Consider the following 56177-nt stretch of genomic DNA (forward strand, 5'->3'; position numbering starts at 1 on the left):
GAGGGACGCTGACGGCGATGTCGATGTCGCGGCCGAGGGCGAACCAGGTCGAGGACGTGGTGCCGTTGGCCAGGGTGGTGTCCTCGAACCAGACGATGTCGTTGACCTGGTTGAGCTGCAGACCCGGACGGTAGTTCTCCGGCGGGGCGACACCGCAGCGCAGGACGACGGGCTCGAGACCCGGGGCGGTCCACGCGGCGGTGCGGGGCTCGGCGACGTCGATACGCCCGTAGTCCTCCGCGATGGTCTCCGGCAGAGCGGCCATGAGAGCCACGCAGCGGTCACCGGTGTTCTCCGCAGCAGCCAGCTGGGAGAGCGGGGCGGGGTAGGGCTCGTGTTCGGCGGCCGGCAGGGCGGAGACGTTCTCGGCGAGGTCGGCGACCGGGTTGCCGGCACGCCCCAGGGACTCCTCGTCAGCGGTGACCGCCACGACCTGCTCCCGGTCGACGGTGTACCAGGAGGACAGGGTGGAACCCGGGGTGGCGTCGGTGATCCGCAGCCACTCGACCCCCTCGATGGTCTCGGTGGGGGCGTAGTCGGTGTACTGGAAGGGCAGGTCGACGCCGCAGCGCAGGGTCACCCGCTCCACGGAGCTGGAGGTCCAGGCCGCGGCGCCGGCGGGCACGGGTTCGACGATCTCGGCCCGGTCATGCCCGACCAGTTCCTCCGGTAGACCGGCGATGAAGTCGGCGCACTCCCGGGAATCCGCCAGCGGGGCGGGCAGTTCACTCATGACCACGGGCTGCTTGGCTGCCCGGTCGAAAACGACTTTGGCCCCGAGGACAACACCGATGACCAGGGCCACCGCCAGAACCAGGGACAGGTAGACGGCGGTCTTGCCGGAACGACTAGGTTGGGAGGAAGCAGCGGAGCTCATAGGCTGCGAGTCTATCGAAAGGGTTGGCGTGACCATCTTCCCCGCCCACTATTCCGGCCCGACGCTCGGGGAGGTCGGTGAACACGGCACGATCAAGGCGATCATTGAGGCGGCGCCATCCTCACGCAACGGCGACGACGCCGCGGTGCTCAGCCACGCCTCCCCGAACTCCCGGGCAGTGGCCACCACGGACATGCTGGTGGAGGGCCGTCACTTCAAGGTCGGCTGGTCCACGCCGGAGGAGATCGGCCAGAAGTCGATCGTGCAGAATTTCGCGGATATCGAGGCGATGGGCGCACGCCCCATCGCCGCGCTCCTGGCGGTCTCCGCCCCCCGCCACACCCCGGTGGACTGGGTACGCGGGGTGGCCACCGGCATCCACCAGCGGGTGGGGGAGTACTCCGCGGAACTCGTCGGCGGGGACCTCACCGAGGGCGACCACCTGGTGCTCTCCGTCACCGCCATCGGCTCCCTGGGTGGTTCCCGCCCGGAACTGACCCTCGACCGCGCACGCCCCGGCCAGCGGGTCGTCGCACACGGCCGCATCGGCTGGTCCGCGGCCGGCCTGGCCCTGCTCGAGCGCTACGGGCGGGAACATGTGCCGGAGAAATTCACCCCGCTCATCGACGCCCACTGCGCCCCCCGCCTCGACCCGGGCCGCGGCGTCATCGCCCGTGCCACCGGGGCGACCGCCATGACCGACAACTCGGACGGACTGATCGTGGACCTGAACACCATCGCCTCCCGCTCGGGGGTGGGCATCGACCTGCACTCCGCGGACATCTGCCCCGCACCCCTGATCATGGAGGCCGCCGACCTGCTGGAGGCCGACCCCTGGAAATGGGTGCTCTCCGGCGGGGAGGACCACACCCTGCTGGCCACCACCGCGGGCGACCCGCCCTCCGGTTTCCGCGCCATCGGCCGGGTGGTGCGCGGCGAACGCGTCACCATCGACGGTGAGGAACCCCGCTACGGCCAGGGCTGGGTGAGCTTCTGATGCTGCCCGTCCACAAGTCCTGGCTGCCCGCACTGGAACCGGTCGAGGAGCGCATCCACGCCCTGGGTGACTTCCTGCGCAGCGAACCCGCCTACCTGCCACCCGGCGACGACATCCTCCGCGCCTTCCAGGACCCCTTCGACCAGGTCAAGGTGCTCATCGTCGGCCAGGACCCCTACCCCACGCCGGGGCATGCCATGGGGCTGAGCTTCTCCACCCGCCCCGGGGTACGCCCCCTGCCACGCAGCCTGGCCAACATCTTCCGCGAACTCTCCGGCGACCTCGGTGTACCCGCACCCACTGACGGCGACCTGAGCCCCTGGTCACGGCAGGGGGTGCTGCTGCTCAACCGGGTGCTCACCGTACGCCCCGGCCAGGCCGGTTCCCACCGGGGCCGGGGCTGGGAAGAGGTCACCGAGGCCGCCATCCGTGCCCTGGCACAACGGGAGCAACCACTGGTGGCCATCCTCTGGGGCCGCGACGCCCAGACCACCGGCCGTTTCCTCGGCGACACCCCGCGCATCGAATCCCCGCACCCCTCCCCGCTGTCCGCCTCCCGTGGTTTCTTCGGCTCCCGCCCCTTTTCGCGGGCGAATGAGCTCCTGGAGTCTGTCGGAGCCGAACCCGTGGACTGGCAGCTGTAAACTACGGCGTTATGTCCTATCCGCGAGAGCTAGACGGCAGCCGACTCCACGACTGGGCGGCCCGGGCCGTCGCAGAGCTGTCCGCCCGCCGCGCGGAGATCAACGCCCTCAACGTCTTTCCCGTCCCGGACGCGGACACCGGCTCCAACATGGCCCACACCATGGAGGCGGCCCTGGCCGAGGCGGAACGGCTGGCCGGGGAACCGGGCGTGGGGGAGGTCGCCCGCGCCCTGGCCATCGGCAGCGTGCGGGGTGCGCGCGGCAACTCCGGCCTCGTGCTCAGCCAGGTGCTGCGCGCCATCGCCGATTCCGCCGACCACGGACGTGTCGACGGTGCCTGCATCGCCCGCGCCCTCACACTCGCGGTGCAGCTGGTCGACCGCGCCATCGCCGAACCGGTCGAGGGCACCGTCATCACCGTGCTGCGTGCAGCGGCCGTCGCCGCGGAGGCCGCCGGTGAGCAGCTGCAGGAGGTCGTCCCCGCGGCCGTCGACGCTGCCCGCACCGCCTTGGCCAACACCCCCTCCCAACTCGACGTGCTCCGCGAGGCCGGGGTCGTCGACGCCGGGGGAGCGGGCTTCCTCGTGCTGTTGGAGGCACTCCTCGCCGAGATCCGCGGCACCGCCGCCAGCACCGCCATCCCCACCGGCACCACCACCGGCCCCACCGCCGAACTCGAGGTCATGTTCTTCTTCCTCGGCGACCTCGACACCCTCGAGGACTCCCTGGCCGGCCTGGGCAACAGCCTGGTGCTCGCCCGTATCGACGAAACCAGCGCCCGCGTCCACATCCACTCCCGCGAACCCGGCCGCGTCATCGAGACGGCCTACGCCACCGGGGAAGTCTCCGACCTGCGGATCGAGGTGCTTCCCGACGCCCCGCAGGTGGCCACCCCGCGCCGGGTCATCGTCGCGGTCACCCCGCCGGGCTCCGTCGCAGACCTCTACCGGCAGGCCGGGGCGGTGGTGGTGGCACCGGGGGAGGACGTCGTCTCCGGGATCCTCTCCGAGGTGCGCAACTCCAGCGCGGAGGAGCTGATCCTCCTGCCCAACGGGCTGCTGGACCGCCGCCAGCTGGTCTCCGTGGAACGGGCCACCCACGCCCTTGACCAGTCCTTCACCATCGTGCCCACCGGAAGGCTGGTCTCCGGTATCGCGGCATTGAGCGTGCATGACCCGCAGGCACCGGCCGGGGTTGCGGCCTACACCATGTCCGAGGCCGCAGCCTCGATGCGCACCGCGATCCTCACGCCGGCGGACGTCCGCACCACCGTGGAGGCAGCCGCAGAGGCCGCCTGCCGGGAGCTGCTGGCCGAGGGCGGCGAGCACGTGATCCTGCTGACGGGGACGGAGGTGGACGTCGATAAGATCGATGCCGCCCTGCACGTCGACGTCATGGCCTACCCCGCCGACGGGCTGGGGCACCTGCTGGAGATCGGGGTCGAGTAGCCGTGCTGGGCTGGACCGATGACCGGCTGCTGGCCGATGTCCTCCCGAAGAAGGAGGCCACGGCCCTGACCAAGGCCTTCGGCTACGTCACGTGCCAGGACCTGCTCGAACACACTCCGCGCGCCTGGTCCCGCCACGGTTCCGGCGTGCTCGCGGAGGACGCCCAGGAGGGCGACATGATCACCTGCGTCGGTGAGGTCATGGGCGTGCGGCACTTCAACACCCGCGACGGCAAGGGTGTGATCCGCGTGGCCATCACCGACGGCCGCACCGTATTCACCGCCTCCTTCTTCAACTCCCACTACGTGGCCCGGGTCCTGCGCGAGGGATCGAAGGCGATGTTCGCCGGAAAACTCAAGTTCTACCGGGGTGAGCCGCAACTGCAGCACCCTGATTTCCTCATCCTGCCGCGGCCGGGGGAGAAGGCCGCCGGCAGCGCTTCCCTGAAGACGCTCTCCCTGTACGGCGATCCCGATGAGCTGCTGCGCGATCTCGACCACGTGCCCATCTACCCGGCGACCGGCCGGGTGGCCTCCTGGCGGATCATGGCCGCCATCCGCCACATCCTGACCACCCTGCCCCCGGTACCGGAACCGCTCGGGGAGGTGCCCGCCGGTCTGGTCAGCTTCGACGAGGCTGTCCGCGGCATCCACTTCCCCGGCCCCGAGGGCCCGGAACCGCACCTGGAGCGGCTGAAATACAACGAGGCGCTCACCCTCGGTCTGGTCATGGCGCTGCGCCGGCTGGAGACGCTGCGTCGCCATGCACCCGTACTCACCCCGGTGGAGGAGGGTCACCGTGCCCGCCTGCTCGGGGACCTGCCCTATGAACTGACCGCGGGGCAGCGCACCGTCATCGGCGAGATCGCCGGGGACCTCAGCCAGGGTGAGCCGATGAGCCGGCTGCTGCAGGGCGAGGTCGGCTCCGGAAAGACGGTCGTCTCCCTGGTGGCGATGCTCCAGGCCGTTGACGCGGGCCGCCAGTGCGCCATGCTCGCCCCCACCGAAGTGCTCGCCGTCCAGCATGCCCGCACGCTCACGGCCCTGCTCGCCGACGCCGGGGTGCCGGTCTCGGTGGTGCCGCTGACCGGTTCCATGCCGGTCGCCGTCAAACGCCAGGCACTGCTCGACATCGTCTCCGGGCAGGCGGACATCGTGGTGGGCACCCACGCGATCATCGAGGACACCGTCGAGTTCTTCGACCTCGGCCTCGTCGTCGTCGATGAGCAGCACCGCTTCGGTGTGGAGCAGCGCGCCCGCCTGCGCGCGAAGGGGAGGGAGGGGCAGACCCCGCACCTGCTGGTGATGACGGCCACCCCCATCCCACGCACTATCGCCATGACCGTTTTCGGCGACCTGGAGGTCTCCACCCTGCGGGAGCTGCCCGGGGGCCGCAAACCCATCACCTCTTATGTCATCCCCGAGTCGAAGCCGGACGGCGTGCGGTGGGCCATCAACCGCATCGGCCGGGAGGTGGAGGCCGGCCGGCAGGCCTACGTAGTGTGCCCGCGTATCGACGGCGAGGGCGGGGTCCACGAGGTCTATGAGCTCCTCGGCCACGGCCCCTTCCGCCACTTCACCGTCGGTTACCTCCACGGCCGGATGAGCAGCGAGGACAAGGACCACATCATGGGTCGCTTCGCCGCCGGGGAGATCCAGATCCTCGTGGCCACCACCGTCATCGAGGTCGGCGTCGACGTACCCAACGCCACCGTCATGCTCATCCGCGAGGCCGAGAACTTCGGTGTCTCCCAGCTGCACCAGCTCCGCGGCCGGGTGGGCCGTGGCGGGCACGCCTCGACGTGCATCTTCCACACCCGCCACGACAACGACGGCCGGATTGCCGGCGTGGCCGCCACCACCGACGGCTTCCAGCTGGCCGAACTCGACCTCATCCACCGCCAGGAGGGTGATGTGCTGGGCACCAGCCAGTCGGGTACAGCGCGCACCGTCAAGCTGCTCAACCTCATCGAGGACTACGCCCTCATCGAACGCGCCACCCACGACGCCACGGAGCTGGTGGCCCGGCATCCGCTGCTCGCCCAGCGCGTCGTCCTGGAGATCGACCGCACTGACCGGGAGTTCCTGGAGAAAAGCTAGGGTATAGGGCATGGATATCTGTGCCCCTTTCGCCGGCATCGTGCGCTACCACGTCGCAGCCGGTGACACCGTCGCCACCGGTGACGCCCTGGCCACCGTCGAGGCCGTCAAGCTCGAGGCCCCGGTGCTCGCCCCCGGCCCCGGCACCGTCGGCAGGCTGGCCCGGGAGGACTTCTCCGATGTTCTCGGCGGCCAGCTGCTGCTGGAGGTCAACCAATGACCCGCATCATCTCCGGGGAGGCCCGCGGGCGGAGGATCAAGGTCCCGCCCGCCGGCACCCGCCCCACCTCCGACCGGGCCCGGGAGGGCCTGTTCTCCTCCCTGCAGGTGCGTTTCGGCTTCACCGACGCACGCGTCCTCGACCTTTTCGCCGGCTCCGGGGCCCTCGGCCTCGAGGCTGCCTCGCGGGGTGCGGCGGAAGTCGTGCTCGTGGAGAACAACCGCGCGGCGGTGGAGATCATCCGGCACAACGCGGGTGTGGTCAAGCACCCGGCCGTGCGGATCGAGGAGATGAAGGCGTCGACCTACCTGGCGAACGCTCCGCGCGACTACTTCGACATGGTGCTCGCCGATCCGCCCTATGAACTCGCCGACGAATCCGTCCGCGAGATGCTCGAGGCCCTCGCCCCCGCGCTTGTCGACGGCGCCGCCGTCGTCGTCGAGCGCCACAGCTCCTCGCCCGAGACCGACTGGCCGGAGGGTTATGCGCCCACCACCCAGAAGCTGAAGAAACGCACCTACGGCATGGCACGCATGGACATGGCCGTCTACCACCGAGAGGACCCCCAGTGAGAGCAGTCTGCCCCGGTTCATTCGATCCGGTGACCATGGGTCACCTGGACATCTTCCGTCGGGCTGCCGCCCACTTCGAGGAAGTCACCGTCCTGGTCACCGGCAACCCGAACAAGCGGACAGGCCTGTTCACCATCGATGAACGCATGGAGCTGATCCGCGAGGTGACCCGCGACGTCCCCAACATCCGCGTCGACTGGTGGGGTGGCCTGCTTGTGGAATACACCACCAAGCACGGGATCTCCGCCCTGGTCAAGGGCCTGCGCACCGCACTGGACTACGAGTATGAACTGCCCATGGCGCAGATGAACCGCCGGTTGACCGGCGTGGACACCTTTTTCCTGCTCACCGACGAGAAATACGGCTACATCTCCTCCTCGCTGCTCAAGGAGGTGGCCAAGTACGGCGGCGACGTGAGCGGCCTGCTTCCCGACGCCGTCGTCGAGGCGGTCGAGGCGAAGTACCGCGACGCCCGCGGGTAGTCTGTTCGGGTGATTCCCGAACTTCTCCTCATTTTCCTCATTGTCGCGGTGGGCTCCGCCATGCAGCGCATCTCCGGCATGGGGCTCGGTCTCATCGCCGGCCCCGTGCTCGCCGTGATCATGGGGCCTGTCGAGGGCATCCTCGTGGTCAACGTGCTGGCCTTCTTCAATGCGGCTGCCACGACGGTCACCGTCCGCGAATACGTCGACTGGCGCAAATTCGCCATCATCGGCTCGGTGCTCATCGTCGGCTCCGTCCCCGCGGCCCTGCTGGTGCGCGAGGTCTCCGGCTCCCTCCTCCAGGCGCTTGTCGGCGCGCTGCTGCTCATCGCCCTTGCGGTGACCACCTTCGGAAAGAGTTTCATCCCGCGTGCCGAGGGCACCGCCCCAGCTGTCGTGGCCGGCATCGCGGGTGGTTTCATGAACACCCTCGCCGGCATCGCCGGGCCGGCGATCACCGTCTACGCGCAGGCCTCCCGCTGGCCACAGCAGTCCTTCGCCGCCACCCTGCAGCCGATCTTCATGGTGGCCGGCGCGCTGTCGTTCATCACCAAGATCCTCTCCGGCGCGGGCTCACTGACCGACACCAACTGGCTGATCTGGCCGGTCGGCCTCCTCGGCATGGCCCTCGGCCTGTGGATCGGAGTCCGGCTCAGCGAGAAGGTCAGCAGACCACGGGCACGCAACATCGCCCTCGTCCTGGCCACCGCCGGTGGCGTCACCGCCCTGGTCCGGGGTGTCTCGGGTCTGATCTGACAGCTCATCCCGGGCCCGTTCGTTGCGGGCGTTGCGGCGCTGCACGAAGGTCTGCACCCAGCGGAGGGACCCGCTGGTCTTGGGGTTGTGGTGGCGGCACAGCTTGAGCAGGTTGTCCGCCGTTCTCGGGATGAATGCCTGAGTTGAAGAGGGGAGCGACACGCTTTCAGGGAGAGGTGGTGGAAGGAGCGATCCTGGCGGCGATGCGCCAGGATGCGAGAGCGGGAAACTGCTTCAGTATCTGATCGACACCCGGCCTTCGACCCGGCCCCGGCGCAGGTCCTCAAAGACCTCGTTGACATCTTCCAGGGCGCACTCCCGGACCGTTGGACGGATGTTGCCCCTGGCATAGAAGTCGAGCGCCTCGATCATGTCCTGGCGGGTGCCCACCAGCGAACCACGGATGGTCAGGCCCTTGAACACGATGTCGAAGATCGGAGCCGGGAAATCCCCCGGCGGTAGACCGATGAAGACAATTGTGCCGCCCTTGCGCGTCATACCGATCGCCTGACCGAAGGCGTCCGGGTGCACCGCGGTGACCTCCACCCCGTGGGCTCCGCCATTGGTGTACTCGTTTACCGCGGCCACCGGATCAGTCTCGGTCGCGTTGACGGTGAACTCGGCCCCGTTCTTGCGGGCCAGTTCCAGCTTATCCTCGGCGATATCGACGGCGATCACGCGCATACCCATGGCCACGGCATACTGCACGGCAATGTGCCCGAGGCCACCGACACCGGAGATGACCATGAACTGCCCTGGCTTGGTGTCGGACATCTTCAGACCCTTGTAGACGGTCAAACCAGCGCAGAGGATGGGCGCGACCTCGACCGGGTCAACACCCTCCGGGATGAGCGCACAGTAGCGGGTGTCCACGAGCATGTATTCACCGAAAGAACCGTTGACCGTGTACCCGCCATACTCGGCTTCGTTGCACAGGGTCTCCCGGCCGGTGCGACAGTACTCGCATTTCCCGCAGGCCGACCACAGCCAGGCGTTGCCCACAATATCGCCAACTGCAACGGAGTGCTCGCCCGGTCCGAGCTTGACAACCTCGCCCACACCCTCGTGGCCGGGTACGAAGGGCGGCGACGGCTTGACCGGCCAGTCTCCCTCGGCTGCATGGAGGTCGGTATGGCAGATTCCGCTGGCGTGTAGTTTTACCAGGGCCTGGTTCCTGCCGGGTTCGGGCAGATCAATTTGTCTGATGGCCAGTTCGGGGCCGAACTTCTCGACGACGGCGGCGGTGTACTGGTCGGTGGCAGCGGTCATGACGGTTCTCTCCTGGGGATCGTGATGTGCCTGACATCCAAGAGGCTACCCAGTAATGTGTCCCGGGTCACGAAATTGGCGAAAGTTACGTGAATCGGTGCTGCTGCAAAGTTGAGCCAGGGTCGAAGAGTTCAATCTCGGGGCATCAGTTGTCTGTGCTCGGGGATGCTTAAGCTGCCTTGAATATCCGGTTGAAGATCCCAGCGTCTGGGGCCGGGTGGCCGTTGGTGAACATGGTGCCCTGGCCTGTCCGTAATGAATGCATCGCTTCCATTCCTGTCAACGTCCGGTAGGCGGAAATCCGGTTTTTGATCGCTTCCTTCGGCCCCGGGATCCGTTTCCGCCGTCCGTGATCGCCTTCGGGCACGTTGCCCGGCCCAAGGTATTTCACCTGCCGGTGTTCCACTGTCGGCGGGCAGATTCCCTCCGCCTCCCACTCGGCAATTGCCTTGGCCAGGACTGGTGTCTTGTCGGTGTTGTGCACCCAGTATGCGAAGAGGGGCTGGCATCAGAGGCTCGGGTCCGGGGTGCATGCCGATGCGAGCATGGACCGGATCGCGCACAACACCATCTGGGTCGACACCGGCACCCGCAACATGCGGGAGCACGTCACGATGAGCCAGTAGGAAACACCCACCGCCGGCCGGCGGCCCCCATCCCCATTATGGGGACACCATCAAAGTAACGGGGAGGGCTTTAGCGGACCTCGAAAAGCACGTCGTCTCCGGCCAGCACGCCCATCGCACTACGCGGGCGAAGACGGACGTTGCCCTGTGTCACGCTGTCCCGTGAGAGTGACACCTCGCCGAACTCACCAACCCGCAGGGTAGGGGCAAAGTAATGGATCGGAACATCCTCGAAGCTCGCTTCCCAGGAGCACATCACCGTGACCTCACCCGGCCCCGGGGGGTTGTTCGACACGTGCTCGTCGGCTCTCAGTTGCGATACCCCCAGTGTCTTCCCGTTGGAATCGCGAAGGGCAACCTCGTCACCAGTGCTGAGCCAGCCGTCGAAATACGAGCAGCTTTCCTGCCCTGCCCCCTGCCTGTCGACCTGGTCTGAGTATCCGCTCACTGTCACCTGCAGAGCGGTGGTCTGGTCCATCGCTGCGCACCCCGCCAGGGTGGCAACAGCACCTACGGCGGTGAACACCTGGATCTTCTTCGGCAGGCCAAGACTTATCCCATTGCCGCCAGGTCCCCCGGCAGGTCGCATGACAACCACGTCAGACCCCCCTCCACTATGTGGGCGGGCCACTCGGAGGTCTCACGTAACTGGAAGCCCTCGGGAAGGTCCTTGACCCCACCCGCAGCCACTGCAAGATAAGGAAGGGCCTCGGCTGCAGCCCAGACATGCACCTCCGGGAGACCGATGAGATCAGCCACGGTGAGCACCCGGTCGAGTAACTGACGGGCCGTGGCCCTGTCTGTCACCTCATCCACATACACGGCCCGGTCTGAACCTTCTGCGAGCGCAACAAGGGGAACGTTTCCCCCACTGGTAAACATAAAAAAATGCTAACGCATTCCGCGTCAGGTAATTGTTTATATTCACTAATTGTTATGAAAACGTCGCCCCCGAGGGGTTCGGAGGGTGTCTGGTCAGCGCGAGGTGCAGCTCCGGGCGATGGCTTCTCCATCCCGCAGGGTTGCCAACCCGGAAGGGCTCTCCTGCTTGCCTATTGGCCGTGCGGGCCTGCTGACACTGTCCTGCCCGGCGTCGAGAACTGGATGGATCGTAACCGGATCGGATGGGGTCAGGGGGTGGGGGCATCGTTTCCCCGCGGCCCTGACGGCTTGCCCGTGGCGACAGGGCTGCCGCACCTCAGGGGGTGATTGCTTGAAGATGGCAGGGTAATCATTCTCCGCCAACTGCCCCGTCAGCTGAACTTTGCGTTGCCGCCGCCCTTTCTTCAGCGTCGAAAATTAGTGGGACACCTTGGGTGTGATCCTCCCCGGCTGCTTGATGTGGCAAGCGGCGGGGGCGTCGCGCGGGGGGAGGGACCCTCGACACATTCACAGTTGTTTACTAATTTTATGGCAGGCAATCAGCAGAATTGAGCAAGCAGTCCCGGGTTCAATCCCGTAGAGGAGAGTCAGATGACCACGTCCCTTCACCGCACACGTAGGCCCAGTTCCCCCGTATGGGATGCTCCCGCGCGTCCGGAAAACAAGGGATCTCTTGATGAAAGGGAGGACTGGATCCTCAACGCCCGGTGCCGCCAGGAGGATCCCGAGGCGCTTTTCGTGCGCGGTGCACAACAGCGAAAAGCGGTGGCGATCTGCCGACCCTGCCCGGTCCTGGAGCAGTGCCGGGCCGAAGCGTTGGATAGGCGGGAGGAGTTCGGTGTGTGGGGTGGTCTGACGGAGCGTCAACGCCGTGCCCTGTTGCGGCAGAATCCTCATGTGGAGAACTGGGGGCAACATCTCGCCACTGGTGGTGAGCCGCTCGGTATCTAAGTCCCTGCTGCGGGAGCCCCCGGGGTACCGGTCATCCGGTGGCTGGCGGACGGGGTGGGAAGTGGACGCGGTCGTCGTACGTTGGCTGCGGGCGGGGGTTCGGGGGTTCGGACCTGCTGCCCTGCAGCTATCCCCGGCCCAGGTAGGGCATGCCCGCAGCCGTCACGGTCACCTGGTCCACGCTCACATCTGCCGGCATCGCGGCCACCGCGACGAGCAGACGGGCAGCCTCGGCGGCGTCGAACATCGGCTCGGCACCGGTGAAGGAACCCAGCAGCGCGGTGCGCACGTTCCCGATGTCCAGCTCGGTCGCCGTGATGCCGTAGGGGCGACCGTCCAGGGATGTCGAGACCGTCAGGCTGGCCACCGCCGCCTTCGAGGCAGCGTAGGCACCCACCCCGGCGCGCGGGGAGTGGGCGGCGATGGAACCGTTGTTGATGATGCGTCCGCCCCCGTTGGCGGCCATCCACGCGAAGGCCTGCCGGGTGCACAGGAAGGTACCGGTGATGTTGGTGTCGAGGGTGGCGCGCCACTCGGCAGGGGAGATGGTGTGGATCTCGCCGGTGGGGCCGGGTATTCCGGCGTTGTTGACCAGCAGGTCGAGGCGCCCGTAGTGGCCGGTGATCTCCTGGAAGGCGGCTGCCACGCTGGCTTCGTCGGAGATGTCGCAGGGGACGACCAGCGCGTCGGCAAGCCCCGCGGCGGTCTCCTCGAGGGTGCGGTGGGTGCGCCCCAGCAGCGCGACGGCCCAGCCCTCGGCGGCGAGTGCGGTGGCGAAGGTCCGGCCGAGGCCGCCGCCCGCGCCGGTGACCACGGCAACTTTCCTGTCCATCTTGTCCATGGCTTCATCGTAGAGTGGGGCCATGATCACCGCGATGAACTGCTCCATCGGCCGTGCCAGCCTCACCGAGGGGTTGGAGGCCGCCACGACCACCGACGTGGAACTGTGGTGGCCTTTCCCCGTCCCGGATCCCACGGACGCGGAGATCGACGCCGTGGTGGGGGAGCTGCGCAGCCGCGGGTTGAACCTGGTGGCGCTGAACATGTTCGGCGGTGATTTGGCCGCCGGGGACCGCGGTATCCTGCATGAGCGCGACATGCCGGCCGCGCACCTCGATGCGGTCGAGCGCTTCCACCAGCTGACCGGGGTGCCACGGTTCAACCTGCTCGTCGGCCGCGGCGGGGCGCAGCTGACGGCGCGGCAGGTGGAGCGCTTCGCGGCGGTGGCGGGGGACGTCGATAAGCGCTTCGGGGGAGTGGCCATGATCGAGCCCATCTCCGGTGCGCCGGATTATCCTGTCAAGACGCTTATCGACGCCGCCCCGCTCCTCAACCACGGTGGCCTCCTGCTCGACCTCTACCACCTCGCCGTCAACGACGCCGTGGAGCTCGAGGGGGTGGTGCCCGAGCATGTGCAGGTCGCCGATCTCCCGGGGCGGGGGGCGCCGGGGACCGGGGAGCTGCCGCTGGAGCAGTGGGTGGCGCAGCTGCGCGCCAACGGCTACCGCGGGCACATCGCCGGGGAGTGGCTGCCGTGATCGAACTGTGGGACCTCTTCGACGCCGACCGCCTGCCCACGGGACGTACCGGGGTGCGTCAGGACGGCCTGGTGGACGGGCAGCTGCACGTGGTGGTGCACGTGTGCCTGTTCAACGGGGCGGGGCAGATGCTCATCCAGAAGCGGACGCTGAACAAGAAGGACTGGCCCGGGCTGTGGGACTTCACTGTCGGCGGCAGCGTGCACGCCGGGGAGAACAGCCGGCAGGGCGCGATGCGGGAGGTGCGCGAGGAACTGGGCCTGGACATTGACCTGGCGGGTGCCCGCCCGAGCTTCACCTTCAACTTCGAGTACGGCTTCGACGATTTCTACCTGCTGCACCGGGACGTGGATCTGGCACAGCTGGCCGTGCCGAACGAGGAGGTCGAGCAGGTGCGGTGGGCGGACCTCGATGAGGTGCTCCACCTGGTGCGCACGGGCCGGTTCCTCAACTACCGGGAATCGGCCGTGCGCTTCATCTTCGATTTCGTGGGCCACCGCAACATCTTCGACCCGCGGGGATTCTGAATCAGAACAGCGAGGACAGGAAGGCGCGGGTGCGGCCCTCCTGCGGGTTGTCCAGGACCTGCTCCGGGGAGCCGGCCTCGATGACCTTGCCGCCGTCCATGAACACGACGGTGTCGGCGACCTCGCGGGCGAAGCCCATCTCGTGGGTGACCACCATCATGGTCATGCCGTCCTCGGCGAGCTGGCGCATGACACGCAGCACCTCGCCGACCAGTTCCGGGTCGAGCGCGGAGGTGGGTTCGTCGAAGAGCATGAGCTTGGGTTCCATGGCCACGGCGCGGGCGATGGCCACGCGCTGCTGCTGGCCGCCGGAGAGCTGTACGGGGTAGGCGCCGGCCTTGTGAGCCAGGCCGACCTGCTCGAGCAGCTCCAGGGCACGCTTCTTCGCTGCAGCCGCGGAGTGGCCCTTGACGTGGATCGGTGCCTCGATGATGTTCTCCAGGACCGTGCGGTGGGGGAAGAGGTTGAACTGCTGGAAGACCATGCCGATGTCAGCGCGCTGGCGGGCGGCCTCCTTCTCGGAGATCTCGTGGAGCACGCCGTTGCGCTCCCGGTAGCCGATGAGCTCGCCGTCGACGTAGAGGCGGCCGGCGGTGACCTTCTCCAGGTGGTTGACACACCGCAGGAAGGTGGACTTTCCGGAACCGGAGGGGCCGATGAGGCAGGTCACCGTGCCCGTGGGCACCTGCAGGTCGATGCCTTTGAGCACCTCCAGCTGGCCGAAGGACTTGCACACCTGCTGGGCGTCGATCATCAGGTCGGTCACGGGGTCTCCTTCACGGTGACGTTGCCGGGGATGGTGCCCTCGGCGTCGGCGAGGGCGGCGAGCTGGCGGGCGGTCAGTTCCCGGCGCGCGCCCTTCTCGAAGTGCTTCTCCAGGTAGTACTGGCCGACCATGAGCAGTGAGGTCACGGCCAGGTACCAGGTGGCGGCGACCAGCAGCATGGGCACCGGGTCGAACAGTGCGGCGGCGATGTCCATGGACCGGCCGTAGAGTTCGAGGGTGTAGGGGATGGCCACCACCAGGGAGGTGGTCTTGAGCATGGAGATCAGTTCGTTGCCGGTCGGCGGGATGATGATGCGCATCGCCTGCGGCAGGACGGTACGCCGCATGGTCAGCGACCAGCTCATGCCCAGTGCCTTGGAGGCCTCCATCTGGCCCTCGGGCACAGAGGAGATGCCGGAGCGGACGATCTCGGCCATGTAGGCGGCCTCGTTGAGCCCCAGGCCCAGCACTGCCAGGAGGAAGGCGTTGCGCAGCAGCGGTTCGAGTTCGATCTCGGTGAAGCCGACGTTGATGGACTGGTAGAGGGAGCCGAGCAGGCCCCAGAAGACCAGCTGCACGTAGACGGGGGTACCGCGGAAGACCCACAGGTAGGCCCAGGCCACGCCGCGCAGCACCGGGTTGGGGGACATCCGCATGACAGCGAGGGTGGCGCCGAGCACCACGCCGAGGATCATGGCCAGGACGGTCAGCGCCAGGGTGTGCAGCGCGGCGGTGGCGATGCGGGTGTCGAAGAGATAGGCCCGGTAGATCTCCCAGCCGTAGGCCTCGTTGTTCAGGGCGCCGATGACGAACCAGGCGGTCAGGCCCAGGACGATGGCGGCCAGGATCCAGCGGCCGGGATGGCGCAGGGGTTTCGCCTGGATGGGGGCGGGGGTGCTCACGCGTCAATCTCCTTCTCGTTGATCATGGCCTGCTCCACCAGGCCGGTCTCCACGCCCCACTGGGCGAGGATGCGCTGGTAGTCGCCGGTGTCGATCAGGTGCTGCAGGGCGGTGGCCATCGCCGGGCCCAGTTCGGAATCCTTGGGTACGGCCCAGCCGTAGGGGGCGGCGGCGAACATGTCGCCGGTCAGCTCAAGCCCCTCGTCGGAGCGGGCGACCGCCCAGGCGGTGACAGGGGAGTCGGCGGACAGGGCGTCGGCACGCCCGAGCAGCGCGGAGAGCGCGGCGTTGTCGGAGGTATCGTAGGACAGGATGGTGATGGGCTCCTTGCCCGCCTCCTCGCAGGCCTGCGCCTTCGGCCGGACGTCGTCGGTCTCGGAGACGGTGGTGCGCTGCACCGCGACGGTTAAACCGCAGGCGTTCTCCGGGTCGACGTCGGTGCCGGTGGGCTGGGCCCACTGGATGCCGGCGTAGAGGAAGTTGATGAAGTCAACCGAACGGCGGCGTTCCTCGTTGTCGGTGAATCCGGAGGTGCCCACGTCGAGGGTGCCGGCCTGCACGGCGGGGATGATCAGGGCGAAGTCCTGCTCGACGGGGCGGAACTCCAGGCCCATCACCGCGGCGGTGGCACGCACCAGGTCCATCTCCATGCCGACGATCGCGCCGTCGGAGTCCTTGAGTTCAAAGGGTGCGAAGGGCGGGTTGGTGCCACCGCTGAGCACGCCGTCGGCGGCCACGGATTCGGGCACCATCGCGGCGATCTCGGGCACGGCTTCCGGGATGATGGGGGTCCAGCCCTCGGGGTGGACCTCCTCGACGTTGGTCACGCACGCGCTCAGGCTCATCGACGCCGCCGCGATCACCGCGAGAGCACTCCACCGGCGTCTGCTCATGCCGGCACGGACTCCTCGACGACCGTGGACTCGCGGGCCCGGGAGGTGGTGGCGATGCGGTCGGCGATGATGAAGGCGGCGACGATGACCGCCCCGATGACGGTCACGCCGACGACCGTCCACACGTTCTCACCCGGTGCCAGCAGCTCCGCGTCCTCGGACTGCCAGGGCCACAGGGCGCGCAGGGAACCGAGCATGAGGCCGGACATCAATGCCAGGGTCAGGGTGCGGTGGTGCTCCAGCACCCAGGTCAGGCCGCGGATGAACAGGGCGATACCGACGAGGGCGCCGGCCATGAACGTGAGGATGACAGCCCAGTCCCGGTCGGACAGGGAGGCCATGATCGGGTTGTACAGGCCGAAGGCCAGCAGCAGGAAGGAACCCGACAGGCCCGGCATGGCCAGGGCACATACGGCGACGGCCGCGGCCAGGAAGACGATCACCAGGGAGGGGTCCTCCTGCGGGGCAGAGGTGAAGCTGGTGCCCAGGAAGGCCAGCACCGCGCCCACGATGAACAACGGGACGGCCACCGGCAGGCGGCGGCGCAGATCCTGCGGGTCCATCATGCCCACCGGCACGAGGATGGACACGGCGACCATTCCGAGGAACAGGCCGCGGGCCACCTCGGGGTAGCCCTCGACGAAGGTGACCAGCACCGTCGACATGGAGAACACGGCCGTGACCATGCCCACGCCCACGGCGATGAGGAACCACCAGTCCACCTGGGAGAACTGGCGGCGCAGGAGCTGATTGCCGGTGTTGAGCGCACGCTCGTAGACACCGATGATCAGCGCGACGGTGCCGCCGGAGATACCCGGCACGAGCTCGGCCATGCCGATGAGGGCGCCGCGGATGAGGTTGGCCACGACGTGCAGCGGGGTGCGCGGAGTCTTGGCTGGATAATGATGGGGGGTGGTCATGGCTTCTCGGCGCACGCCTTCCATGGTCAGAGGGCTCGAAATTTCAGCCCTTCAGTGTACGGGACTAGCGCACATGCGCTGAGACAGCCTGGACGATACCGCCGATCACCACGACGCCCACGATGCCGATGAGCCAGTCCCGGCCCAGCAGGATGGCGGCCTCGCGCTGCTGTTCCGGGGACGGGTTCGAGGAGAGCATCTCCGCGCCGGTGGACCCCAGACGCAGCTCAGCCGGAACCTCCTGCACCTTCGAGTTCACCTCGGGAGGGAGCAGGGAGGACGGGCCGGCCTGCGCAGCGGGTGTGAAACCCAGGGCGAGGGCGGCTGCGGTGGTCAGGGAAATCAGTGTGCGGCGCATACGGCTGAATCCTACCGGGAGGGGGAAGTCTGAGGTGCGCGCCGATACGCTGGGTCCATGACTGCCACCATGCCCATTCAGCCGACCCTGGGCAGCCGGACCGGCCGCCTGATCACCCGGGACGACCTTGAGTTCCGTGACCTCAACGGCGACGGGGAACTCAACCCCTACGAGGACTGGCGGCTCAGGCCCGGGGAACGCGCCGCCGACCTCGTCCAGCGCATGACCCCGGCGGAGAAGGCGGGCCTGATGATCATCGGCTCCCACCACCCCGGCTACTCTCCGTTCCTGCCCCATGCCGAGGAGGGGCGTGTCCTCAACCACAAGGATGTCTGGCGCGACGCCAACCCCATCACCTCCCAGCCCTACCCGGAACCGGTGCTGGTGACCTCCGCCACGGACAACGCCATCAACCTCCGCCACCAGCGCTTCCTCATCTGCCGCGACAACCTCGAACCCGCGGACCTGGCCACCTGGACCAACACCGTCCAGGAGGTCGCGGAGAACTCCCGCCTGGGCATCCCGGTGGTCTTCGCCTCCAACCCGCGCAACCACGTCGCCCTGGTCGCCCTGGTCGGCGTCAACGAATCCGCCGGTGTGTTCTCCGAGTGGCCCCACGAACTCGGCCTCGCCGCCCTCGGCGATGCGGACCTCATGGAGACTTTCGGAGCGGAGATCGCCAGGGAGTGGCGTGCCGGGGGACTGCACAAGCTCTACGGTTATATGGCTGACGTCGCCTCCGAGCCGCGCTGGTCGCGTTTCAACGGCACTTTCGGTGAGGATGTCGAGCTGGTCACGGCCTACATCGGCAACATCGTGCGCGGCATGCAGGGCCGGGAACTGTCCGCGACGTCGGTGGCCACCACCATCAAGCACTTCCCGGGTGGTGGCGTGCGTCTCGACGGCCACGACCCCCATTTCGAGTGGGGCCAGACCAATGAGTACCCCACCGAGGATGCCCTGGAGAAATACCACCTGCCGCCCTTCCAGGCGGCGTGCGTGACTGGTGCCAGCTCGATCATGCCGTACTACGCCAAGCCGGTGAACACCTCCGCCATCCAGCTTGACGAACAGTTCTGGGCCGGGCCCACCACTCAGTTCGCGGAGGTCGCCTTCGCCTACAACGCGGTCTTCCTGGAGCAGCTGCTGCGCCGCCGCATGGGCCACCGCGGTTACGTCAACTCCGATTCCGGCGTCATCGACGCCATGGTCTGGGGCGTCGAGGACCTGACCAAGCCCGAGCGCTTCGCCGCGGCCGTCAAGGCCGGCACGGACGTCTTCTCCGACATGTCCGACCCCTCTGAGCTGATCAGGGCCATCGAGCAGGGGTTGCTCAGCGACGCCGACCTCAACCAGGCCTGTACCCGGCTGCTCACCGAGATCTTCGCGCTGGGGCTTTTCGAGAACCCCTACGTCGATGTTGAGGGCGCCGCCGCGATCATCGGCGGCGCGGAGGTCGCCGCGCTGGGGGAGAAGGCCCAGCGCCAGTCCGTCACCCTCCTACGTTCCGACGGGCTGCTGCCCCTCGACCTGGCCCGGGCCGTCAAGGTGTACCCGTTTGTCACCGGCCGCACCCTCACCGACGACGTGCAGATCAAGCTCGTCGACTCCATCGGGCGCGTGTGGGCGGGTGCCGAGATTGTCGACGACCCTGCCGAGGCCGACATCGCCCTGGTCTGGGCCCGCCCCGAGATCGCGCTTTTCGAGGACGACCGCGCAGGCGTCGCCCTGTCCGTCGACCCGCGCGCCAACGGCGTCGACGTGGACCGCGTCCGGGAGATCGAGCAGACCGCGCCCACCCTCCTGGTGGTCAACTTCACCAATCCCTGGCTACTTGGTGAGATCGAGCCTGATGCGGCCGCCGTCATCGGCACCTTCGAGATCCACCCCGACCACCTGCTGCGCTCCCTGTCCGGGGAGGACGGCGGCCCGGCCGGCCGCCTGCCGATGAGCCTGCCCGCTGACGTGACGGCCATCGAGAACTCACCCCGTGACGTCCCCGGCAAATACTGTGGCGAGGACTACCCCTACCGCGACCGGGACGGCAACACTTATGCACAAGGTTACGGCCTGAGCTTCTGAGCCCGGACGGGGTGGAACCCCCACCGGATGGTGGGGGTTATGGGGTGGGTGGGGGTCAGTGGAAGAAAGCGATGTTGACGTAGTAGTAAGTGGCATCGCTGTGGACGTGGACTCCGTATTCCTTGTCGTGGTTCCATCGGGAATTATTGTTGAGCCAGGCGATGAGGGGGCCGTGGTTATTCCGGTTCACCCGGAAGAACACGTGTTCGTCCCAGTGGGGGTGTCCGGTAGTTCTGATGATTCGCTCAACACCGCTGGCCACATCCGACCAAGTGCCGGTGATGTTGGTAGTGCGCGCCTCTGTGTTGCGAAGGGCGACATTCTTGCCAGTGCTTCTTTGGGCATAGCCTTCAGCTGCCCTGTGGAGTTCCTGTTCTGCGTTGACAGGGGCGCCGGGGATGCCACCTGGGAAGAGGTGGGACGAGATGTCTCCGATGCCGCCTGGGGCGGGGTATGAGGTTGCGGACGCGACTCCGGTGCCGGCAAGAGTTAGTGCGACGGCGGAGCCGATGACTGTGAGGGTACGTGTGATCTTGTGCATGATTTGACCTTAACCCAGAAATTAAGTGCCACAGATCACATTGCTGGATCGTTATACGTTGCATTTGCTGAGGTCAGCGGTAGTTTTTCCGACTTTCACATAGATGGATGCTGAGCCTGGTCGGGAGTGGGGGTTCGCAAGTTTTGCCCAGGGCCTGGCGTGGCGACCATTCTTTATTGGGTGGGGCAATCATTTGCACTGTCTGGGCCTATATGTCTGTAGTTTCGGCCATGTCGCTCATGGTTGATTGCTGCTGCCGCTCTAACTTTGCCGGTGTTGCAATCTTCTCAGGGGGCTGCGGTCGCCGGGAGGCTGAGAAAAGGGGAAGCCCCTCAGGGGAGGGGCTGGCTGGAAGTTGGGGACGCCGTTGCGGAAGTCGTTGACCATGTTCCGGTACTTCTTCACCTCTACCTGATAAAGGCGGTGGTGGGTGCCATCGACGGGGAGGTTCGGCCCCCTGACCGCGTTCCGCGCGCTGGTGCTCGGGCTAGCCGGTCCAGGGGGTCGGGACCGTCGACGCTGGATGACTGCATCGGCTCGTTGTCTGGGCCTTTTCGGCAAAGGTGAAACCCCCACCGGGGTGGCGGGGGCTGGGGTGGATGGGGTCAGCGCTGGAAGGCGACGGTCACGTAGACGTGGTCGCCGTGGGTCCGGGCATGGACACCGTACTTACCGTTCCGGAATTCGTCCAGGCGACCGGAGTTGTTGAAGTCCCGGACCATGTTGCGGTACTTGTTCCGTTCCACCTTGTAGAAGCGGTAGTGGACATGGTTCCAGTTGGAGGTGTGGATCTGGGTGCCGTCAACGCTTGACCAGCGCCATTCGTTATCTCTGGGCAGGTGAGCGTCCCGGGCGTGGTTGTTGAGGCTGTCACGGTGGTTGCCGGTGGTGCGCCGTGCCCAGTCGGCGGCGGCGTCGCGAAGCTCGCGCTCCGCGTGGGCATTGTGGTCAGGACGGTCGGGTTCACCGATCCAGGAGGAGAGCCTCTCCAGATCGCTGACGCTGGACTGTGCGGAGGCAACGCCCATTCCGGAGAAGGTCAGGGCGGCGCTGGAGGCGAGGACTGTGAGGGTGCGCGTGAACTTCTTCATAGCATTCATATTAACGCTTCGGCATGTGTCAGAGGTCACGAAAAAGAGTCTTGTCGGAATCGATTTCCTCCAAGACCCCGGGATGTGGCGTGGGATAGGTCCCGACCAAGCCGGAGACGCGAAAATCCCGCGCCACCACATGAGTGGTGGCGCGGGATCTCGCACAGAGTGCCCCCGGTGGGACTCGAACCCACACTGCACGGGTTTTGAATCCGTTGCCTCTGCCAATTGGGCTACGGGGGCAACAAGGGAAGAGCTTAGTGCACGGGCCTGCCGGTGGTGCAATGGGCCTGGCTACACTTGGACAGCGTGACTGAGACGACCGAGAACAACCGCCTTCTGCTCATTGACGGGCACTCAATGGCCTTCCGTGCCTTCTATGCCCTGCCTGCCGAGAACTTCTCCACCACGGGTGGTCAGCACACCAATGCGGTGTACGGATTCCTGTCGATGCTGGCGAACATCCTCGCCGAGGAGAAGCCGGGGCATGTGGCCGTCGCCTTCGATGTGGGGCGCAAGACCTTCCGCACGGAGATGTTCCCCGAGTACAAGGCGCAGCGGGAGGCCTCGCCGCCGGAGTTCAAGGGGCAGGTGGACATCCTGCAGGAGGTTCTGGGCACGCTCGGCATCCAGACGTTGAGCAAGGCGAACTATGAGGCCGACGATATCCTCGCCACGTTGGCCACCGCCGCGGAGCCCCTGGGCTATGAGACGCTGATCATCACCGGCGACCGGGATTACCTCCAGCTGGTCAATGAGAACGTCACGGTGCTGTACCCGATGCGCGGGGTGTCCAACCTGCACCGCTTCACCCCGGCGGCTGTCGAGGAGAAGTACGGGCTGACCCCGGCGCAGTACCCGGATTTCGCCGCCCTGCGCGGCGACCCGTCCGATAACCTGCCCAACATCCCCGGCGTGGGCGAGAAGACCGCCACCAAGTGGATCCTGCAGTACGGCACCCTGGACAACCTGCTCGAGCACGCCGATGAGATCAAGGGCAAGGCCGGCGAGAACTTCCGCGAGCGCCTGGAGCAGGTCCGTCTCAATCGCCGGCTCACGCACATGCTCACCGACATGGAGCTGCCGGTCGGCCCGGACCAGCTGACGCTCAAGCCGGCGGATGTCGCGGAGGTGGCCAGGCGTTTCGACGACCTCGAGTTCGGCGCCAACCTGCGCGAGCGCGTCCTGGCCGCCGTGCCCACCGAGGGCACCGTCGAGGCCGGTGTCGAGCTTGCCGACGTCACCGTCGACGACACCCCGCTCGCCACCTGGCTCGCCGAACGTCAAGGCCAGGGGCTTGCCCTGTATGTGAAGGGTGTGGGCACGCCGAACCAGGGGGATGCGACGGCGGTGGCGATCGTCGATAAGCAGCGGCACGCCGTCAGCGCCGAACTCGCCGAACTCGATCCCGCGGACGAAAAGGCCCTGGCCGAGTGGCTGGCCTCCGACTCCCCGAAGTATCTCCACGAGTCGAAGGCGGCCTTCCACATGTTCGCCGGGCGCAGCATGGAGCTGGGCGGCGTCGTCCACGACACCGCCATCGCCGCCTACCTGCTGCGCCCCGGCCAGCGCACCTACGACCTCAAGGACATCTACCAGCGTCACCTGCAGCGCCAGCTCGCTGAACCGGAGGACCAGCTCTCCCTCCTCGGGGACACCTCGCTGGTCGACTCCGCCGCTGCCATCCTGGAGCTCGCGGAGGAACTGACCCGCCAGCTCCAGGAGATCCAGGCCTTCGAGCTCTACCACGACATGGAGATCCCGCTCGCCGGCATCCTCGCCCGGATGGAGGCCACGGGTATCGCGGTGGACGTCGCCACGCTCGAGGAGCAGCTGGCGAGCTTCGTGGAGCAGGTCGCCGAGGAGGAGGCCGCCGCACGCGAGCTTGCCGACGACCCCGCCCTCAACCTGTCGAGCCCCAAACAGCTGCAGGTCGTCCTCTTCGAGACCTTCGGGATGCCCAAGACGAAGAAGACCAAGACCGGCTGGTCCACCGCCGCCAAGGAGATCGAGCAGCTCGCGCTCAAACACCCCCACCCCTTCCTCGACCACCTGCTCGCGCACCGCGAGTACCAGAAGATGAAGACCACCCTGGAGGGGCTGATCAAGACCGTCCAGCACGACGGCCGCATCCACACCACCTTCAACCAGACCGTCGCCTCCACCGGACGTCTCAGCTCCACAGAACCGAACCTGCAGAACATCCCCGTGCGAACCCCCGCCGGCCGGAAGATCCGCTCCGCCTTCGTCGTCGGTGAAGGTTACGAGTGCCTGCTCACGGCCGACTACTCGCAGATCGAGATGCGCGTCATGGCGCACCTCTCCCAGGACCCCGGCCTGATCGAGGCGTACAAGGCGGGCGAGGACCTGCACAACTACGTCGGCTCCCGCGTCTTCGAGGTCCCCATCGACCAGGTCACCCCCGAACTGCGACGCCGCGTCAAGGCCATGTCCTACGGCCTGGTCTACGGACTGTCCGCCTTCGGGCTCTCCCAGCAGCTCAACATCCCCGCCGGGGAGGCCAAGGGCATCATGGACAACTACTTCCAGCGCTTCGGCGGCGTCCAGCGCTACCTCGCTGAGGTCGTCGACCAGGCCCGCAAGGACGGCTACACCTCCACCCTCTTCGGCCGCCGCCGCTACCTGCCGGAACTCAACTCCGACAACCGCGTCGCCCGCGACAACGCCGAACGCGCCGCACTCAACGCCCCCATCCAGGGCACGGCCGCCGACATCATCAAGGTGGCCATGATCCGCGTCGACCGCGAACTGCGCGCCGCCGGGGTGAAATCCCGGGTACTGCTGCAGGTCCATGACGAACTCGTCGTCGAGATCGCGCCGGGGGAGCTCGAGCAGGTCCGCGGCATCCTCGAACGCGAGATGGACTCCGCCATCACCCTGCGCGTGCCCCTGGAGGTCTCCGCCGGTGCCGGCGCCGACTGGGATGAGGCGGCACACTGATCCGCCTTGCGACGACCGCGGACATCGACGCCGCGGCCGAGGTGCTTGCCGACGCCTTCCGCGGCGAGGCCCTGTTCCGCGCACTGTCGGCCGATGCGGAGCTGCGGGCCCGGGTGCTGCCGGTCTACTTCCGGGGTGAGGTGCGCGCGGCTGCCGCTGCCGGCGACGCCTGGCTGCACCTGACCGCGGACGGGGAGGTCACCGGGGTCGGCCTGTGGCGCAGCGGGCGGGGCTGGTCGGCCTCCCTCCGCGACCAGCTCGCCCTCGGCCGGGCGGTGCTGCGGCATGCCGGCCCGGTGGAGGGCATGCGTATCGCACGCCGCTCCGCACGGCTCATGCGGGCCACCACCCACCCGGGGACATACTCCTACCTGCGGTGGCTCGGCGTCGGCCCCGCCCGCCAGGGCTCAGGCAGCGGCCGGGCGCTGGTGGAGCACGGCTACCGCACCTACCCGGGGCCCTATCTCCTGGAATGCGTGGACACCCTGGTCGGCTATTACTCGGACCTGGGCTTCCGGGAGACGGGGGTCATTGACGTCAGCCGGGACGCGCCGGTGCTCCATGTCATGGAGAGCTCAGGCCAGCTCCGCGACGAAGATCGCGGTGCCGGGGAAGATCCGGCCGCGTTCGGGTGACCACTGGCCCCAGGTCCGGGTCAAGGCCTCCGGCCACTCCGGTTCGACGATGTCGAGCAGCCGGAAACCGGAGGCGACCAGCGAGCGGACCCAGTCGCCGATGGTGCGGTGGAACTCCGCGTAGGTGACGGTGCCGGCCTCGTCCGTCTCCACGTACTCGCGCTCGAAATAGCTGATCTGCGCCTCGAACTCCGTCGGATCATCGGGGAAGATCCAGCGCATGGGGTGGGTGACGGAGAAGACCAGGCGGCCGGCGGGGCGCAGGACGCGGGCGGTGTCGGCAAGCACCGGCGTCACGTCGGGGACGAAGGGGAGCGCTCCGAAGGCGGAGAAGACGACGTCGAAGGAACCGTCCCGGTAGGGGAGTGCCTGCACATCGGCCTGGGCCAGGGGGACGGTGCCGTCCGCATGCGCCAGCATCTCCCGGGAGATGTCGAAACCAGTGACGAAGCCGACGCCGTCGCGGGCCAGCCACGCGGAACAGGGGGCGGAGCCGCAGCCGAGTTCGAGAACATTCAACCCGCGGACATCACCGAGCAGGCGCGCCTGCTCCTCGGTGAGCATCTCCGGGGACCAGTGGAAACCCTCGAGGTAGGCGTCGTGGCGGGCGTGGTAATCGGCGGCATCCTGGTCCCACCAGGAACGGTTGGCCGAGGCTGCTGCGTCAGGTGTGGTGGGTGAGGTCAGTCGCATGAAATCCTTTTCCGTGGTAGTTGCTCCCCCGCGGGTGAGAAGGTAGGGTTCTAGGCGCGTGTCTGTGCTTTGCGGTGCTACGGGCTGTAATAGGAGGGCCTGGGCAGTTGCGGGGTGAGATCGACCCGCCGGACAACGGCGGATACCGAGAGACACGTTCCTGCCCACTTTCTATCTCCTATCCAACCCGGAGCAACTCAACACATGTCCAACACCACTACCCCTCAGGTTGCCATCAACGATATTGGCACCGCTGAGGACTTCCTCGCCGCCGTCGATGCGACCATCAAGTACTTCAACGATGGCGACATCGTTGAGGGCACCGTCGTCAAGGTCGACCGCGACGAGGTTCTGCTTGACATCGGATACAAGACCGAGGGCGTCATCCCGTCCCGTGAGCTGTCCATCAAGCACGACGTCGACCCGGACGAGGTCGTCGAGGTCGGCGATCAGATCGACGCACTGGTCCTCACCAAGGAGGACAAGGAGGGTCGTCTGATCCTCTCCAAGAAGCGCGCACAGTACGAGCGTGCCTGGGGTGCGATCGAGGAGCTGCAGGAGAAGGACGAGCCGGTCACCGGTACCGTCATCGAGGTCGTCAAGGGCGGCCTCATCCTGGACATCGGCCTCCGCGGCTTCCTGCCGGCCTCCCTCGTCGAGATGCGTCGCGTCCGCGACCTGGACCCGTACATCGGCCAGGAGCTCGAGGCGAAGATCATCGAGCTGGACAAGCACCGCAACAACGTGGTCCTGTCCCGCCGCGCATGGCTCGAGCAGACCCAGTCCGAGGTCCGCTCCGAGTTCCTGCACCAGCTGCAGAAGGGCCAGGTCCGCAAGGGCATTGTCTCTTCCATCGTCAACTTCGGCGCCTTCGTCGATCTCGGCGGTGTCGACGGCCTGGTTCACGTTTCCGAGCTGTCCTGGAAGCACATCGACCACCCGTCTGAGGTCGTCACCGTCGGCGACGAGGTCACCGTCGAGGTTCTCGACGTCGATCTCGACCGCGAGCGTGTCTCCCTGTCGCTGAAGGCGACCCAGGAGGACCCGTGGCGCGTCTTCGCCCGCACCCACGCTGTGGGCCAGATCGTCCCGGGCAAGGTCACCAAGCTCGTCCCGTTCGGCGCCTTCGTCCGCGTCGAGGAGGGCATCGAGGGCCTGGTCCACATCTCCGAGCTGGCACAGCGCCACGTCGAGGTCCCGGACCAGGTTGTCACCGTCGGCCAGGAGGCCATGGTCAAGGTCATCGACATCGACCTCGAGCGTCGTCGTATCTCCCTGTCCCTCAAGCAGGCTGACGAGGACTACACCGAGGAGTTCGACCCGTCCAAGTACGGCATGGCCGACTCCTACGACGAGCAGGGCAACTACATCTTCCCCGAGGGCTTCGACCCGGAGACCAACGAGTGGCTGCCCGAGTTCGACGAGCAGCGCCAGGCATGGGAGGCCCGCTACGCAGAGGCCGACCGTCGCCACCAGCTGCACACCGCTCAGATCGAGCGTCACCGTGTCGCCGCCGAGCAGGCTGCCGAGCAGGCTGCCACCAACTACTCCTCCGAGTCCGAGGATGCAGCTCCGGCATCCGAGGCCGCTCCGGAGACCACCGGTGGTTCCCTGGCTTCCGACGAGCAGCTCGCTGCTCTGCGCGAGAAGCTGGCCGGCAACTAAAGGTTAGTTAGCTCCAGTAACAGTTGACCCCGTCCCCGCCGCATGGTGGGGGCGGGGTTTTCTGCATGATGGGGTCGGTGGGGTCGGTGCTCAGAGGGGGCGTGCAGGATTTATCTCTGCAACTCTGACCAGAAATTCAATATTCCAGACAAGAGTTGCAGAGATAAATTCCTGTCTTCTGACAGAAATCCACGACAACAGTCCCTGGGAGGGACCCATCTACTACAACGACCCGGATGACGATGAACTTTTCGTCCGCAGACACGGAATGAACGTACCCAATTTCGGGAACCGGTCGATCTGGATCCTGGTGGGCATTCTCGCCGGAACCATCCTGCTGATCACCCTGCTCGGTGTGGTGGCAGGGTAGAGGCAGAGCCGGGAGCATGGGGCGGAACGAAAAACCGTGGTGTGGGGAATCAGCCCCCGCACCGCGGTTTTCTCGTCTGCTCCGCCGGGTGGAGCCGGTCGTCGAGGACCGTGGCCTGTTCGCCCAGATCTGTGCGCACGGGCATCACGTTGCAGAAGGACCAGGTGGCGGTGGCCAGCACCGACGGGTGAATTCCGGGCATGGTTGCACCTGGTGTCGGTGGCGGGTGACCTGCGCGGGACGAGGTGGTGGTTATGTCCTGTATCCGCCCGTAGCCCAGCCCGCACAACACAGTGACATGAATCTCAGAAACTCTTCCGTCCGGGCTGGTTCGCGCCTAAGGTTGAGGTCAGTCGAGCTTGTTTCGGCTCAGGTGCCACGGACGAGGTCTCGGCAGGAAATTGCACGAGGAGACTGGTTTCGCGGTCACCGGTTATAACCGGGGCGAGTTCTTCCGGCCCGGACGACACAGATTCACGGTGTGCCGGGAGCAGTCCTGTCGCCGTCACACCTGAACCGACGAAAGGTCTGAACAGATGGCGTCGACGACAACCACCTCCCAACACATCCTCCGTGAGATCGGCGGGGCGGAGAACGTCACCAACCTCACCTACTGCGCGACCCGCCTGCGTTTCCAGTTGCGGGACCAGGGCAAGGTGGACGTCGAGAAGCTGGAGTCCGATCCGGCTGTGCTCGGTGTGGTCAAGCAGGGCACCACCGGCATGCAGGTGGTGATGGGTGGCGGCGTGGCGGAGTACTACAACGAGCTGGTCAAGGAACCTGGGATGGGTGACCTCGGGGAGGAGGGCGCCTCGTCCAAGTCCAAGAAGGAGTACGAGGGGGTGCGCGGCAAGTACTCCTGGGTGGACTACGGTTTCGAGTTCCTCTCCGACACGTTCCGCCCGATCCTGTGGGCCCTCCTGGGTGCCTCGCTGATCATCACGCTGCTGGTGCTGGCGGACACCTTCGGCTGGCAGGATTTCCGCGCGCCGATGGAGGAACAGCCGGACACCTACGTGTTCATGCACGCGATGTGGCGTTCGGTGTTCTACTTCCTGCCGATCATGGTGGGTGCGACCGCCGCGCGGAAGCTGGGGGCGAACGAGTGGGTGGGTGCGGCCATCCCGGCGGCGCTGCTGACACCGGAGTTCCTGGCGTTGGGTGTGGCCGGTGACACGGTCAATGTCTTCGGCCTGCCGATGGTGCTCAACGACTACTCGGGCCAGGTATTCCCGCCGTTGATCGCGGCGATCGGCCTGTTCTGGGTGGAGAAGGGCCTGAAGAAGCTGATCCCGAGTGCGGTGCAGATGGTCTTCGTGCCGTTCTTCTCGCTGCTGATCATGATCCCGGCGACAGCCTTCCTGCTCGGCCCCTTCGGTATCGGCGTGGGTAACGGCATCGCCAGCCTCCTGGAGACGGTCAACGGGTTCTCGCCGTTCATCCTGGCGATTATCATCCCGATGCTCTACCCCTTCCTCGTGCCGCTGGGTCTGCACTGGCCGCTCAACGCCATCATGATCCAGAACATCGCGACGCTGGGCTACGACTTCATCCAGGGGCCGATGGGCGCGTGGAACTTCGCCTGCTTCGGTGTGGTCACGGGCGTGATGGTCATCTCCATCAAGGAGCACAACAAGTCGATGCGCCAGGTCTCCCTGGGTGGCATGATGGCCGGCCTGCTGGGTGGCATCTCCGAGCCTTCGCTCTACGGTGTGCTGCTGCGCTTCAAGAAGACGTATCTGCGCCTGTTGCCGGGTTGTTTCCTCGGTGGTGTGGTGATGGGCTTCTTCGATGTCCGCGCCTACGCCTTCGTGTTCACCTCGCTGCTGACCATCCCGGCTATGGACCCGATCTTCGGTTACGCCATCGGCCTGGCGGTCGCGTTCTTCACGTCCATGCTGCTGGTCGTCTTCCTCGACTACCGCGGCAAGGAGGAGAAGGCGGAGGCACTGGCCCGGATCGCCGCGGAGCGGGAGGAGGCCAGCCGCGCGGAGGATGAGCGTATTGACGCCGCCGACACCGCCGTCGCCACCGGCTCCCCCGAGCGCGTCGTCGCCCCGGGCGACACCTTCCAGATCGGTTCCCCGCTGGCCGGGCGCGTCGTCCCGCTCAACGAGGTGCCGGATGAGGCCTTCGCCGCGGGTGCCGTGGGTAAGGGCATCGCCATCGACCCCACCGGTGACACTGTCGTCGCCCCGGCCGATGGCTCGGTGATGGTGGCCTTCCCGACCGGCCATGCCGTGGGCCTGAAGCTCGACAGCGGGGTGCAGCTGCTGGTGCACATCGGCATCGACACCGTGAAGATGGAGGGCGAGGGCTTTGAACTGCTGGTGGCCAAGGGCGACCGGGTCACCGCCGGCCAGCCCCTGGTGCGTTTCGACCGCGCCGCCATCGAGGCGGCCGGCTACAGCGCCATCACCCCGGTGGTGGTGACCAACCACCGCAAGCTCGCTGACGTCGTGGCGCTGACGGCCACGGGTGAGGTCGCGGTCGGTGATCCGGTCCTCGACGCCACCGCGAAGGTGACCGAGACGGTCTAGATCGGCAGGTCGGTGGGGAACTCCACCGGCTCGTTGATCGAGGTGGTCTCCTGGAGGAAGGCGGTGCCGTCGCCGAAGTCGATGAGCGACTCGATGACGTGCATCTGGTCGTCGAGGGTGATCTCCGCGGCGTAGGTGTCCTCGTCGTCCCGGTATTCCTGGTTGATCCGGAAGACCCGGGCGTCGAGGTCGATGATCTCGACTGAGGAGGTGAGCGGGTCCTCCCAGTACTCCTCGGCATCCACCTCTTCCTCCGCCTCGGTGAGGTCCTCTTCGGTGACCTCTTCCATGGCGGATTCCCACGTGCCGCCGTCGACACGCGTCCACATCTCCTCGGCCGTCTCGAAGGTCTCGTAGGTCATACCGTCGATGACCTCGATGCGCAGGAGCTGCTCGGCCTCGTAGTCGATGTAGGAGGTGTCGGAGTCCCCGTCGAGGGGTTCGCGGGTGGCAGGGTCGACCAGGCGGGAGGTGAATACCTCCGAGGTGACGGTCTCCTCCGCGCGGGTCATCAGCTCGAAGAAGAGGGTTTCGTCGACGGTGCCGTCGGCGTTCAGCGGGATGGCGATCGACCCGTCGGCCTCGGTGGTGACGGTTGTCTCGGTGGTGGGGGAGCTGTCGGTGCCGCAGGCGGTCAGGGCCAGGCCGCAGGCCAGGGCGCCGGCAAGCGCAGTCATCTTGATGTGTCGCATTCGCCTGATCCTAATGCGCTGTGTGCGGGGCTACCATGTAGGACATGATCAAAGTCGGACTCACGGGTGGCATCGGCAGCGGAAAATCAACAGTGACGGGACTGCTTCTCGCCCGGGGCATCCCGGTGGTGGACGCGGACCAGATCGCCCGCGACATCGTCGAACCGGGGCAGCCGGCCCTGCAGGAACTGGCGGAGGCCTTCGGGCCGGACATCATCCGGGCGGACGGTTCACTGGACCGGGCGGGCCTGGCGGCGAAGGCGTTCGTCGATGCCGAGCACACCGCCCTGCTCAACTCCATCACCCACCCGCGCATCGCGGAGGAGACGGCCCGGCGGTTCGCGGCGGCAGAGGAGGCGGGGGAGGCGGCCATCGTCTACGATATGCCCCTGCTGGTGGACAAGGGGCTGGACCGGGGGATGGACCTGGTCGTGGTCGTCGATGTGGACGTGGATGAGCGGGTGCGCCGGCTCGTAGACAAGCGCGGCCTGGATGAGACGGATGTCCGCCGGCGGATCAGCGCCCAGGTACCCGACGACATCCGCCGCGCCGCCGCGGACGTGCTCATCGACAACAACGGACCGATCGAGGCCCTGGCCCCGCAGGTCGACGAACTGGTCGAGGAGATCCGGCGCCGCGCGGCCGCCTGACGGGGCCCGACTGCCCTGGGGCGAAACTCATCATGCGCGCAGCGGTCACGTTCGTACGCATGCCCCCACCCCCTCTCACCAACCTGCAGTAGCCTCCCGCAGCTTCGCGTAGCGGTCGAGAACGTCCTGGTTACGCTCCCGGGTCACCGCGCTGGTGCCGGGAACCGGCCACTGCGGGGGCTGCTCCGCCCCGGACAACACCCAGGCCGCCTGGCGGGCGGCTCCGAGAGCGACGTATTCGGCCGGGTCTGGCACCACGACGTCGACGCCGAAGATCTCCGGTGCGATCGTGCGTACCGCCTCCGACTGCGCTCCTCCACCGATCAACAACACTCGCCTGGCCTCGACACCGGTGGCATTATTGACGGCACCGACAGCATCCCGCAGGGAGCACAACAGGCCCTCGACAGTGGCCCGCGCGAAGTCCTCCCGGGTGGTGGTGCTGGTGAGTCCGACCAGGACGCCGGTGGAGTTAGGACGGTTGGGGGTGCGCTCGCCGTCGAGGTAGGGCTGGAGAACAAGCCCACCGGCGCCGGGCTCACCGGCCAACGCGAGGGCGTCGAACTCATCCCATTCCACGCCGAGCAGGCGGCGTCCCAGCTCCAGCACGCGTGCCCCGTTGAGTGTGCAGGCCAACGGCAGATAGGCACCGGTGGCATCGGCGAAGCCGGTGACCAGACCCGCCGGATCGTGCACACTGTCCGATGCCACTGCCGAGGCGACACCGGAGGTGCCGATGGACACACTGACGTCGCCGGGCTGCAGTCCCAGGCCCAGGGCCGCGGCCATGTTGTCCCCAGTGCCCGGTGCGATGATCGCTCCCCCGGGATTCCCGGCCAGGGTGCCGACCTGTTCATTCGGTCCGGCCAGATCCGGGAGCTCGACGGCGTGGCCGAGTGCCTGTTCCGCGAGTTCCGGTAACCAGCGGCGCTCCCGCGTGCTGTAATAGCCGGTGCCGGAGGCGTCGCCGTGGTCTGTGGCCTTACGCCGGCGGCCGCCCAGGTGCCAGGTGAGGTAGTCGTGCGGAAGCATTACGCTCGCGGTGCGGGCGGCATTCTCCGGTTCGTGATCCCGCAGCCACCGGAGTTTCGTGGCGGTGATGGAGGCGACGTGCAGACTCCCGGTCAGCTCGACGCAGGCTGCCGGGCCGCCGAGTTCCTCGATGAGCTGTTCGGCAGCAGCAGCCGAGCGGGTGTCGTTCCACAGCAGCGCGGGCCGGACCACCTCTCCATGCTCGTCGAGGGCGACCATCCCGTGCTGCTGGCCGGCGACGGAGACAGCATCGGCACGCTCGATCAGGCCGGCGGTGGCGGTGTCCATGGCAGTGAGCCAGGCGGCGGGGTCGACCTCGGTGCCGGTGGGGTGGGAGGCGCGCTGCTGGTCGATGACCTCGCCGGTTGCAGCGTCGACGAGTATCGCCTTGCAGGATTGCGTGGAGCTGTCGATACCCAGTACGAGTGTCATCGGTGGTCTTCCTTTTCTTCCGTCGCGGTGTCGGGGCGGTCATCGTGTCCGGTGCCATCCGGGCCCACAATGTGGATGCGGGCCGGGGACTGTGCCAGCAGTGCCCGTTGGTTTCGGCTGGCCCGCCAGTCGACGACGATGTGATCGAATTCTTCGAGGGAGGCGACGAGGAAGACGCCGGGAGCGTCGAATTTGCTGGAGTCGAGCACGAGCACGCGGGTGGCCCCGATCCCGATGAGTGCGCGTTTCGTGTCCGCGGCCTCCATGTCGGGGTGGAACAGTGCGGCGCCTCCCCCGGAGACGGCGCGTACGGCGGTGGTGGACACAAACGAGATGTCAGCAGACAGGCGGTTCAGCTGTTCCGAGGTGGTCGCCCCGAGAAACGAGTCGGTTTCGGGGAAGTAAAGCCCCCCACAGCCGATCATCCGGATGCCGGTCATCCCGGCGCGGTTGCGGTGATCGCTCATCGCCTTCAGTGAGTGGGTGATCAGGGCCGAGGGGTTGCTCTCGGGGAGTCCCTCCACCAGGGGTTCCAACGTGGTGGAATCGTCGATGGCGACGACCGCCCCCTCCGGGATCAGCCGGAGAGCTGCAGCGCACAGCGCTTCCTTGATGTCGCGATGGAGCTGACGGCGCTGTTCCACCCCGAGTTCGCTCATCGAGGGGGAGACGGAGCGGGCGCCACCCCGGATCCGCTCCAGCAGGTGTTCAGCGGCCAGTGCCTCCAGGTCACGGTGGATGGTCATCGCGCTGACATCGAAGTGCTCCGCCAGCTGCTCCACCCGGGCGGAGCCGTGGCGGGTGACGAAGGCCACGATGCGTTCACGCCGACGCTCCTGGGTGGTGGCGGGGATTACTCGGGTCATGGTGCGAATTTATCATGTTGCTGCAGGAAAAACCACACACGTCTAACATTAAAATGTTAAATATTGCTTTTTTCTAACATTATGGAGTTAGATTGAGGTGGTCAGCGTGAGGCAGTGCACATCTGCCCACGGATACATCCCCGCCCACAGGGAGTTAACCCATGGCATCGAACACGACCTCCGCCAACGGCTCCGCCGTCGACGCCCCACCCACGGCATCCCGTCCCGGCACCGGTGGTCTGGCCGGAAGGCTCGGCATCCCCCGTCCCCTGATACTCGGCTTCGTCGGTCTGACCATCTTCATGATCGGTGACGGCGTGGAGACTAACATCCTCGAACCTTTCCTGAGCTCGGAGCATGGCTTCAGCGTCTCGCTGGCCGGCACCCTGATCACCGTCTACGGCATCGCCGTGGCCATTGCCGCCTTCTTCGCTGCCGCGCTCTCCGATCTGTGGGGACCACGCAAGGTGATGATGCTCGGCGCCGCCGTCTGGGTGGTCTTTGAACTGGCGTTTCTCTGCCTCGCCCTGACCACCGACCTGACCTGGCTGATCTTCCTGACCTATGGTCTGCGGGGTTTCGGCTACCCCTTCTTTGCCTATGGCTTCCTCGTGTGGATCACCGCCACCGCCCCGGCCCAGCACTTGGGTACCGGTGTCGGCTGGTTCTATGTGGCCTTCTCGGCCGGCCTGCCCACCCTGGGTGCCCTGACCGCCACCGTGTCCATGCAGTTTTTCGACCTGACCTTCTACCAGACGCTGTGGGTTTCCCTCGGCCTGGTGGTCACCGGCTCACTGATTGCGCTGCTCGGTGTGAAGGAACGCCGGGGCCGGTTCCCGCTGGTTTCCAATCCGGAGGCGGTGAGCCAGACCCTCGGGCAGGGATTCCGGCTGCTGCGACAGGACCGCCGCGCCCGTTTCGTCACCTACATCCGCACCATCAACTCCATCCCGACGTACGCGATGGCGGTGTTCTTCCCCTCATTCTTCACCGATGACCTGGGTTGGCAGCTGGGCTGGTTCCTCATTCTGACCACCGTCATCTACGCCGTGAACCTACCGTTCAATCCTTTCTACGGCAGGATCGGCGACAAGTTCGGCTGGGCACGCACCGTGTTCTGGGCCGGAGCCGTCGCCTGCGCCGTCACCCTTGCGATGGTCTACTTCATCCCGCTCATCGCCCTGCGGCTGGGCGCCTCCGATGCGGTGGCTTTCGCAATCACCCTGGTCGCCGGCACCCTTTTCGGTGTCTCTCTGGCCGGTTACGTTCCGCTCTCGGCGCTCGCGGTCTCCCTCGATCCGAAACACCCCGGGGCCGCGATGGCCACCTACAACCTGGGTGTCGGTGGCGCTGTCGCCGTCGGACCGTTGCTCGTGGCTGTCCTGCACCCGCTCATCGGCGCCACCGGGCTGGTTCTGGTGATGGTCGCCCTCTACTTCCTGTCCGGCTGGATGACGCTGCAGCTCAAGGGCACCCAGCCCGGTTTCGACGGTGTTCCGGCCATTGACGGTGACGCCAGGATCGACGACCTGGCCGACGTCAATTCCCCCCGCAACTGACCTACCCCTCAAGGAGAGAAACCATGTCCCCGCTCCAGCTCAACAACACCAATCTCGGCGCCATCAACGTGGCCACCGGTGTTGCCGTCCCCGACTACGACCGCTCTCGTATCACCCCGGGTATCGTCCACTTCGGCGTCGGCGGGTTCCACCGCGCCCACCAGGCCATGTACCTGGACCGCCTGATGCAGTCCGGCGAGGCACTCGACTGGGGCATCATCGGTATGGGTGTCATGCCGGGTGATGTCCGCATGCGTGACGCCCTTGCCAGCCAGGACCACCTGTACACGCTGAGTACCAAGGCTGCCGACGGTAATGTCACACAGCGCGTCATCGGTAGCATGATCGACTACGTCTTCGCGCCCGATGATCCTGCGGCCGCCGTGGCCGAGCTCGCCGACGCCAGGATCCGTATCGTCAGTCTCACCGTCACCGAGGGTGGCTACAACATCAATCCCGCCACCGGCGAGTTCGACCACGGTAACGGGCACATCGCCCACGACCGTGCCGAGCTCCGGGACGGGCGCCACGGGTCGCTGCGTACCTTCTTCGGTCTGATCACCGCCGCCCTGCAGGCCCGCCGCACCGCCGGCACGGCACCCTTCACTGTGATGAGCTGCGACAATATCGAGGGCAACGGCGAACTGGCCGAGCGTTACTTCCTTGCCTTCGCCGAGTCGGTGGACCCTGCCCTGGCAGAGTGGATGCGCCGCGAGGTCACTTTCCCGAACTCCATGGTCGACCGCATCACGCCTGAGACCACCGATGCTGACCGCGCCGAGATCGCCGCCACCGGTTACACCGATGCCTGGCCGGTGGTGGCCGAGGACTTCACCCAGTGGGTGCTCGAGGATCGCTTTGTCGCCGGGCGCCCCGCCTTCGAGCAGGTCGATGTCGAGGTTGTCGACGACGTGGTGCCCTACGAATTGATGAAGCTGCGTCTGCTCAACGCTTCCCATCAGGGCCTGTGCTACTTCGGTCACCTGGCAGGCCACAGCATGGTCCACGACGTCATGGCTGACGAGCGCTTCCGCCGTTTCCTGCTGGCCTACATGGAACGAGAGGCCACTCCGACGCTGCGCCCCCTGCCGGGTGTGGATCTGGATGCCTATCGCCACAGGCTGATCGAGCGCTTCGGCAACGCCGCGGTCAAGGACACCGTGCCGCGACTGTGTGCCGAGTCCAGCGACCGCATCCCGAAATGGCTGCTGCCGGTCGTGCGCGAGAACCTCGCTGATGGCGGCGACGTCACACTCTCTGCCGCAATTGTCGCCTCCTGGGCGCGCTACGCCGAGGGCGTGGATGAACAGGGTCAGACGATTAGGGTCGTCGATCGCCTGGCCAGCCGCCTGCAGGAGAATGCCGCCCGCAATCATGAGGACATCCTGGCATTCCTGCGCGAGCGGGAGCTCTTCGGCGATCTGGCGGACACGCCCGCCTTTGCTGAGCCCTACGCAGCAGCACTGCGATCACTCCACGAGAAGGGGGCGGAAGCCACACTGGACGAGATTCTCGCCAAGGTGGGCCAGCCCGCGGGGATGGCTTTCTGAGGGCAGTGCCTGAACCGCAGGGGTGCGGCATAACCGGGGCCTAGGGAATGAAAACGGCGCTGGTCCGGTTGCGCCTGGTGGACGTATATCCGCTTGAGCAACCTTAAGGATTTTCTGTTTTGTCTGTGCCGTTGAGCATTCTTGACCTGGTCTCCATCTCCGAGGGCGCCACCGCAGCTGATGCGATCGCAGCCTCCATGGACTCCGCCCGCCTCGCCGACCAGCTGGGCTATGAGCGCCTGTGGTTCGCCGAGCACCACAACACCGCGAACCTCGCCTCGAGTGCGACCTCGCTGCTGATCTCGCAGGCGGCGACCGTCACCGAGAAGATCCGCGTGGGCTCGGGTGGGGTGATGCTGCCCAACCACGCCCCGCTCATGGTCGCCGAGCAGTACGGCACCCTGGCCAACATCCACGGCGACCGCATCGACCTCGGCCTGGGCCGCGCGCCGGGCACCGACCAGATGACCGCCCGGGCACTGAGCCGTTCCTCGGCGGAGCCGCAGGCCTTCGCCCAGCACATCTACGACCTGCAGGGCTGGTTCGGGGAGGAGGGCACCGCGCACAGCATGCCGATCGTCTCCGCGGTCTCCACCGGGATGAAGGTGCCAGTGTGGGTGCTGGGGTCGACGGTGAATGGGGCGTCGATAGCCGGGCAGCTGGGCCTGCCCTTTTCCCTGGCCTCGCATTTCGCGGCCGACCAGATCGATGACGCCATCGAGGTCTACCGGAATTCCTTCAGTACGGAGGCACCCACCGCGCAGATCGACAAGCCCTACGTCATGGCGGGGATCAACGTCATGGTCGCCGAGACGGATGAGGAGGCGCAGCGGCAGTTCACCACCGTGGAGCAGATGTTCCTGGACATCCGCAGCGGACAGTCCCGCCCCATCCAGCCGCCGGTGGACCCGGAGTCGATCCCGCGCCAGGATGGCCTGCGGGTCCAGGCGGTCGGTTCCCCGGAGACCGCGAAACAGCAGCTGGCGGAGTTCCAGGAGCGCACGGGTGCCGATGAGCTGATCACCGTCACCTACGCCTTCGACCCGGCCGTGCGCAACCGTTCCCTGGAGCTGCTGGCGCAGGCCTGGTTTTAGGCGCCGGCCCCGCTTCGTGGTGCCCGCCGCAACCACTCTGCGGTGTGTTCACGTTTTCTGGTCTGCAGGGCGCTGATGAGGGCGGCGTGGTGCTGGTTGCAGGATTCAATCTGGGTGGCCAGCTCCGCCCAGCCCGGGTGGTCGTCCTGGGACAGGCCGGGGGAGACAAGGTGTTCTTCAGCTTCGAGCGCCAGGTCCCGTACGTGGTCAAGCTGCAGGGCCAGTTGGGCGGCTGCACGCAGGATATCCCCGTTGTCCCCGGTGGAGGTCAGGAAACCCGACCATGTCCCCAGCACCCCCGTGAGGTGATTCTGTTCCTTGAGGAGCCGGCTGCGCAGCTTGTCCAGTTCCCGCCGCAGACCGTGGGCATCAGCCGCCGTGGGTATCTCAAGGGTCCGGGGTGAGATGTCACCGCGGCTGAGGTCACTGGATTCTTCATCGGCCAACTGGTGCAGCAGGGAGGTCAACGCCATGTGGGTGACCGGTGCCCACCGTGCCTCGACCTGACGTGCGAGGAAACGGTTGACAAACACCGTGGTGAGCAGGAAGGTCACCAGTCCGGCGGCAAGGCCGGAGAGGATCACCATCTCCTGCCAGATGGTGGTGGCGACATCAATCCAGAGGATGACGCCGATCAGGACGAGCGCCCCGAGTGCGGTAGCAACCTGCACGGCAGAGCTGAATACGCGGGCCGTGGTCCCATTCCCTGAAGCCATTACTGATCTCATTTCCTCCCGGACCCCGAGCATGTCACCTGACCATAGTGGATGACGGCACCGGATGATGGGGCATGACCAGGGTGGATATGGGGGTGGGCGCAGCGCTGACCGCGGTCGCTGTGGTGCTGGGCATGGATCGCGGCGATACGTTTGAGATCCCAGCGACTACGCTTGTCTGGTTCACTCTGCTCGTGTCCGGCCCTCTCATCGCGGTGAGGTTTCACCGGGACCTCCGTTTCTGAATCTTCCCGCAATCCGCGCCCATTCCAACCAGACGGAGGGAGTATGCAGGGGCTTCCTCCCACGTCTTCTCCGTGTGCTGCCTGTCCAGACCCGAGAGGCCCAGGGTCGGGGTTCGGGAGAGCGGGAGAGCGGGAGAGCGGGAGCGTTGTGTGATAGTTGCGGCTTGTTCTTCCCCCTCAGCCTGTGGCTGAGGAATAATGATGACCATGGGCCCCCATTCGCAGCAGCACCGCCGGCCACGTTCCCCCTCACCCGAACCGGCCCGAATATGGGCAGGGGCGGTGCGGGCCGTGGGGGTGTATTTCGCGGGCACAGCGGTATTGAACACCGTGTACACGGTGCGCACTGCCCCCGATTTCCTGCGCTGGCTGGGGGAGACTTCCTGGTTCCCGCCTTATCGGCCGGTCCTGCGGGCACTGGAGCCGGCAGCTCCCGCCGTTGTGTTGTCCGCCGCTGCGTTCCAGGCGGCCGTGGCCTATCACCTTCTACGCCGCCGTCGGGTCTCCGGGACGCTGCTGTGCGCACAGGCCTGGGTTCTGGGGCTGATTCCGGCCCTGCCGTGGCCGTACTGGACCGTTAATGCGGTCTCCGCAGCAGCCTTTGAGACCATCCGGCGCGGGGCAACCCGCAGCCCGTCAGCGTGAGGGATCGGATCCTGCGAGAACGGTTCCGGACATGAACTCATGGAATCGGGAGGGCTCGTCCAGATGCGGGGTGTGCCCGGATTGAGGGAAGACCACCAGTTCCTTGGTGGGGGCCTCGAGCTGCCCAAACCATTCTACGGCCAGATCGGATCGCCCCGGTGACTCGTACTCGCCCAGCACCAGAAAGACCGGCACCTCCAGTCGGGGGACATCTCTGCGGAAGTTGATGTCCTGCAGCTGGGGGTAGAGCACCGAGAAGGTGTCGATGATCCCGCCCATGGCCCGGACCTGCTCGATGAGGGCGTACTCGGGGACGAGCAGGCTGGCTGGGTAGGCCGATGCCGGGTTGTAGTCCTCACCGTGGGGGAAGTCCCGGTGCTCGGGATTGGTGGACAATGCGTCCGGGTAGGCCAGCATGTCCGCGTACGGGGGTGGGCCGTTGTCCCGCAGCCGCCCGACAAAGTCCTCGTTGCCGGTGCGTTGCGCCCAGTCCAGGGTTTCGGCGTACATCCGCCGGTCGGTCTCCTGCTGGTCGACCATCTGCCCGGTGCCGATGAAGGCGTGATATTTGTCCGGGGCCTGTTGGGTGGCCAGGACCCCGAGAGTGGAGCCCCAGGAGCTGCCCACCAGGTAAATACGCTCCTGTCCGAAACGTCCCCGCAGATAATCGGTCACCTCCAGGGTGTCGGAGATCATCTGTTCCACTGTCAATGTCTCCGTCGGTTCCAGGGCGGGCAGGGATTTTCCTGTACCGCGTTGATCCCAGACCGCCAGGACGAAGTCCTCCTCCAGCCGCTGCCCGGAGGCCCGCATCGCCCCGATCGCCGTGCCGCCGGGCCCGCCCTCGAGAAACAGCAGCACCGGAGCGCCCCGGTCATGCCCGCGCAGCAGCATGGACTGCTCGTGATCACCCACCTGAAGGGTGACGAGTTCGGCCACACTCTGGGGGAGAACTTCCCCGTCGGGTCCGGTGATCGGTTCCGTGGTTGCCGGTCTCAGCAGCGCGGCGACCAGGACAACCACCGGCACGGTGACCAGGACTGCCCCCAGGGCACGAAGATACCGGCCGGTTCTTAGCCGGGAACGGGCACCTTTGCCCGTTCGTCGGCGACCTCCCGCAGCGCCCCACAGGGCTCCGACTGCCAGGGGCAGACCCATCACCATCAGATCCACGCCTCGTCCGACCAGCAGCGCCATGATCCCGTAGACGCTGCCCAGATACACCCCGTCGACCGTGGGTCCCGTCGCCGGAATCCGGGCCAGTTCAAAAGCGGTCATAAAGATCACGGGGGCCAGCAGCATCATCCACCGGTTCGCCGTGAGGACTCCCACCAGGCCGCCCAGCCCCAGGCAGATCACGAGCATGGTCACCGACTGGACGGTGGTGACGGGTCCCCGTGGAAGTATCACACCGGTCAGTAGACCGGCGGCCACCATCGTCAGAAGTGTGGTGACCAGGCTTGTCCAGTTGCGTGCAAGGCCGCGGGCAGGCCCTCTGGTGTCGGAGGCAGCGGAAGCGGTCAATCCTGTGGGCGACGGCGCCGAGCTCATGGGGCGTCCTCCGTGTTCTCACCCCGTGGGTGGGTGGAAGTGATGATCTTGAAGGGGTCCGGGGTGGTCGCCGACCGCACCGGGCCGGACTCGGCAGGAGAGGAATCATCCGGCCCACGGCTGGAGTGGCGAAACAGGGGTCGGTAGAGGCCCACCATCAGGGCAACGAATGCCAGGGCGAAACCGAGGAAGCCCGCGGCCAGTGCCACTGAGGCGTCGGGATCGGTGTTGAGGTTCATCACCACCGCCATGGTCGCCACCGACACCGCCAGACAGGTGTATCCGGTGAGCAGGGGGTACATCGCCCGCCGCGCCCACCGGGCGCCAGACAACAGACCGATGCCCGTCGCAATCGCGGCCGGGACGATGATGCCCAGGTCCATGAGTTTCACCAGCCAAAAAGGGGTGGGACTGGAGGTGTACTCGGTGAGGGCCCCGGGATCCTGCCACGCGATAAGCAGTGTCCGCAGGTGGAGGCCGAAGACGAGGAAGACCGCCACCAGCAACAAGGTGATCGCCGCAGCGCGCTCCATCCTCCGGGTGGGTCGGGGAAGCTCCGGGGGCAGTGCCCGCCATGACAACGCCAGGGTCGCCTCAGCCAGAATGAAGACGGTGAGCAGCAACGGGAACCAGTACTCGACGTTGCCCGGTATCCGCAGGTACTCCTGGCCGATGATCACCTGCGCGTAGGTATACAGGGCAAAGACACTGATACCATTGCCGAGCACCGGTCCTGCTCGATGCCCCCGGGCGCACAGCAGCGCGGCGGCCAGTGCCAGCGGGGTGATGAAGACCAGGGCTGCGGTATCACTTCCCAGCAGTTGGTTCAGCGTCGTCGGGGATGTGCGGTACTGCAGCCATTCCAGGCCGATGGGACCGATGAGGGAGACGGTGGCCATGCCCACCGCCAGTGCCAGCAGAACAACGGACAGGGACCGGAAAGATCGCGCACCACCTCCGGGGGAGGGAGCGTCCTCGATCTCTGTACCGGGGCGTCGGTGAGGGTTGGTCTCAGGGGACAAGGTCATCGGGGGTCCTTCCCGGGCACCAGGGCGGGGTCATGGTGATTCGGCTCAGCCGGTGCTGCCGGGGGACTCAGGCGTGGGTGTTCCGGATACTGTCTCGGATCCTGCGGGCACGGGTGGGTGAGTCGGGTCGGTTGGACCCTGGTCGAGGCGGAATGGGGGGTAGTCATCGTGCAGCAGCAACGTGTAGGTGGAGACGCGGTAGACCCACCGGTTGAGGCCGATGATCAGGTTGAAGAGACCGGGAAGATACCGTCCGGTGAACAGCAGCGCCACCGCCGCGATGAACACCAGCAGTCCCAGCAGGGACAGTCCCCAGCCGGTGTTGTCCCGGATCGACCCGATCCCGATGGCGCCGCCGCTGCCGGTGAGAATGCCGACGATCAGCAGGTGGGGGATAGCCAGCAGCCACCATTTCACCAGCACCAGACCGCGGGAGAGTCGGTCGGGATAATCGACCGCCAGCTCCGCGGGGTAGTCGGCGGAGGCGAGGGTGAAGGGAGGATATTGGTCGGTGCCCAGGGCGGAGTAGCCGTAGAAACCCACCCGCCAGTTCCAGCGCAGTACCCCGGCGCTGAAGGCGAACCAGGACCTGGGATAGCGGCCGGTGAACAGGATCGTCAGCCCGGCGGCGATCGTGGTGACCGCCAGTGCGAACCACAGCAGGCCCAGGACAAGATAGTGGGGGATGGCCAGCAGCCACTTGATCAGCCACATCCCCCGGGAGAGCCGCTCATCCGGGTGCCCGGTGAAGGAAAGCGGGTAGGTGGCTGGACGTTCGTCTCCTGCGGGGTTGGTGGCCAGCCCGGCTTCTGGCCTGGTACTGCGCCGCGGTGTTCCCTGGTCAATGTCGCGGCCCAGACCGGCGGTACCCAGCAACAGCAGCGGAACGCCCAGGAGCAGTCCCATCACTCCGGTGATCAGCATGCCGGGGTTGACCAGGCCAAGAAGTTCCGTGCGCACCCCGGGTTGCAGGTCAATCCACACCGGGCGGGTGCCGTCAGCGTTCATCACCACCAGTGTCCATTGGCCTTCCTGCAGGTCAAAGGTGAGCTTCTGGGTTCCGGTGCCGGTGGCGGAGGCTACCCAGAAGTTCTGGTCCGCAGGGGCAGCAGGGGGGCGGGTGCCCGGGGTTTCCTGCAGTTCCCCTCGGGCGTCGGACTGCCAGGACCACTGGCCTGCCAGCTGCCCCTCCTGGGTCCAGCTCACCCCGCCGAGGGCGGCGTGGGGAACATCGTCGAGGTAGGCCGAGACATCGAAGGCATCGGCGATGCCGACGAAGATGGGCTGCTCAGCGACCACAGGCGTCACACGGACCTGGAGGCTGGCCAGCTCTTCCAGCGGTGGTAGGCCGGCCATCCCGGAGTCTCTGGGATTCAGCACCAGGGAGGGGGTGGTGATGGCGTGGCCGGTGCTCTGGTACCGCTGCGAGTCCATGGTGAGGTACTGCCCGTCCTGTTGGGCGGAATCGGCCCCCATGATTATTGCGGCGCCGACGGTCAGGCTCAGTCCCAGGGCGGTGAGGAGTACTCCTGCCACCAGCAGAACCCAGTTCAGTGGTTTCATCCGGGCAGGTTGTCGAGAGGTGGGATTGGCATCCATGATGCTTCCTTAAAGGTGTGAATACTGCGTGGAGTCCCGGACTGGTGCAGAGGAGGTCAATTTCCCGGGGTCACTTCATCGGTGATTTCTCAGGTGGATAGTCGGACAGGAAAGTACGCGGGACCGGGAATACTTGTCCTGCTCAAGCCACGGAAAGGGCGTGGAGAAAGCGTGTGCCCAGAGGTCTCACCCCAGGGACTGGTGAGAGGGGTCTTCACCTCTTTTCCGTCGAACCGGGGAGGAATACATGCACGCGGTCACCCTCATCCTGGAGGAGCGCTTCGCGTGGTTGCCGCAGCGCCAGGGCGGCTTCCAGGTAGTCGCCCGCGGAACCGGCGAAATTCAGGGCCAGAAGAATATAGACCGTGAGGCGGGCATCCGCGGGGACCAGGAACAGGGCGGCCAGCAGTACCGTTCCCCAGATCAGGCAGGGCGCCAGGGCGGCGATGATAAGGCTGCGACGGGTGAGATAGAGAGAGCTGCTGGTGCTAAGGAAAGGAAACCTCACCGAGTAGGACGGCTGGGTGCCGGTGAGTAACCGCAGGGAAATTCCGTGCGTGGCCTCATGGACCGCCATGTACACCACTAAAGAGAGCACAGTGGCCAGGGTCGTGACCCCGGGATTCCACCCGGAAGCCAGCGGTAGGTCCAGTACCAGAGCCACTGCTGCAGCAATAAGAACCACCACCAGGAACACTGCCTGGAGCGTGAGGAAGAACTTCCGGTCCTTCTTGAAGTCCACCGTGACATGCCGGTGATAGGTCATAGGCAGTTCGAGGGTGTCTTGGTGGTGCTGAGTGCTCATGGCTGGCTTCTCTCGCCTTGCTGACACTGCGGAGGTTGAGAATGGGGCGTGCTGTGGTGGGCGTCCTTCAATGGTTTGAGGGAACACCGCTCGCCTTCAGTATGCGCCATCCCGCGGGTAGTTGAAGGGGAAACAGTCCCGGAAGGGCCTGGTTATGATGCTTCCCACACGGAGGAAACCTGATGTGCGGAGTCCCGTCCTCCGTTGCGTGGACACTGATAATGGGAGTATGGCTGGACACCAGATACCCCTTACCAAGGCTCCGGCGGTACGCAGTGCCTCACCTGGGATGCTCGTGCCGGTGGTGGGCCTCGACCTTCTCCTGGTCTCGCTGATCATCCTGCTGCTCCGCACCGGAGCACTCACCCCGGTCACCGACGCCACCGCGGGGCTGATCAACCGGAGCCTGCTGGGCAATGCCCTGCCGCTCCTCCTGGTGGTGGGGATTCTCATCCTCCGGCTGGGCGGGCTGCGGGCCCGGGACATCGGACTCATCCGGGCGCAGCTCCCGTTCGCCATCGCAGTCACGGCAGGAATCTGGGCCCTGGTGCAGGTGATCCAGGTGGGAAGCGCCCTGCTTGTCGACGGCCGTGTGCAACTGGCGGCGCAGTGGTCCGGGTGGGGGAGCACCGCGGTCGTCGGAACACTGCTCGGCCAGTTGTTCGGTAACGCCTTGTACGAGGAGCTGGTCTACCGCGGATTCCTGTTCACGCAGGTGCTGCTCCGGCTGCGTCAACGGTGGCCGGCCTCTGTCCACCGTCCGTGGGTCGCAGCTCTGCTCATCTCACAGTTCCTGTTCGCCATCCGCCACATTCCCAGTGCGCTCGCCGGAGGCATGGGGGCCACGGACATCGGGCTGGAGCTGATCCGGTTGACTGTCCTGGGCATCCTGTTGGCGTTGCTGTATGTGCGCACGGCTAATTTGTTCATCGTCATCGGCGTCCATGCGCTCATGGATGCCCCTACGGCGTTGGTTAGCTCGTCTATTATCGACGCCGGGTTGCTTGTCCTGCTGCTGGCGGTCCTGTTGCTGGGCCTGTGGCCAGGTCGAAAAAGCAGGTGAAGCCGGACGGCTGAATCGTCATCACGGTGATCGGCATGGGTGGAAACGGCAGCGCTAACCGATGCGCTTCACCGCGTCCACCACCAGGTTCCAGAACCTGTCGAAGTCCAGGTCAACGGCCACCTGGGTGGTGCAGGTCTCGGCAGCCGGGGCCCGGAAATCGGCCACGGTCATGCCCGTGGTCAGCGTGCCGTGCAGCTCCACATCCAGCGGGGCTTTGCGGGTGGTGAACACGGTGGGGTCGATGAGGTAGGCCACCGCGCAGGGGTCGTGGACCGGCGGGTCATCGAAGCCCTGGGCGTCCTTGTAGTTCTTGCGGAAGGCGTCGAAAAGCGCGACCACGAAATCGGCGACGTCGGTGCCCAGTGCGGTCAGTTTCTCCTCGACCTCCGGGGTGGCCAGTGCCTGGTGGGTCAGGTCGAGGCCGACCATGGTCAGGGGCCAGGACTCGTTGAACACGATGTGGGCGGCCTCCGGGTCGATCTTGATGTTGAATTCCGCCACGGCGGTCCAGTTGCCCACGTGGTAGCCGCCGCCCATGAGCACGACCTCCTTGACGCGCTCGGCGATGCGCGGTTCCTTGCGCACGGCCAGGGCGATGTTGGTCAGCGGCCCGGTCGGAACGAGCGCGATGGTGCCGGGCTCGTTGTTCATGACGGTGTCGATGATGAAGTCCACGGCGTGGGTGTCCTCCACCGCGACGGTGGGCTCCGGTAGCTCGTAGTTGTGGATCTCCATGCCGGTGTCACCGTGGATGTCCTCGGCCACCTCGACGGGGCGGACCAGGGGGCGGGTGACACCGGGGTAGATGGGTGCGTCGATGCCGGCGATGGTGGCCACCACCTGCGCGTTATGGGTGACCTTGTCCAGGGTGTGGTTACCACCCACGGTGGTGATGCCGAGCAGTTCGATCTCCGGGTTGCCGGCGGCCAGCAGCATGGCCACGGCGTCATCGTGGCCGGGATCGCAGTCGAGGATGATCTTGGTGGTCATAGTGGAACTCCTAATAATTCAGAGGTGTCAGTTGGTCACGGGGGTGGAGGTGTCCGCCAGGTTCCTGGCCGCCACCGTATCCGTGATGGATTCCGGACGGGGGATGAGCAGGGAGCACAGGAAGGCCAGGGCCAGGATGATCACGCCCGCCCACATGCCTGCGGCATAACCGCCGCCGGTGTCGCCGAAGCTGGTGGCCACGGCGAAGAGGATGGCGAACGAGATACCGGCACCGAGGTTGAAGGCGCCGGCGTTCATGCCCGGCAGGTAGCCCTGGTTGTCGGCGGGGGAGAGCACCACGCCGAGGCCGTTGAGCATGATGTTGGCGATACCGGCGTAGGTGATGCCGACGAAGATGGAGATACCCAGGTAGGCCAGCGATGAGGTGCTGCCCACCAGGAGGGTGGCTCCGGCGACACCGGCGATGGTCAGTGCGATGCCGACCTGCAGGACGATCTTGTAGCCGAATTTTCCGGCCAGCAGACCGGCGATCGGGCCGAAGACCAGACCGGCCAGGGCATAGGGGGTCAGGGTCCACCAGGACACCACACCGGCGGACATGCCCGCGCCGTGGATGTCGTCCTGCGCCAGGTTCGGCAGCAGACCGTTCATCACGGCGAACACGCCCGTCATGGTCAGCAGGGTGGTCAGCAGCAGCGCCCAGGTGCGGCGCTGGCCGAGGTATTCCACGCTGACCAACGGGTGTTTCACGCGCTTCTCAATGTTGTAGAAGACGACGATGCCGGCGATGCCGACCACGAACAGCACGGCGACGAGGATCCAGTTGGCGTCGACAAGCTTCCCGGCCTCGTTGAAGGCCATGAGCAGAGAGCCGATGGACACCGCCAGCGGCAGCACACCGAGCCAGTCCATCTTCGGGGTCTGCTCGGCGGTGGATTCCCTCACCCCGAGGGGCAGCGCGACGATGGCGACCGCACAGAACACGGCCATGACCCAGAAGATGGAGCGGAAACCGAGGTGCTCGGCCAGCCAACCACCGGCGATCGCATCCACACCGCCGATGCCACCGTTGACGGAGGTCACGATACCCAGCAGCAGGGCATACTGCTTCTCATTGGGCACCTGCTGGCGCAGGATGATCAGGCATAGGGGCACCGTCGGGCCGGCGGCACCCTGGATCAGACGGCCGAGGAACAGGACGGCAACATTCGGGGCCAGCGCAGCGACGACACAGCCGATGCCGGTGACGATCATCATGCCGATCAGCACTTTGCGGCGACCGATCAGGTCACCCCAGCGGGGCAGGAACAGGGAGAACAGGGCGGCCGCGGTGAAGAACGCGGTCTGGGTCATGCCGATCTGGGCCGGGGTCGCGCTGAGCTCGACCTCCATCGTGGCCAGGGCGGGGGCGAGCATGGAGGCATTGAGCTGGAAGGCGAACACCGCGACCAGCAGGGCGATCATCAACGGGACGATCGTGGCAGCCGAGGCTCTTCTCGGCTCGACGGTTATGGACATGGTCCCTCTCGATTCGGTGGGTGTGATTCAGTTGTGGACGGCGGGGAGGGTGTCAGCGAGCGTGGGGTAGGAGGCCTGCGCGCCGGGCCGGGTGGCGGCGAAAGCGCCGACGCGGGCGGCGAATTCTGCCGCTTCAATCAGAGTCGCGCCCGCAGCGAGCTTTGCGACGAGCGCGCCCGCGAAGGCGTCACCACTGCCCGTCGTGTCCACGGCCGTGATCTGCGGGGTGGGGATGTCGGTGAGGCCTTCCGTATCGCCGACGATGGCGCCGGCGGCACCGAGTGTCATCACCACGGAGACAAAACCCTGGGCCAGCAGGGCGCTGACCAGGGTGGCGGGGTCGCTCTCCGCGAAGGGCACGCCGAGCAGGTCCAGCACGAGGGCGCCCTCGTGCTCGTTGACCAGCAGGGGATCGGAGCGCAGCAGCTGCTTGATTCCGACCGGGACGACCGGGGCGAGGTTGACCACCACCCGCCCTTTCGCGAGGTCCACCGCGCGGTCGAAACCGTCAGCCGGAATCTCGCCCTGGAGCAGCAGGATCCCGGCCTCGGCCACGGTCTGCGCGTGGGTGTCCACGTAAGTCCCGTCCACGTTGGCGTTGGCGCCGGGGACGACGATGATGGTGTTCTCGCCGTCCTCGGCGACCGTGATCACCGCCAGTCCGGTGGGGCCGGCCACGGTGGTGATGGCGGAGGTGTCCGCGCCGGAGGTGCGCAGGTGTTCCAGGGCGGCCGCGGCCATGGAATCGGAGCCGACGGCACCGATCATGGTCACGTCCGCGCCCAGCTGCGCCGCGGCCACAGCCTGGTTGGCTCCCTTGCCGCCGGCGCTGATGTCACCACCGCTGCCCAACAGGGTTTCCCCGGGGCTGGGGTGGCGGTGGACGTGGGTGGTCAGGTCGGCGTTGATGGAACCGACCACGGCGATGGCTGTCATGATGTGGTCCTTATGGATTCGCGTTCGATGAGGGTGGTGGGGATACGCAGGTACCGGTCCTGCGGTTGCTTCCCCTCAATGAGTTCGTGGAGTACGTCGAAGGCCCGGTGGGCCATGATCTCCACCTGCTGGTCGATCAGGGTCAGTGGGCGGGGCTGCAGGTCGAACAGTGGTTGGCTGTCGAAGCCGATCACACTGATGTCCTCGCCGATGCGCAGGCCCGCCCGGTGGCAGGCCTCGAGGACACCGATGGTCATCATGGAATCCCCGGCGAACAGTGTTTTCACACCCTGGCCGATGAGGTGGTTCGCGCCCTCGAAACCCTGGTGTTGTTCATAACCGCCGAGAAAGACAGGTTGCTCGGGGAGTCCGGCCTCGGCGCAGGCCTGCCGGAAGGTGTCCAGGCGGTGGCGTCCCGTGGAGGTGCCCGTCGGCCCGGAGAGGTAACCGACCGGCAGTGCGTTGTGCCGTGCCAGCAGGGCAACGGCCTCCCTGATGCCGGGTTCCGGGTCGGAGACGACGGTGGGGATGGTGCTGGCGGGGAGTTCGCGGTCCACCAGCACCAGGGGCAGGGACCGGCGGTGCAGTTCCTCGAGTTGATCCGCGCACCCTTCATCCGGGACGCAGATGATGCCGTCCACCCCGTGGCTGGCCAGGAAATCCAGTGAGGAGGCCAGCACCGTGGGATTTTCGTTGCTGTTGGTGATGATCACCGCCATGTCTACGGCCTCGGCGGCGTCCTGCAGTGCGGTGACCATGGCGGCGAAGTAGTGGTTGATCAGGCTGGGCACGACCACGCCGATGGTGTTGGTCCGGGAACTCTGCAGGGCACGTGCCTGGGCATTGGGCAGATAACCCAGCTCAGCGGCCAGTGCCTGGATCCGCTCGCGGGTCTGCTGCGTCACCGCCGGGTTGTCCGCGAGCGCCCGGGAGACGGTGGCGATGGAGACTCCGGCCTGCAGGGCGATGTCCTTCAGGGTGGGCCGGGGTTTCTCCGGGACCATGTGCTCACCTCGGTCGGCGTCGACGGAATGTAAACGTTTACTGTAAACGTTTACATTCTAAGCCGGAAGAGGCCCTGTTGGCCAGCCCAGTTTTCCGCAGCCTGGTGACTACCGTCATACGCCCCCTCAGGGCACTGCTCAGACACCGGCTTCGCTTCTCGACGCCCGCACCAACCGCTCCACCAGCTCATCGGGCAGCGGCTTGCGCGGCGTGAAGGTGATGCCCGTCTTGGTCGCCTTCAGGTCGGCAGCCGCGATCTCCTCGGAGTGGTCCACGGTCGCGCCGGGGAGCAGGTACAGCCCGCACTGCCTGCTGAAGGCGGCGTAGCTGGCGATGACCTTGTCTGCCTCCGGGAGGGTGCGGGCTGGGGCTGCGGCGATGTAGGCGTCGTGGTCGGTGGGCGTCGTCATGATGGCCAGTTTAGGGGCGCTTCACGTTTCGGAGTGCGGAGCTGACCACAGGGCGGGGTTCGGGGTCCCCGCACCGCGAGGTGTCGCCGGGTCGGTGTTGGTCGAGTAGCTTGTCGAGGTCGGAGCCGAGTTAAATATGGTGCAAAAGCCCGAATGTCGGAAACCCTGGCAGGGTTTCCGACATTGAGGCATGGGGCGGAGGGCTGTTATACGGGGTCAGGCACCGAGGTCTGGGGGGAGCTGACCTCACTGGGAATGACCGGTTTCTTGATCTGCGGGGCAGGTTCCTCCGGGGAGTCCTCACCCATTGCCTCCAGCTGTTTGCCGTTGGTCTCCGGGACCAGGAAGAACACGAAGACGAAGGACGCCAGGGCGAAGAAGCCGTAGAGGCCGTAGGCCAGCTGTAGTCCGGCATCCGCCAAGGAGGGGAAGGTTGCGCTGACCACGAAGTTCGCCAGCCACTGCGCTGCTCCTCCCACGCCGAGGGCGTAGGCGCGGATGTGGTTGGGGAACATCTCCCCCAGCAGCACCCAGACCGTCGGACCCCAGCTCATTCCGAAGCCGATGACGAACAGGTTGGCAGCCACCAGGGCGATCGGACCCCAGGAACCCGGTAGCACCGGGGCACCGTCAATGACGTTTGCCTGGGCGAAGGCCAGGGCCATCGTTCCCAGCGAGACGGTCATGATCGCGGAACCGATCAGCAGAAGTCGTCGTCGGCCGACACGGTCGATCAACAGGATCGCGATGATGGTGGCGACAATGTTGGTCACCGCGGTGATCACCGAGATGATGAAGGAGTCGGATTCCTGGAAACCCACGGCCTGCCAGAGCGTGGTGGAGTAGTAGAAGATGACGTTGATACCCACGAACTGCTGGAAGACAGAGAGAAGAATGCCGATCCAGACCAGTGGCAGCAGGCCGAAACGGCCGCCGAGCAGGTCACTGAACTTCTGTCGGCTCTCCAGCTTGACCGTGCTGAGCATCGAGTCAATTGCGCGGTCGATGCTGGCCTCTGTGCGCATGCCAACCACCTCACGCAGCACCTGACGGGCCTCAGCTGTCCGGCCTCGAGAAGTCAGGAACCTGGGCGATTCCGGCAACCGGACGGCCAACACGCCGTAGACCAGGGAGGGGAGGGCAGCGGAGATGAGCATCCAGCGCCAGGCGGGCAACCCGAGCCACAATTCTGAGGAGGCGCTGCCGGCCACCCAGGCCAACACGGCGCTGGTGAGCAGTGCCATGAAGATACCGGTCACCAGGGCCAGCTGTTGCATGGTGGCCAGGGTGCCACGGTGCTTGGCCGGACTGACCTCCGCGATGTATCCCGGGGCGATCACCGAGGCGAAGCCAATTCCGACACCACCGAGGAAGCGCCAGATGATCAGGTCGATGACACCGAAGGCCAGTCCCGCACCGACGGAGGAGACGAACAAAATGGTTGCCGCGATGACCATGGTTTTCACCCGGCCGATACGGTCGGCGCAGATTCCGGCGGTCCAGGCGCCGACGCCGGCACCCAGCAGCGCAACGGAGACCACGAAGCCCAGGACCGCCGTGTTCAGGGAGAACTGCTCGCGAATGGCTTCCACCGTGCCGTTGATGATGGAGCTGTCGAAGCCGAACAGGAAGCCACCGAGGGCTGCGGTGGCCACGACGCCGATGAGCCGGGAGTTCACCCGCTCGTCGGCGGTATATGTTGTGTCTGTCATGACGGGCATCAATTCTTCTCGTCCCCGCAGGGCGTGCACGGGGTGGTTTTCAGTTACCTATGGACATGAAATGGGCAGGCCCGTCCATTGCCTGACGGGCCGCGACCATCTCCGCGATCTGGGGGACTACAGGCCTAGACCGCGTCGGCCGATGTCATTGAGGTCGTCGGCGGTGAAACGGTCTTTCCACCCGACCTCGTAATCCTCGGCCGGAAAATCATCCGGGGAGGTGCCCCGGAGGAAGTGCTGGCCCACCGCACGGGAGTAGGCCTGGTTCTTGTCACACATGGGGGCGGCCGGGATGTACATGACGTTGCCCCAGCCCTGCTGGTCTTCGACGGGATCGACGGCGTGGACGACGTCGGCGTGCCACCACACGCTGTCCCCGGCCTGCAGGTCCGGGATATTGGTCAGTCCGCGCATGAGCAGCGGATGCCACTTCTCGTTGACGGCGAGCACCCGGCTGGGAGCAGCGCCACAGAGGTCATCGTCGGCGACATCGTCGAGCAGGGCGCGCAGCAGGATGTAGGCCATCGCCTCCGGGATCGGCACGGTGGCCAGCACTCCCTGGTCACGCTGCTGATCGGACAGGGCGGTCCAGCCCTGGAAGGTGCGGAAGGCCGAGCACATGGTGGACCCACCCTCATACTCGTTGACCTCGGTGCGGTGTGCCGCGTCCCAGGGGTCGTAGTCGGCGAAGTTGCCGGTGAAGATGTTGTGGAAGACCTTCTGGTAGGCGGGCAGCAGCCAGCGCTCCACCGCGCCTGAGTCGGTGTGGGCACCCAGTCCGGAGGAGTTGGTGCCCGGCGGGCGGCGGCGGATGCGGTCCGGGTACATGCTGTCCTGATCCGGGTCGAACCACTGCACGCCTTCGGACTCGAACTTCCACCGGTGGTTGAGGAAGGCCTGGACATTGGCGGTGCGCTCGGACTGTCGCGCCTGCATCTGCGGCCTGGACCAGTAGATGGGGAAGATCTCCGGGCGGGAGGCGGCCAGGGTACCGAAGAAGTCATCGCCGGGGCCACGGTACTGGGAGTCAAAGTCATTGACATCGAGGTAGTCGACCAGCTCACGGTCGAATTCCAGGGCCTGCTCGCGCGGGAAGTGCTCCCGCACGACGAGAACACCGTAGCGGCGGACCTTCTCCTTGAACTCCTCGGAGATGTTGCCGGCTTCGATGTCCGCGTAGTTGATTTCGGGCCAGATCGACTCGCCGCGGGCATTATGCTCCTCGATCTCGATCACGCGTTCTTCGATGAAGGCCTCCACCTCGCGGAAGGCGGCGTCCACGTCCCCGATCTGGGCGCGCAGTTTCGCCTTGGTCTCGCGGATGGCGGCGGGCAGATCGTCGGGCAGGGGGGTTGCGGTGTGCTGGGGGCTGGCGATGGTCATGAGGTTTCTCCTCGCTCCTCAAATCATTTGGTTAAATTGATTTACTAGAAGATAGCGTGAGTGCCATCACATGTAAAGGGCTTCGCTTGGGCAGGGCACAAAAGACAAGCCCGCGCCATCCGACCGGGGGTGCTCCCTTTTTTCTAAAGTCGCTGATAGGAGGACATTTATGACTACACTTGCTGCAATGCCACCCCTGTTTTCCCCGCAACCGGTCCCCAGCAGCCTGATGGGGATGACGGACCAGACATTTTTGGGGTACCTGTTCTCCCATGGCACCGGGACCCGGGCAGAGATTGCCAGGATCACCGGGATCTCCAAGCCCACCATTTCGGACTCCGCGAACCGCCTGCAGTCCGCTGGGCTCATTGTTGAAGCAGGTGAAACCCCGCCCCGCGGTCGGGGTCGACGCGCCATGACCTACCAGCCCAATCCTGACCACGGACATGTCAGCGCGGTGGTGCTGGAGCGGCGCCATAACGTGGTTCGGGCCCTGGATTTCTGCGGTGACCTGCGTTGGGAAGAACGCTCCGAAACGGATATGACGTTCTCGGAGGGGATCGCGTGGGCGAGGGAACACCTGGCGGCGGCCGCAGCCCACATGGCGACCCCCTGTCGGGCGGCCACCATTTCTGTTGCTGCCCCGGTCAATCCCGGGACCGGAGCGGTTCAACCCATGGCCGGAGCTCCCCTCGGCGGCGTCGTCCCCGACATCACAGCCGCCCTGGGGCTGGCGGATGTCCCCAGGGTCCGGGTGGACAATGACGTGAACTGGGCGGCACGGGCTGAGGCAACCGATCCAGCCAAGGAACCGGAACGGTCATTTCTCTACGTCTACCTGGGTGCCGGCGTCGGCGGCGCCCTCGTCGCCGAGGGCAGCGTCATCCGGGGAGCCAATGGTGCCGCCGGTGAGATCAGTTTTCTGCGCACCCCGAAGGGCACCACCCTGCACGCCGAGCTCTCTTCCTTGAGCTTCGGCAGCCCAGATCATTCCTCCATCGACATTGATCTGGCACTTGCCGCGCTCCAGGACCCGGACAATGGAGAGGCCCGTTACGCTACGGATCTGCTGGCTCAGGCGGTCCTGGATGCTGCGACAGTTTTTGACCCGGGCACAGTCGTGCTCAGTGGCCCCTTGAGTGCCGCCGACCTGCTTATCGAACGCCTCCGTACCAGGGTAGAGGCGGGTCGCATCGCACCGGTTGCCCTCATCCGGGGCCGGGCTGATGATGAGCTTCTCGTCGCGGGCGTATCGCGGCATGCCGTGCACGACGCCTGGGACGCAGCTATGACGTCGGCTCTGACCATCGCCCAGGATTAACTCCCTGCAGGCACCTGATGCGGTAGACCACAGACCGGACAGAAAATTTTAGGGGAAACACATGGCGGCTCAACCCAGAATTGCTCTCATCGGCACCGGAATGATCGCCGGAGCCCATCTTCGCGCTGCCCGCAGTCTGGGCGCGGAGATCACAGGAATATTGGGCTCCCGGCCCGAGCGTTCCGCTCAGGTCGCCCGGGAATGGCGTATCCCCACCGGGTATGCGGATCTGGCGGCCCTGATCGCTGAGCGGCCGGATGTGGTGCATGTGTGCACCCCGAATAAGTCACATGCCTTTTATACTGAAGCCCTGATCCGGGCAGGCATTCACACTGTGGTGGAAAAACCGGTGGCCACGACCCTGGCGGACGCCGAACTGCTGGCTGATCTGGCCGCGAAAAACGACGTGGTGGTCACTGTCCCTTACGTCTACCGTTACCACCCGCTGGTCCGGGAGATCCGGGCCCGTCGGATCGCCGGTGAATTCGGCGATATCGCCCTGGTCCATGGCTCATATCTGCAGGACTGGCTGCTTTCTCCCGACGCCGCTACGTGGCGGGTCAACCCGGTGGAAGGCGGTCCCTCGCGGGCCTTCGCCGATATCGGCACCCACTGGTGTGACATGGCCGAATTTGTCTCCGGGGAGAAGTTTCTACGGTTGTCTGCCATCACCTCGATCACTCACCCCACCCGCCCCCGACACTCCACCGCATCGTTTGGCGGCGCTGTCTCCTCCGGTAATCAGCAGGCAGAGTATGTACCTGTCCACACGGAGGACATCGCGGTGGTCACTTTTGAGACCGCCAGGAATATCCCCGCCACTACCGTGATCTCACAGGTCTCCGCGGGCCGTAAGAACCGGCTCTGGCTTGAGATTGACGGTACCGCCGGTTCCGCGGTATTCGACCAGGAGAACCCGGAGACCATCTGGCTGGGCCGGGAAAATGAATCCGTCCTGCTCCACCGCGGCGAGGCCGGCGCCCAACCCGAGCAGGCCAGGTTCAACCAGGTCCCCGCCGGGCATCCGCAGGGGTGGACCGACGCCTTCACCGCCTTCATCCACGACACTTATCGCGCCGTCAGTGGTGACGTGCCGG

At 66.2% G+C, this 56177-nt stretch carries 53 protein-coding genes, 1 tRNA gene and 2 pseudogenes (2 of these 56 only partly in view); 25 read left to right on the forward strand and 31 right to left on the reverse strand.

The genetic code is table 11. The features are described from left to right. On the reverse strand, positions 1–877 hold the 5' portion of the coding sequence (locus NYP18_RS09525; RefSeq protein WP_259427966.1) for a DUF3515 domain-containing protein. It extends 68 nt beyond the left edge of the window; only the first 877 of its 945 coding nucleotides appear in the window; it begins with the start codon at positions 875–877; its stop codon lies beyond the left edge, outside the window. A 28-nt stretch (positions 878–905) separates the two neighbouring features. Between NYP18_RS09525 and NYP18_RS09530 the strand changes: the two genes are divergently transcribed. Genes NYP18_RS09530 through NYP18_RS09565 form a run of 8 tightly spaced genes read left to right on the forward strand, consistent with a single transcriptional unit; the run spans position 906 to position 8095 of the window. Further along, complete coding sequence (locus tag NYP18_RS09530; RefSeq protein ID WP_259427967.1) at positions 906–1874, forward strand: thiamine-phosphate kinase; 969 nt, start codon at positions 906–908, stop codon at positions 1872–1874. Continuing rightward, positions 1874–2518, forward strand: a complete 645-nt coding sequence (locus NYP18_RS09535) for a uracil-DNA glycosylase (RefSeq protein ID WP_259427968.1) — start codon at positions 1874–1876, stop codon at positions 2516–2518. Before NYP18_RS09530 ends, NYP18_RS09535 begins: the two co-directional genes overlap by 1 nt. Before the next feature lie 11 nt (positions 2519–2529). Continuing rightward, positions 2530–3966 carry a DAK2 domain-containing protein gene (locus tag NYP18_RS09540; protein ID WP_259427969.1) on the forward strand — a complete coding sequence of 479 codons (1437 nt, stop codon included), beginning with the start codon at positions 2530–2532 and terminating at the stop codon, positions 3964–3966. 2 nt (positions 3967–3968) lie between these two features. Next, a complete protein-coding gene (locus NYP18_RS09545) occupies positions 3969–6065 on the forward strand; it encodes an ATP-dependent DNA helicase RecG (RefSeq protein WP_259427970.1) in 2097 nt (698 codons plus the stop codon). 10 nt (positions 6066–6075) lie between these two features. Next, on the forward strand, positions 6076–6285 hold the full coding sequence (locus tag NYP18_RS09550; protein ID WP_259427971.1) for a biotin/lipoyl-containing protein: 210 nt from the start codon (positions 6076–6078) through the stop codon (positions 6283–6285). Then, positions 6282–6857 (forward strand): 16S rRNA (guanine(966)-N(2))-methyltransferase RsmD, encoded by a 576-nt coding sequence (gene rsmD, locus NYP18_RS09555; protein ID WP_259427972.1) that lies wholly within the window; start codon positions 6282–6284, stop codon positions 6855–6857. Before NYP18_RS09550 ends, rsmD begins: the two co-directional genes overlap by 4 nt. Then, entirely contained in the window at positions 6854–7339 is a 486-nt protein-coding gene (gene coaD / locus NYP18_RS09560) for a pantetheine-phosphate adenylyltransferase (protein ID WP_259427973.1), read from the forward strand. The genes rsmD and coaD overlap by 4 nt, the downstream gene beginning before the upstream one ends. Positions 7340–7348: 9 nt before the next feature. Then, entirely contained in the window at positions 7349–8095 is a 747-nt protein-coding gene (locus NYP18_RS09565; RefSeq protein WP_439648079.1) for a sulfite exporter TauE/SafE family protein, read from the forward strand. A gap of 234 nt (positions 8096–8329) precedes the next feature. Here NYP18_RS09565 and adhP read toward each other — a convergent pair whose 3' ends face one another. Both adhP and NYP18_RS09575 read right to left on the reverse strand, forming a co-directional pair. Further along, a complete protein-coding gene (gene adhP / locus NYP18_RS09570) occupies positions 8330–9364 on the reverse strand; it encodes an alcohol dehydrogenase AdhP (protein WP_259427974.1) in 1035 nt (344 codons plus the stop codon). A gap of 169 nt (positions 9365–9533) precedes the next feature. After that, positions 9534–9848, reverse strand: a pseudogene (locus NYP18_RS09575) (DDE-type integrase/transposase/recombinase); the annotation flags it as partial. Between NYP18_RS09575 and NYP18_RS15600 the strand changes: the two are divergent. Continuing rightward, positions 9835–9990, forward strand: a pseudogene (locus tag NYP18_RS15600) (ATP-binding protein); the annotation flags it as partial. The pseudogenes NYP18_RS09575 and NYP18_RS15600 overlap by 14 nt on opposite strands. A gap of 70 nt (positions 9991–10060) precedes the next feature. Here the strand turns inward: NYP18_RS15600 and NYP18_RS09585 are convergent. Further along, positions 10061–10468: a hypothetical protein gene (locus NYP18_RS09585; protein ID WP_259427975.1), complete on the reverse strand. Its 408-nt coding sequence runs from the start codon at positions 10466–10468 to the stop codon at positions 10061–10063. A gap of 74 nt (positions 10469–10542) precedes the next feature. Then, complete coding sequence (locus tag NYP18_RS09590) at positions 10543–10797, reverse strand: hypothetical protein (protein ID WP_259427976.1); 255 nt, start codon at positions 10795–10797, stop codon at positions 10543–10545. A 666-nt stretch (positions 10798–11463) separates the two neighbouring features. Between NYP18_RS09590 and NYP18_RS09595 the strand changes: the two genes are divergently transcribed. Then, complete coding sequence (locus tag NYP18_RS09595; protein ID WP_259427977.1) at positions 11464–11823, forward strand: WhiB family transcriptional regulator; 360 nt, start codon at positions 11464–11466, stop codon at positions 11821–11823. 127 nt (positions 11824–11950) lie between these two features. Here NYP18_RS09595 and NYP18_RS09600 read toward each other — a convergent pair whose 3' ends face one another. Next, positions 11951–12712 (reverse strand): SDR family oxidoreductase, encoded by a 762-nt coding sequence (locus tag NYP18_RS09600; protein WP_369415252.1) that lies wholly within the window; start codon positions 12710–12712, stop codon positions 11951–11953. On the opposite strand from NYP18_RS09600, the gene NYP18_RS09605 reads away from it, so the two are divergent. Both NYP18_RS09605 and NYP18_RS09610 read left to right on the forward strand, forming a co-directional pair. After that, entirely contained in the window at positions 12687–13361 is a 675-nt protein-coding gene (locus tag NYP18_RS09605; RefSeq protein WP_259427978.1) for a TIM barrel protein, read from the forward strand. The genes NYP18_RS09600 and NYP18_RS09605 overlap by 26 nt on opposite strands. Further along, positions 13358–13888 carry an NUDIX hydrolase gene (locus NYP18_RS09610; RefSeq protein ID WP_259427979.1) on the forward strand — a complete coding sequence of 177 codons (531 nt, stop codon included), beginning with the start codon at positions 13358–13360 and terminating at the stop codon, positions 13886–13888. Before NYP18_RS09605 ends, NYP18_RS09610 begins: the two co-directional genes overlap by 4 nt. A 1-nt stretch (position 13889) precedes the next feature. Here NYP18_RS09610 and NYP18_RS09615 read toward each other — a convergent pair whose 3' ends face one another. The 5 genes from NYP18_RS09615 to NYP18_RS09635 are packed head-to-tail and all read right to left on the reverse strand — an operon-like array spanning position 13890 to position 17727. Next, entirely contained in the window at positions 13890–14654 is a 765-nt protein-coding gene (locus tag NYP18_RS09615) for an amino acid ABC transporter ATP-binding protein (protein WP_369415253.1), read from the reverse strand. Further along, positions 14651–15556, reverse strand: a complete 906-nt coding sequence (locus NYP18_RS09620; RefSeq protein ID WP_259427980.1) for an amino acid ABC transporter permease — start codon at positions 15554–15556, stop codon at positions 14651–14653. The genes NYP18_RS09615 and NYP18_RS09620 overlap by 4 nt, the downstream gene beginning before the upstream one ends. Next, positions 15553–16449, reverse strand: coding sequence for an ABC transporter substrate-binding protein (locus NYP18_RS09625; RefSeq protein WP_259427981.1), 897 nt, complete (start codon positions 16447–16449; stop codon positions 15553–15555). Before NYP18_RS09625 ends, NYP18_RS09620 begins: the two co-directional genes overlap by 4 nt. Beyond that, positions 16446–17393: a DUF368 domain-containing protein gene (locus tag NYP18_RS09630; RefSeq protein WP_439648080.1), complete on the reverse strand. Its 948-nt coding sequence runs from the start codon at positions 17391–17393 to the stop codon at positions 16446–16448. Before NYP18_RS09630 ends, NYP18_RS09625 begins: the two co-directional genes overlap by 4 nt. A gap of 40 nt (positions 17394–17433) precedes the next feature. Next, a complete protein-coding gene (locus NYP18_RS09635) occupies positions 17434–17727 on the reverse strand; it encodes a hypothetical protein (RefSeq protein WP_259427983.1) in 294 nt (97 codons plus the stop codon). A 57-nt stretch (positions 17728–17784) separates the two neighbouring features. On the opposite strand from NYP18_RS09635, the gene NYP18_RS09640 reads away from it, so the two are divergent. Continuing rightward, positions 17785–19809: a glycoside hydrolase family 3 protein gene (locus NYP18_RS09640; protein ID WP_259427984.1), complete on the forward strand. Its 2025-nt coding sequence runs from the start codon at positions 17785–17787 to the stop codon at positions 19807–19809. 55 nt (positions 19810–19864) lie between these two features. Here the strand turns inward: NYP18_RS09640 and NYP18_RS09645 are convergent, their stop codons facing one another. The 3 genes from NYP18_RS09645 to NYP18_RS09655 form a co-directional block, all read right to left on the reverse strand. Next, positions 19865–20350 (reverse strand): hypothetical protein, encoded by a 486-nt coding sequence (locus tag NYP18_RS09645; protein WP_259427985.1) that lies wholly within the window; start codon positions 20348–20350, stop codon positions 19865–19867. Between the two features lie 605 nt (positions 20351–20955). Further along, on the reverse strand, positions 20956–21441 hold the full coding sequence (locus tag NYP18_RS09650; protein ID WP_259427986.1) for a hypothetical protein: 486 nt from the start codon (positions 21439–21441) through the stop codon (positions 20956–20958). 169 nt (positions 21442–21610) lie between these two features. After that, positions 21611–21684: transfer RNA gene (locus NYP18_RS09655), tRNA-Leu, on the reverse strand. Between the two features lie 117 nt (positions 21685–21801). Between NYP18_RS09655 and polA the strand changes: the two genes are divergently transcribed. Together polA and NYP18_RS09665 are read left to right on the forward strand one after the other, a co-directional pair. After that, complete coding sequence (gene polA / locus NYP18_RS09660; protein ID WP_439648081.1) at positions 21802–24402, forward strand: DNA polymerase I; 2601 nt, start codon at positions 21802–21804, stop codon at positions 24400–24402. 41 nt (positions 24403–24443) lie between these two features. Then, positions 24444–25037, forward strand: coding sequence for a hypothetical protein (locus NYP18_RS09665; protein WP_259427987.1), 594 nt, complete (start codon positions 24444–24446; stop codon positions 25035–25037). On the opposite strand, the gene NYP18_RS09670 is transcribed toward NYP18_RS09665, so the two are convergent. Continuing rightward, positions 24978–25730, reverse strand: coding sequence for a class I SAM-dependent methyltransferase (locus tag NYP18_RS09670; RefSeq protein ID WP_259427988.1), 753 nt, complete (start codon positions 25728–25730; stop codon positions 24978–24980). The two genes, NYP18_RS09665 and NYP18_RS09670, sit on opposite strands and share 60 nt — an antisense overlap. Before the next feature lie 204 nt (positions 25731–25934). Between NYP18_RS09670 and rpsA the strand changes: the two genes are divergently transcribed. Further along, a complete protein-coding gene (gene rpsA, locus NYP18_RS09675; RefSeq protein ID WP_259427990.1) occupies positions 25935–27395 on the forward strand; it encodes a 30S ribosomal protein S1 in 1461 nt (486 codons plus the stop codon). A gap of 419 nt (positions 27396–27814) precedes the next feature. Here rpsA and NYP18_RS09680 read toward each other — a convergent pair whose 3' ends face one another. Further along, positions 27815–27967, reverse strand: coding sequence for a hypothetical protein (locus tag NYP18_RS09680; protein WP_259427991.1), 153 nt, complete (start codon positions 27965–27967; stop codon positions 27815–27817). Between the two features lie 334 nt (positions 27968–28301). Between NYP18_RS09680 and NYP18_RS09685 the strand changes: the two genes are divergently transcribed. After that, the gene (locus NYP18_RS09685) at positions 28302–30305 is read left to right on the forward strand and encodes a glucose PTS transporter subunit IIA (RefSeq protein ID WP_259427992.1); all 2004 of its coding nucleotides are present in this window, start codon (positions 28302–28304) and stop codon (positions 30303–30305) included. Here the strand turns inward: NYP18_RS09685 and NYP18_RS09690 are convergent. Then, positions 30302–30997, reverse strand: a complete 696-nt coding sequence (locus NYP18_RS09690) for a hypothetical protein (protein WP_259427993.1) — start codon at positions 30995–30997, stop codon at positions 30302–30304. The genes NYP18_RS09685 and NYP18_RS09690 overlap by 4 nt on opposite strands. 44 nt (positions 30998–31041) lie before the next feature. Between NYP18_RS09690 and coaE the strand changes: the two genes are divergently transcribed. Continuing rightward, positions 31042–31647, forward strand: coding sequence for a dephospho-CoA kinase (coaE, locus tag NYP18_RS09695; protein WP_259427994.1), 606 nt, complete (start codon positions 31042–31044; stop codon positions 31645–31647). 75 nt (positions 31648–31722) lie between these two features. Here coaE and xylB read toward each other — a convergent pair whose 3' ends face one another. Next, a complete protein-coding gene (gene xylB / locus NYP18_RS09700) occupies positions 31723–33111 on the reverse strand; it encodes a xylulokinase (RefSeq protein WP_259427995.1) in 1389 nt (462 codons plus the stop codon). Further along, positions 33108–33977, reverse strand: a complete 870-nt coding sequence (locus tag NYP18_RS09705) for a DeoR/GlpR family DNA-binding transcription regulator (protein ID WP_259427996.1) — start codon at positions 33975–33977, stop codon at positions 33108–33110. Before NYP18_RS09705 ends, xylB begins: the two co-directional genes overlap by 4 nt. 161 nt (positions 33978–34138) lie before the next feature. Here NYP18_RS09705 and NYP18_RS09710 point away from each other — a divergent pair, with 161 nt between their 5' ends. The 3 genes from NYP18_RS09710 to NYP18_RS09720 all read left to right on the forward strand — a co-directional run bounded on the left by NYP18_RS09710 (position 34139) and on the right by NYP18_RS09720 (position 38180). After that, the gene (locus NYP18_RS09710) at positions 34139–35536 is read left to right on the forward strand and encodes an RbtT/DalT/CsbX family MFS transporter (RefSeq protein ID WP_259427997.1); all 1398 of its coding nucleotides are present in this window, start codon (positions 34139–34141) and stop codon (positions 35534–35536) included. Between the two features lie 23 nt (positions 35537–35559). Beyond that, complete coding sequence (locus NYP18_RS09715; protein WP_259427998.1) at positions 35560–37086, forward strand: mannitol dehydrogenase family protein; 1527 nt, start codon at positions 35560–35562, stop codon at positions 37084–37086. A 119-nt stretch (positions 37087–37205) separates the two neighbouring features. Then, positions 37206–38180 (forward strand): LLM class flavin-dependent oxidoreductase, encoded by a 975-nt coding sequence (locus tag NYP18_RS09720; protein ID WP_259427999.1) that lies wholly within the window; start codon positions 37206–37208, stop codon positions 38178–38180. On the opposite strand, the gene NYP18_RS09725 is transcribed toward NYP18_RS09720, so the two are convergent. Beyond that, complete coding sequence (locus tag NYP18_RS09725; protein WP_259428000.1) at positions 38177–38896, reverse strand: hypothetical protein; 720 nt, start codon at positions 38894–38896, stop codon at positions 38177–38179. The genes NYP18_RS09720 and NYP18_RS09725 overlap by 4 nt on opposite strands. A 584-nt stretch (positions 38897–39480) precedes the next feature. Here NYP18_RS09725 and NYP18_RS09730 point away from each other — a divergent pair. After that, the gene (locus NYP18_RS09730; protein ID WP_259428001.1) at positions 39481–39786 is read left to right on the forward strand and encodes a hypothetical protein; all 306 of its coding nucleotides are present in this window, start codon (positions 39481–39483) and stop codon (positions 39784–39786) included. Here the strand turns inward: NYP18_RS09730 and NYP18_RS09735 are convergent. The 4 genes from NYP18_RS09735 to NYP18_RS09750 form a co-directional block, all read right to left on the reverse strand. Continuing rightward, positions 39778–41151, reverse strand: a complete 1374-nt coding sequence (locus NYP18_RS09735) for an alpha/beta fold hydrolase (RefSeq protein WP_259428034.1) — start codon at positions 41149–41151, stop codon at positions 39778–39780. The genes NYP18_RS09730 and NYP18_RS09735 overlap by 9 nt on opposite strands. A gap of 182 nt (positions 41152–41333) precedes the next feature. Beyond that, a complete protein-coding gene (locus NYP18_RS09740) occupies positions 41334–42365 on the reverse strand; it encodes a hypothetical protein (RefSeq protein ID WP_259428002.1) in 1032 nt (343 codons plus the stop codon). A gap of 45 nt (positions 42366–42410) precedes the next feature. Then, positions 42411–43928, reverse strand: a complete 1518-nt coding sequence (locus NYP18_RS09745; RefSeq protein ID WP_259428003.1) for a DUF4389 domain-containing protein — start codon at positions 43926–43928, stop codon at positions 42411–42413. 250 nt (positions 43929–44178) lie between these two features. Next, positions 44179–44769, reverse strand: a complete 591-nt coding sequence (locus tag NYP18_RS09750; RefSeq protein ID WP_259428004.1) for a DUF3267 domain-containing protein — start codon at positions 44767–44769, stop codon at positions 44179–44181. A 229-nt stretch (positions 44770–44998) separates the two neighbouring features. Between NYP18_RS09750 and NYP18_RS09755 the strand changes: the two genes are divergently transcribed. Further along, positions 44999–45832 carry a CPBP family intramembrane glutamic endopeptidase gene (locus tag NYP18_RS09755; RefSeq protein ID WP_259428005.1) on the forward strand — a complete coding sequence of 278 codons (834 nt, stop codon included), beginning with the start codon at positions 44999–45001 and terminating at the stop codon, positions 45830–45832. Positions 45833–45886: 54 nt separating this feature from the next. Here the strand turns inward: NYP18_RS09755 and uriH are convergent, their stop codons facing one another. The 7 genes from uriH to NYP18_RS09790 all read right to left on the reverse strand — a co-directional run bounded on the left by uriH (position 45887) and on the right by NYP18_RS09790 (position 53759). Then, complete coding sequence (gene uriH / locus NYP18_RS09760) at positions 45887–46825, reverse strand: uridine-preferring nucleoside hydrolase UriH (protein WP_259428006.1); 939 nt, start codon at positions 46823–46825, stop codon at positions 45887–45889. 27 nt (positions 46826–46852) lie between these two features. Further along, positions 46853–48304 carry a uridine transporter UriT gene (gene uriT / locus NYP18_RS09765; RefSeq protein WP_259428007.1) on the reverse strand — a complete coding sequence of 484 codons (1452 nt, stop codon included), beginning with the start codon at positions 48302–48304 and terminating at the stop codon, positions 46853–46855. 27 nt (positions 48305–48331) lie between these two features. Next, positions 48332–49240, reverse strand: coding sequence for a ribokinase RbsK1 (gene rbsK1, locus NYP18_RS09770; protein WP_259428008.1), 909 nt, complete (start codon positions 49238–49240; stop codon positions 48332–48334). Continuing rightward, the gene (gene uriR / locus NYP18_RS09775) at positions 49237–50244 is read right to left on the reverse strand and encodes a transcriptional regulator UriR (RefSeq protein WP_259428009.1); all 1008 of its coding nucleotides are present in this window, start codon (positions 50242–50244) and stop codon (positions 49237–49239) included. Before uriR ends, rbsK1 begins: the two co-directional genes overlap by 4 nt. A gap of 138 nt (positions 50245–50382) precedes the next feature. Continuing rightward, the gene (locus tag NYP18_RS09780; protein ID WP_126119332.1) at positions 50383–50655 is read right to left on the reverse strand and encodes a DUF1801 domain-containing protein; all 273 of its coding nucleotides are present in this window, start codon (positions 50653–50655) and stop codon (positions 50383–50385) included. 206 nt (positions 50656–50861) lie between these two features. Continuing rightward, entirely contained in the window at positions 50862–52367 is a 1506-nt protein-coding gene (locus NYP18_RS09785) for a sugar porter family MFS transporter (protein WP_126119331.1), read from the reverse strand. 126 nt (positions 52368–52493) lie between these two features. Further along, positions 52494–53759, reverse strand: coding sequence for a YbiU family protein (locus tag NYP18_RS09790; protein WP_259428010.1), 1266 nt, complete (start codon positions 53757–53759; stop codon positions 52494–52496). 415 nt (positions 53760–54174) lie between these two features. Between NYP18_RS09790 and NYP18_RS09795 the strand changes: the two genes are divergently transcribed. Together NYP18_RS09795 and NYP18_RS09800 are read left to right on the forward strand one after the other, a co-directional pair. Beyond that, complete coding sequence (locus tag NYP18_RS09795) at positions 54175–55080, forward strand: ROK family protein (protein ID WP_259428011.1); 906 nt, start codon at positions 54175–54177, stop codon at positions 55078–55080. A gap of 61 nt (positions 55081–55141) precedes the next feature. Continuing rightward, positions 55142–56177, forward strand: the 5' portion of a protein-coding gene (locus NYP18_RS09800; protein ID WP_259428012.1) for a Gfo/Idh/MocA family protein. The gene runs 95 nt beyond the window's last position; the window shows 1036 of its 1131 coding nt (coding positions 1–1036); the start codon lies at positions 55142–55144; its stop codon lies off the right edge, out of view.

Source organism: Corynebacterium lemuris, from assembly GCF_024919295.1.
Classification (GTDB): domain Bacteria; phylum Actinomycetota; class Actinomycetes; order Mycobacteriales; family Mycobacteriaceae; genus Corynebacterium; species Corynebacterium lemuris.

Bases quoted from the DNA above. Each gene is read 5' to 3' on its own strand.
- NYP18_RS09755 (WP_259428005.1), top strand. From the start codon at position 44,999: ATGGCTGGACACCAGATACCCCTTACCAAGGCTCCGGCGGTACGCAGT.
- NYP18_RS09785 (WP_126119331.1), bottom strand. From the start codon at position 52,367: ATGACAGACACAACATATACCGCCGACGAGCGGGTGAACTCCCGGCTC.
- NYP18_RS09710 (WP_259427997.1), top strand. From the start codon at position 34,139: ATGGCATCGAACACGACCTCCGCCAACGGCTCCGCCGTCGACGCCCCA.
- uriH (WP_259428006.1), bottom strand. From the start codon at position 46,825: ATGACCACCAAGATCATCCTCGACTGCGATCCCGGCCACGATGACGCC.
- NYP18_RS09705 (WP_259427996.1), bottom strand. From the start codon at position 33,977: ATGACCCGAGTAATCCCCGCCACCACCCAGGAGCGTCGGCGTGAACGC.
- NYP18_RS09740 (WP_259428002.1), bottom strand. From the start codon at position 42,365: ATGACCTTGTCCCCTGAGACCAACCCTCACCGACGCCCCGGTACAGAG.
- xylB (WP_259427995.1), bottom strand. From the start codon at position 33,111: ATGACACTCGTACTGGGTATCGACAGCTCCACGCAATCCTGCAAGGCG.
- NYP18_RS09790 (WP_259428010.1), bottom strand. From the start codon at position 53,759: ATGACCATCGCCAGCCCCCAGCACACCGCAACCCCCCTGCCCGACGAT.
- NYP18_RS09650 (WP_259427986.1), bottom strand. From the start codon at position 21,441: ATGAAGAAGTTCACGCGCACCCTCACAGTCCTCGCCTCCAGCGCCGCC.
- NYP18_RS09630 (WP_439648080.1), bottom strand. From the start codon at position 17,393: ATGGAAGGCGTGCGCCGAGAAGCCATGACCACCCCCCATCATTATCCA.
- rpsA (WP_259427990.1), top strand. From the start codon at position 25,935: ATGTCCAACACCACTACCCCTCAGGTTGCCATCAACGATATTGGCACC.
- NYP18_RS09600 (WP_369415252.1), bottom strand. From the start codon at position 12,712: ATGGAGCAGTTCATCGCGGTGATCATGGCCCCACTCTACGATGAAGCC.
- NYP18_RS09640 (WP_259427984.1), top strand. From the start codon at position 17,785: ATGACTGCCACCATGCCCATTCAGCCGACCCTGGGCAGCCGGACCGGC.
- NYP18_RS09750 (WP_259428004.1), bottom strand. From the start codon at position 44,769: ATGAGCACTCAGCACCACCAAGACACCCTCGAACTGCCTATGACCTAT.
- NYP18_RS09685 (WP_259427992.1), top strand. From the start codon at position 28,302: ATGGCGTCGACGACAACCACCTCCCAACACATCCTCCGTGAGATCGGC.
- NYP18_RS09715 (WP_259427998.1), top strand. From the start codon at position 35,560: ATGTCCCCGCTCCAGCTCAACAACACCAATCTCGGCGCCATCAACGTG.
- NYP18_RS09625 (WP_259427981.1), bottom strand. From the start codon at position 16,449: ATGAGCAGACGCCGGTGGAGTGCTCTCGCGGTGATCGCGGCGGCGTCG.
- uriR (WP_259428009.1), bottom strand. From the start codon at position 50,244: ATGGTCCCGGAGAAACCCCGGCCCACCCTGAAGGACATCGCCCTGCAG.
- NYP18_RS09780 (WP_126119332.1), bottom strand. From the start codon at position 50,655: ATGACGACGCCCACCGACCACGACGCCTACATCGCCGCAGCCCCAGCC.
- NYP18_RS09690 (WP_259427993.1), bottom strand. From the start codon at position 30,997: ATGCGACACATCAAGATGACTGCGCTTGCCGGCGCCCTGGCCTGCGGC.
- NYP18_RS09540 (WP_259427969.1), top strand. From the start codon at position 2,530: ATGTCCTATCCGCGAGAGCTAGACGGCAGCCGACTCCACGACTGGGCG.
- NYP18_RS09670 (WP_259427988.1), bottom strand. From the start codon at position 25,730: ATGCGACTGACCTCACCCACCACACCTGACGCAGCAGCCTCGGCCAAC.
- NYP18_RS09680 (WP_259427991.1), bottom strand. From the start codon at position 27,967: ATGCCCGGAATTCACCCGTCGGTGCTGGCCACCGCCACCTGGTCCTTC.
- NYP18_RS09645 (WP_259427985.1), bottom strand. From the start codon at position 20,350: ATGCACAAGATCACACGTACCCTCACAGTCATCGGCTCCGCCGTCGCA.
- uriT (WP_259428007.1), bottom strand. From the start codon at position 48,304: ATGTCCATAACCGTCGAGCCGAGAAGAGCCTCGGCTGCCACGATCGTC.
- NYP18_RS09725 (WP_259428000.1), bottom strand. From the start codon at position 38,896: ATGGCTTCAGGGAATGGGACCACGGCCCGCGTATTCAGCTCTGCCGTG.
- NYP18_RS09605 (WP_259427978.1), top strand. From the start codon at position 12,687: ATGATCACCGCGATGAACTGCTCCATCGGCCGTGCCAGCCTCACCGAG.
- rsmD (WP_259427972.1), top strand. From the start codon at position 6,282: ATGACCCGCATCATCTCCGGGGAGGCCCGCGGGCGGAGGATCAAGGTC.
- NYP18_RS09595 (WP_259427977.1), top strand. From the start codon at position 11,464: ATGACCACGTCCCTTCACCGCACACGTAGGCCCAGTTCCCCCGTATGG.
- adhP (WP_259427974.1), bottom strand. From the start codon at position 9,364: ATGACCGCTGCCACCGACCAGTACACCGCCGCCGTCGTCGAGAAGTTC.
- rbsK1 (WP_259428008.1), bottom strand. From the start codon at position 49,240: ATGACAGCCATCGCCGTGGTCGGTTCCATCAACGCCGACCTGACCACC.
- NYP18_RS09550 (WP_259427971.1), top strand. From the start codon at position 6,076: ATGGATATCTGTGCCCCTTTCGCCGGCATCGTGCGCTACCACGTCGCA.
- NYP18_RS09585 (WP_259427975.1), bottom strand. From the start codon at position 10,468: ATGGACCAGACCACCGCTCTGCAGGTGACAGTGAGCGGATACTCAGAC.
- NYP18_RS09635 (WP_259427983.1), bottom strand. From the start codon at position 17,727: ATGCGCCGCACACTGATTTCCCTGACCACCGCAGCCGCCCTCGCCCTG.
- polA (WP_439648081.1), top strand. From the start codon at position 21,802: ATGGCCTTCCGTGCCTTCTATGCCCTGCCTGCCGAGAACTTCTCCACC.
- NYP18_RS09745 (WP_259428003.1), bottom strand. From the start codon at position 43,928: ATGAAACCACTGAACTGGGTTCTGCTGGTGGCAGGAGTACTCCTCACC.
- coaE (WP_259427994.1), top strand. From the start codon at position 31,042: ATGATCAAAGTCGGACTCACGGGTGGCATCGGCAGCGGAAAATCAACA.
- NYP18_RS09795 (WP_259428011.1), top strand. From the start codon at position 54,175: ATGACCTACCAGCCCAATCCTGACCACGGACATGTCAGCGCGGTGGTG.
- NYP18_RS09535 (WP_259427968.1), top strand. From the start codon at position 1,874: ATGCTGCCCGTCCACAAGTCCTGGCTGCCCGCACTGGAACCGGTCGAG.
- NYP18_RS09735 (WP_259428034.1), bottom strand. From the start codon at position 41,151: ATGCTCGTGATCTGCCTGGGGCTGGGCGGCCTGGTGGGAGTCCTCACG.